General features: G+C 32.5%; 49 protein-coding genes and 1 riboswitch (1 of these 50 only partly in view). Of the genes, 47 read left to right on the forward strand and 2 right to left on the reverse strand.

The window, feature by feature from the left end:
• From DW1_RS08015 to DW1_RS08050, 8 genes are all read left to right on the forward strand, one after another.
• Positions 1-338, forward strand: partial view of a TIGR01906 family membrane protein gene (locus DW1_RS08015; RefSeq protein WP_074350090.1) — the 3' portion only. It extends 334 nt beyond the left edge of the window; 338 of the gene's 672 nt are visible here — the last part of the coding sequence; its start codon lies beyond the left edge, outside the window; the stop codon is at positions 336-338.
• Positions 339-411: 73 nt separating this feature from the next.
• A complete protein-coding gene (locus DW1_RS08020) occupies positions 412-1383 on the forward strand; it encodes a restriction endonuclease (protein ID WP_074350091.1) in 972 nt (323 codons plus the stop codon).
• Positions 1384-1434: 51 nt separating this feature from the next.
• Positions 1435-1537, forward strand: a riboswitch (THF riboswitch).
• Positions 1538-1606: 69 nt separating this feature from the next.
• Positions 1607-2368, forward strand: a complete 762-nt coding sequence (locus tag DW1_RS08025; RefSeq protein WP_074350092.1) for a folate family ECF transporter S component — start codon at positions 1607-1609, stop codon at positions 2366-2368.
• 54 nt (positions 2369-2422) lie between these two features.
• On the forward strand, positions 2423-2995 hold the full coding sequence (locus tag DW1_RS08030; RefSeq protein WP_074350093.1) for a flavodoxin family protein: 573 nt from the start codon (positions 2423-2425) through the stop codon (positions 2993-2995).
• 96 nt (positions 2996-3091) lie between these two features.
• Positions 3092-3667 (forward strand): phosphate propanoyltransferase, encoded by a 576-nt coding sequence (locus DW1_RS08035; RefSeq protein WP_074350094.1) that lies wholly within the window; start codon positions 3092-3094, stop codon positions 3665-3667.
• Between the two features lie 13 nt (positions 3668-3680).
• The gene (deoC, locus tag DW1_RS08040; RefSeq protein ID WP_074350095.1) at positions 3681-4352 is read left to right on the forward strand and encodes a deoxyribose-phosphate aldolase; all 672 of its coding nucleotides are present in this window, start codon (positions 3681-3683) and stop codon (positions 4350-4352) included.
• A 143-nt stretch (positions 4353-4495) separates the two neighbouring features.
• Positions 4496-5203 carry a metal-dependent hydrolase gene (locus DW1_RS08045; RefSeq protein WP_242942458.1) on the forward strand — a complete coding sequence of 236 codons (708 nt, stop codon included), beginning with the start codon at positions 4496-4498 and terminating at the stop codon, positions 5201-5203.
• A gap of 74 nt (positions 5204-5277) precedes the next feature.
• Positions 5278-6225 (forward strand): prenyltransferase, encoded by a 948-nt coding sequence (locus DW1_RS08050; protein WP_074350097.1) that lies wholly within the window; start codon positions 5278-5280, stop codon positions 6223-6225.
• Positions 6226-6263: 38 nt separating this feature from the next.
• Here the strand turns inward: DW1_RS08050 and DW1_RS08055 are convergent, their stop codons facing one another.
• Positions 6264-7652 carry an MATE family efflux transporter gene (locus tag DW1_RS08055; RefSeq protein ID WP_074350098.1) on the reverse strand — a complete coding sequence of 463 codons (1389 nt, stop codon included), beginning with the start codon at positions 7650-7652 and terminating at the stop codon, positions 6264-6266.
• A 366-nt stretch (positions 7653-8018) separates the two neighbouring features.
• Here DW1_RS08055 and pepF point away from each other — a divergent pair, with 366 nt between their 5' ends.
• Both pepF and DW1_RS08065 read left to right on the forward strand, forming a co-directional pair.
• Positions 8019-9830, forward strand: coding sequence for an oligoendopeptidase F (gene pepF / locus DW1_RS08060; protein ID WP_074350099.1), 1812 nt, complete (start codon positions 8019-8021; stop codon positions 9828-9830).
• Positions 9831-9929: 99 nt separating this feature from the next.
• Positions 9930-10538, forward strand: coding sequence for a DUF3298 and DUF4163 domain-containing protein (locus DW1_RS08065; protein ID WP_074350100.1), 609 nt, complete (start codon positions 9930-9932; stop codon positions 10536-10538).
• 122 nt (positions 10539-10660) lie between these two features.
• Here DW1_RS08065 and ychF read toward each other — a convergent pair whose 3' ends face one another.
• Positions 10661-11752 (reverse strand): redox-regulated ATPase YchF, encoded by a 1092-nt coding sequence (gene ychF, locus DW1_RS08070; RefSeq protein WP_074350101.1) that lies wholly within the window; start codon positions 11750-11752, stop codon positions 10661-10663.
• A gap of 149 nt (positions 11753-11901) precedes the next feature.
• Here ychF and DW1_RS08075 point away from each other — a divergent pair, with 149 nt between their 5' ends.
• From DW1_RS08075 to DW1_RS08255, 37 genes are all read left to right on the forward strand, one after another.
• Positions 11902-12396 carry a YhcN/YlaJ family sporulation lipoprotein gene (locus DW1_RS08075; protein ID WP_074350102.1) on the forward strand — a complete coding sequence of 165 codons (495 nt, stop codon included), beginning with the start codon at positions 11902-11904 and terminating at the stop codon, positions 12394-12396.
• Between the two features lie 99 nt (positions 12397-12495).
• On the forward strand, positions 12496-13683 hold the full coding sequence (locus tag DW1_RS08080; RefSeq protein ID WP_074350103.1) for a ferrochelatase: 1188 nt from the start codon (positions 12496-12498) through the stop codon (positions 13681-13683).
• A 16-nt stretch (positions 13684-13699) separates the two neighbouring features.
• Positions 13700-14974 carry an EF-P 5-aminopentanol modification-associated protein YfmF gene (locus DW1_RS08085; protein WP_074350104.1) on the forward strand — a complete coding sequence of 425 codons (1275 nt, stop codon included), beginning with the start codon at positions 13700-13702 and terminating at the stop codon, positions 14972-14974.
• Positions 14975-14980: 6 nt separating this feature from the next.
• Positions 14981-16267 carry an EF-P 5-aminopentanol modification-associated protein YfmH gene (locus DW1_RS08090; RefSeq protein ID WP_242942459.1) on the forward strand — a complete coding sequence of 429 codons (1287 nt, stop codon included), beginning with the start codon at positions 14981-14983 and terminating at the stop codon, positions 16265-16267.
• Between the two features lie 84 nt (positions 16268-16351).
• Positions 16352-17104: a prolipoprotein diacylglyceryl transferase gene (lgt, locus tag DW1_RS08095; protein WP_074350105.1), complete on the forward strand. Its 753-nt coding sequence runs from the start codon at positions 16352-16354 to the stop codon at positions 17102-17104.
• A 132-nt stretch (positions 17105-17236) separates the two neighbouring features.
• Positions 17237-17386, forward strand: coding sequence for a Spo0E family sporulation regulatory protein-aspartic acid phosphatase (locus DW1_RS08100; protein WP_074350106.1), 150 nt, complete (start codon positions 17237-17239; stop codon positions 17384-17386).
• 228 nt (positions 17387-17614) lie between these two features.
• Positions 17615-18046 (forward strand): division/cell wall cluster transcriptional repressor MraZ, encoded by a 432-nt coding sequence (gene mraZ, locus DW1_RS08105; RefSeq protein ID WP_074350107.1) that lies wholly within the window; start codon positions 17615-17617, stop codon positions 18044-18046.
• 55 nt (positions 18047-18101) lie between these two features.
• Complete coding sequence (gene rsmH / locus DW1_RS08110; protein ID WP_074350108.1) at positions 18102-19034, forward strand: 16S rRNA (cytosine(1402)-N(4))-methyltransferase RsmH; 933 nt, start codon at positions 18102-18104, stop codon at positions 19032-19034.
• 30 nt (positions 19035-19064) lie between these two features.
• On the forward strand, positions 19065-19532 hold the full coding sequence (locus DW1_RS08115) for an FtsB/FtsL family cell division protein (RefSeq protein WP_074350109.1): 468 nt from the start codon (positions 19065-19067) through the stop codon (positions 19530-19532).
• 12 nt (positions 19533-19544) lie between these two features.
• Complete coding sequence (locus DW1_RS08120; RefSeq protein WP_074350110.1) at positions 19545-21722, forward strand: stage V sporulation protein D; 2178 nt, start codon at positions 19545-19547, stop codon at positions 21720-21722.
• A gap of 119 nt (positions 21723-21841) precedes the next feature.
• Positions 21842-23299 carry a UDP-N-acetylmuramoyl-L-alanyl-D-glutamate--2,6-diaminopimelate ligase gene (locus tag DW1_RS08125; RefSeq protein WP_074350111.1) on the forward strand — a complete coding sequence of 486 codons (1458 nt, stop codon included), beginning with the start codon at positions 21842-21844 and terminating at the stop codon, positions 23297-23299.
• Between the two features lie 48 nt (positions 23300-23347).
• Positions 23348-24310 carry a phospho-N-acetylmuramoyl-pentapeptide-transferase gene (gene mraY, locus DW1_RS08130; protein WP_074350112.1) on the forward strand — a complete coding sequence of 321 codons (963 nt, stop codon included), beginning with the start codon at positions 23348-23350 and terminating at the stop codon, positions 24308-24310.
• Positions 24311-24333: 23 nt separating this feature from the next.
• The gene (gene murD, locus DW1_RS08135; protein ID WP_074350113.1) at positions 24334-25692 is read left to right on the forward strand and encodes a UDP-N-acetylmuramoyl-L-alanine--D-glutamate ligase; all 1359 of its coding nucleotides are present in this window, start codon (positions 24334-24336) and stop codon (positions 25690-25692) included.
• A 2-nt stretch (positions 25693-25694) separates the two neighbouring features.
• Entirely contained in the window at positions 25695-26804 is a 1110-nt protein-coding gene (gene ftsW / locus DW1_RS08140; RefSeq protein ID WP_074350114.1) for a putative lipid II flippase FtsW, read from the forward strand.
• 4 nt (positions 26805-26808) lie between these two features.
• Entirely contained in the window at positions 26809-27918 is a 1110-nt protein-coding gene (murG, locus tag DW1_RS08145; protein ID WP_074350115.1) for an undecaprenyldiphospho-muramoylpentapeptide beta-N-acetylglucosaminyltransferase, read from the forward strand.
• 92 nt (positions 27919-28010) lie between these two features.
• Positions 28011-29261: a UDP-N-acetylglucosamine 1-carboxyvinyltransferase gene (murA, locus tag DW1_RS08150; protein WP_074350116.1), complete on the forward strand. Its 1251-nt coding sequence runs from the start codon at positions 28011-28013 to the stop codon at positions 29259-29261.
• A 50-nt stretch (positions 29262-29311) separates the two neighbouring features.
• The gene (locus DW1_RS08155) at positions 29312-30064 is read left to right on the forward strand and encodes a cell division protein FtsQ/DivIB (RefSeq protein ID WP_074350117.1); all 753 of its coding nucleotides are present in this window, start codon (positions 29312-29314) and stop codon (positions 30062-30064) included.
• A gap of 10 nt (positions 30065-30074) precedes the next feature.
• Positions 30075-30809: a DUF881 domain-containing protein gene (locus DW1_RS08160; RefSeq protein WP_074350118.1), complete on the forward strand. Its 735-nt coding sequence runs from the start codon at positions 30075-30077 to the stop codon at positions 30807-30809.
• 18 nt (positions 30810-30827) lie between these two features.
• Positions 30828-31565, forward strand: a complete 738-nt coding sequence (locus DW1_RS08165; protein ID WP_074350119.1) for a DUF881 domain-containing protein — start codon at positions 30828-30830, stop codon at positions 31563-31565.
• 8 nt (positions 31566-31573) lie between these two features.
• Positions 31574-31912 carry a small basic family protein gene (locus tag DW1_RS08170; protein WP_074350145.1) on the forward strand — a complete coding sequence of 113 codons (339 nt, stop codon included), beginning with the start codon at positions 31574-31576 and terminating at the stop codon, positions 31910-31912.
• Between the two features lie 284 nt (positions 31913-32196).
• A complete protein-coding gene (gene ftsZ, locus DW1_RS08175; protein ID WP_074350120.1) occupies positions 32197-33294 on the forward strand; it encodes a cell division protein FtsZ in 1098 nt (365 codons plus the stop codon).
• A 145-nt stretch (positions 33295-33439) separates the two neighbouring features.
• Positions 33440-34345: a sigma-E processing peptidase SpoIIGA gene (spoIIGA, locus tag DW1_RS08180; RefSeq protein ID WP_074350121.1), complete on the forward strand. Its 906-nt coding sequence runs from the start codon at positions 33440-33442 to the stop codon at positions 34343-34345.
• The gene (sigE, locus tag DW1_RS08185) at positions 34346-35077 is read left to right on the forward strand and encodes an RNA polymerase sporulation sigma factor SigE (RefSeq protein WP_143474386.1); all 732 of its coding nucleotides are present in this window, start codon (positions 34346-34348) and stop codon (positions 35075-35077) included.
• 194 nt (positions 35078-35271) lie between these two features.
• Positions 35272-36045, forward strand: coding sequence for an RNA polymerase sporulation sigma factor SigG (gene sigG / locus DW1_RS08190; protein WP_074350122.1), 774 nt, complete (start codon positions 35272-35274; stop codon positions 36043-36045).
• 111 nt (positions 36046-36156) lie between these two features.
• Positions 36157-36438: a YlmC/YmxH family sporulation protein gene (locus DW1_RS08195; RefSeq protein WP_074350123.1), complete on the forward strand. Its 282-nt coding sequence runs from the start codon at positions 36157-36159 to the stop codon at positions 36436-36438.
• 99 nt (positions 36439-36537) lie between these two features.
• Entirely contained in the window at positions 36538-36993 is a 456-nt protein-coding gene (gene nrdR, locus DW1_RS08200; RefSeq protein WP_074350124.1) for a transcriptional regulator NrdR, read from the forward strand.
• Between the two features lie 433 nt (positions 36994-37426).
• The gene (gene pgeF / locus DW1_RS08205; RefSeq protein ID WP_074350125.1) at positions 37427-38251 is read left to right on the forward strand and encodes a peptidoglycan editing factor PgeF; all 825 of its coding nucleotides are present in this window, start codon (positions 37427-37429) and stop codon (positions 38249-38251) included.
• A gap of 26 nt (positions 38252-38277) precedes the next feature.
• Positions 38278-39687 (forward strand): sigma-54 interaction domain-containing protein, encoded by a 1410-nt coding sequence (locus DW1_RS08210; protein WP_074350126.1) that lies wholly within the window; start codon positions 38278-38280, stop codon positions 39685-39687.
• Between the two features lie 230 nt (positions 39688-39917).
• Positions 39918-40964 (forward strand): 2,4-diaminopentanoate dehydrogenase, encoded by a 1047-nt coding sequence (gene ord, locus DW1_RS08215; protein ID WP_074350127.1) that lies wholly within the window; start codon positions 39918-39920, stop codon positions 40962-40964.
• A 1-nt stretch (position 40965) separates the two neighbouring features.
• Entirely contained in the window at positions 40966-41289 is a 324-nt protein-coding gene (ortA, locus tag DW1_RS08220; protein ID WP_347499710.1) for a 2-amino-4-oxopentanoate thiolase subunit OrtA, read from the forward strand.
• Positions 41282-42700 (forward strand): 2-amino-4-oxopentanoate thiolase subunit OrtB, encoded by a 1419-nt coding sequence (ortB, locus tag DW1_RS08225; protein ID WP_074350129.1) that lies wholly within the window; start codon positions 41282-41284, stop codon positions 42698-42700. Before ortA ends, ortB begins: the two co-directional genes overlap by 8 nt.
• A 14-nt stretch (positions 42701-42714) precedes the next feature.
• Positions 42715-43080: an ornithine aminomutase subunit alpha gene (locus DW1_RS08230; RefSeq protein WP_074350130.1), complete on the forward strand. Its 366-nt coding sequence runs from the start codon at positions 42715-42717 to the stop codon at positions 43078-43080.
• On the forward strand, positions 43080-45296 hold the full coding sequence (oraE, locus tag DW1_RS08235; RefSeq protein WP_074350131.1) for a D-ornithine 4,5-aminomutase subunit OraE: 2217 nt from the start codon (positions 43080-43082) through the stop codon (positions 45294-45296). Before DW1_RS08230 ends, oraE begins: the two co-directional genes overlap by 1 nt.
• The gene (locus DW1_RS08240) at positions 45286-46653 is read left to right on the forward strand and encodes a GlmL-related ornithine degradation protein (RefSeq protein ID WP_074350132.1); all 1368 of its coding nucleotides are present in this window, start codon (positions 45286-45288) and stop codon (positions 46651-46653) included. Before oraE ends, DW1_RS08240 begins: the two co-directional genes overlap by 11 nt.
• Before the next feature lie 193 nt (positions 46654-46846).
• A complete protein-coding gene (orr, locus tag DW1_RS08245) occupies positions 46847-47911 on the forward strand; it encodes an ornithine racemase Orr (RefSeq protein WP_074350133.1) in 1065 nt (354 codons plus the stop codon).
• Positions 47912-48016: 105 nt separating this feature from the next.
• A complete protein-coding gene (locus DW1_RS08250) occupies positions 48017-48343 on the forward strand; it encodes a DUF4870 domain-containing protein (protein WP_074350134.1) in 327 nt (108 codons plus the stop codon).
• Between the two features lie 83 nt (positions 48344-48426).
• Complete coding sequence (locus DW1_RS08255; protein ID WP_074350135.1) at positions 48427-49764, forward strand: replication-associated recombination protein A; 1338 nt, start codon at positions 48427-48429, stop codon at positions 49762-49764.
• The last annotated feature ends 140 nt before the right edge of the window (positions 49765-49904 follow it).

The following is a 49904-nucleotide window of genomic DNA, read 5'->3' on the forward strand; positions in this document are numbered from 1 at the left end:
TAGTTGTTTTTCTCATATCTTTAAGTTGGCTAGTTATTTATAATAGAAGAGCGATTGGAAAAGCTTTAATCGCTTCCTCTGTGTGGCCAATGGTCTTAATGTGTATTTTAGCTGTATTAATGTATGTAGACTTTCATAAATATTTTACATATTTTCATTACATATTTTTTACCAACGATTTATGGTTATTGGACCCAAATACAGATATACTTATCCAAATGTTGCCATTAGAGTTTTTTAGCAGTATAGCATTTAAGATATTAGCTTGTTTTGTTGTTGAACTATTAATTGTACTAGTAGGCGGAATTATACTTAATAAAAAAAGAATTACGAACTGAAGTAACTTTTAATCCAATCTTGTTATTATTCCTTTAAATCTGGAGATAATCTAGAATAAAGGAGGGTAATAATATGAATATTAAGATTGTAAAAGGTAATGTATTAAAGCAATCTAAGAAACTTATTAATGGCTTTAGATTAAGACGATATTATAGTGAAAATTCTAGAACAGGGAAGACTTATATGGCAATTATTTTGGATAAGCTAATACTTAGAGTGATTGCTTTTATAGGTTTTATTCTTATTTTTTACTTCATAAGTGAAAGTATACTTTTTTCAATTATAATTTCTATTCAGATATTTATATTATATAATTTTATTTTGTATAAAATAAACAAAAGTAGGATGCAAAGGAAAATGGATATAGTCAATCAACAGGTAGTTTTAAAGAAAACTCATAAAGAACTTTTAAATCAGACTCCACAGGATTTTTTAGACTATATAATTAACGTGTTAGAAAAATACGGATTTGATAGTATTACAAGAGTGAATGGAAAGGAATTAGATTTAATTGGTATTATATCAGATAGAAAAATTGGCATTAAATGCCTACAATATGATAATGACTATAAAGTAGGAGTAGATATAATAAGAGACTTTTATGTTGGTCTTAGAAATCATGAATTGAGTGAAGGAGCGATTATTACAGCATCATCTTTTTCATTGGATGCTGAGAACCTATTAGCCAAACTGAAAAAATATGCTCATATTCAACTAGTTGATATTGAAGGTTTACTTGAAATAATGAAAAAGGCCGATTTATATCCATCAGAAAAAGAGATAAAAAAGATAATGCTAGATGAAGTTTCTGATAACAGATTGAATTTTAAAAGATATAAGGATGTTGTATTGTCAAGAGGAAAGATAATAAAATATATACTTCTAGGAATTTCTTTGATCATATTTGGAAGGTTTACGCCATACTCTACTTATTATAATATTGTTGCAATAATTATTTTTTTCATGGCTGTAGCTTCATTAATTGTATTAATAGTTAGCCTATTTAAAGTGAATGAGGAAAAACATGAAAATAAGGTTTTATAGTTTTTCTATATTTACAAGTTTAATTTATTAGTGTAATATATATATGTTAACGACAGAGTAGGTAAAGCACGTTAAGTGTTAAAGGATGGGAAGTTGCCTTTAAACGAAAGGTTCACATTTTGTGAATCTGCGATACTTTACCGCATCCGCTGTTACATTAGGGAGCTTACCTCTCTTTAATGTGACAGTCTACTGTCACTTGAAAGAGAGGGAGGTGAAGTAAGTGAATAATAAAAGGTTGCTTAATACTAAAGCATTAGTTGGTGCTAGCTTACTTACAGCTATAAGTATTGTATTAACTAGAGTGTTTTCAATTATGGTGCCGTTAGGAGGATTACCAGCACTTCGAATTGAATTTGGTCCAATTCCACTTATTATATCAGGAATCTTATATGGCCCATTTTGGGGTGGACTTGCTGGTATTATTGCAGACTTAATAGGTGTAATGATTAATCCAATGGGCGCATTTTTCCCTGGCTTTACAATAAGCAGTATGCTATGGGGAGCAATACCAGGGGTTTTAAATTTGCTAGTTAAGAGAAATAAACTTAGAATTAATTATAATATTATAAATGGAGCAGTACTTACTATGATTGCTACTGGTATAGTATTTGTTTTATTTGATAATAAGGTTATAGCTGTAAAAGATGGGGCATATTTTATTTATGATAAACCAATGTCTATTATATATCCTATACTTTATATTCTTGTAGTAGGATTTTTTATTGCAATTCCATTTTTTATGACAAGGAAAAAAGAAACTAGAGACAATGTATATTCTATAGACAAAATAGCTTTCATGATAAGTGTCTCATATATTGTTATATCCTTAGGATTGAATACATTATGGTTATCAATAATGTTTAATAAAGGAGTTATAGCATTTTTACCTGGGAGAATCCTTGCAGCCATTGTAATGATTCCACTTCATACAACTATAATCTACACACTGTCAAAATCATTTAAGTATATAAAAGCTAGATAATTATTAGGCTACTAGTTCAAGCTAGTAGCCTAAGTTTTAATTAAGGAGGTTTTTATGAAAAAGGTATTAGCGATTATGGGTAGCCCAAGAAAAAACATGAATACAGATAGACTTCTAGATAGAGTTATAGAAGGATTAAAAACTAATAACATAGAACTAAAAAAGATCTATCTGAAAGACCTAGAGTTTTCGTCTTGCATTTCCTGTGGCAATTGTGAAAGAACAGGTGGTTGCTTTATGAATGATGATATGAAAAACATATATGAGGATTTTAATAATAGCGATATAATTATAATCTCTTCACCCTTATACTTTAATACTGTCAGTAGTTTAACTAAAATGATGATAGACAGATGCCAAGTATATTGGTCAAGTAAATATATTTTAAAAAATCCATCTATAGATGTAACTAAAAAGAGGATAGGAATGTTTATTTGTGTAGGTGGAGCACCAAAAAGAGAAGGACATTTTGATGCTTGTATTCCAGTAATGGACTTATTCTTCAAGGCAATTAATACTGAGTATAGAGAAAATATCTTTGCTTCTCATACAGATGAAACACCAGTATGGGAAAGGAAAGAGCTTATGGATCTAGCTTTTGAAAAAGGAAAAGAACTAGGAAATTAGAGATAAAGTACTAATAGCTTAACTATTTGATTTTTATGTTCAAAAGGATTATAATTTTCTTGTAGAGGATGAACTTAAAATTAGGAGGAATAGGATATGAAAAATACGCTACCGATAGCATTGTCAAATAGACATGCCCATCTAAGTAAGGAACATATAAAAATACTCTTTGGAGAAGGATATGAGCTTAAGAAGTTGAAAGATTTATCTCAACCAGGGCAATATGCTTGTGAGGAAAAGGTAGATGTAGTAGGACCAAAGAACACATTAAAGGGTGTAAGGATATTAGGGCCTGCTAGAAACAATACTCAGGTAGAAGTTTCTTTGACTGATGGCTTTACACTAGGGGTAATACCACCTGTAAGAGATTCTGGAGATTTAGCTGGCAGTCCAGGGGCTAAGCTAGTTGGTCCAAAAGGAGAGGTGGAAATTGCAGAAGGAGTTATAGTTGCAGCTAGACATATACATATGCATACTACAGACGCAGAAGAATTCGGAGTAAAGGACAAAGATAGAGTAAAAATAAGGGTTAATGGAGACAGGGGTTTAGTATTTGAAAACGTTTTGGTTAGAGTACATAAGGATTACGCATTAGAGATGCATGTAGATGTAGACGAAGGAAATGCTGCAGCAGTTAAGAATGGTGATATGGTAGAATTAATAAAATATTAGCGGAGGGAAATACATGAAAAAGATTGCTTCAATGATTGATCATACAATATTAAAACCTGAGACTACCAAGGAAATGGTGAGAAAGGTTTGTGATGAAGCAAAAGAATATAAATTTGCATCAGTTTGCGTTAATCCATACTATGTAAGCTTTGTAAAAGAGCAATTACAAGGGACTCAAGTTAAAGTTACTTCAGTAATAGGTTTTCCACTAGGAAGCACTACAAAAGAAGTAAAAGCCTTTGAGGCGAAAGACGCTATAGAAAATGGTGCTGATGAGCTAGACATGGTTATTAATATAGGTGCACTTAAGAATAAAGAATATGATATAGTGAAACAGGATATAGAAGCAGTAGTAAATGTTGCAAAAGGAAAGGCGTTAGTTAAGGTTATTATTGAGACTTCACTGCTTACAGATGAAGAAAAAGAAATTGCATGCAGATTATCAGTAGAGGCTGGTGCAGATTACGTGAAAACATCTACTGGCTTTAGTACTGGAGGAGCTACTGTAGAAGATATTAAGTTAATGAGAAGGGTAGTAGGACCAGACATTGGAGTAAAGGCATCAGGTGGAATAAGAGATTCAAAAAAGGTCAACGAAATGATAGGAGCTGGTGCTTCAAGAATAGGTGCTAGTTCTTCTGTAGAAATAGTTAAAGGCTTAGAGGCATCTGACAATAGCTATTAATAAGAATATTATAAACCAGTAGAGTAGCAGACATATTTTATATTAGCTACTCTACTTTTCATTTAATTTACTTGTTTGTATATAACTATGGGTTGTAGTTGAAAGTATTGTGTAGGATACAATATAATATAATAATATTAAGTATGATTACTAAAAATGGAAAGGATGATTTGATGAGAGTTCAATATCTTAGTCATGCTGTAGTTTTAATTGAAGGTAAAGAAATAAATGCAGTAATTGATCCATTTATTTCTGGAAATCCAAACTGTCCAATCAAGGTTGATGATTTAAAGAATATTACACACATATTTATAACTCATGGTCACGGAGATCATTTGGGAGATACAGTTGAAATTGCAAAGAAATGGGGGGCTACAGTAATCTGTAATTTTGAAATTGGAAATTATTTAGCTAGATACGATTTAAACATACATACTATGCATATTGGAGGAACATATAATTTTGGATTTGGAAAGGTTAAGATGACACCAGCACTACATGGTTCTGGAATAACAGATGGAGAAGAAATTATTGATGGCGGTAATCCTTGTGGGTTTGTAATTGAAATAGAAAACAAAAAAATCTACCATGCAGGAGATACGGGGCTTACATTAGATATGCAGCTGTTAGAAAGTGAAGACATAGACTTAGCTTTTATTCCAATAGGTGGGAATTATACAATGGATATAGAGGATGCAGCAAAAGCAGTAGGCTTTATTAAACCCAAAGTTGTAGTGCCTATGCATTATAATACTTTCCCAGTAATAAAAGCTGATCCAACTGTATTTGCAGGCAAAGTAAAGGAAGCAAAAGTAAAAATACTATCTTTTGGGGAAAGTATCGAGCTTTAAGGAACATCTTTTTAGTTAACAGCACGCTTATTGAACATTTTTAGACTGTTAGTGCACAGGAGGTAATAAAAAGCATGACAATATCAAGTTTTCTTAAGCTCGTAGAAATTCAAACAAAAGCAGCTAGTGTAATTCCATTTTTTCTCGGAACAGTCTACACTATTTATAGGTTCAATAGCTTCAATCCAAAGAATTTTATCATAATGTTTGTATCATTAATTACAGTAGATATGGGAACTACAGCTATTAACAATTACATGGATTATAGAAAGGCTATAAAGAAGTACGGATATAATTATGAAAAGCATAATGCAATAGTTAAGTATAAATTAAATGAATCTGTAGTAATTGCTACTATAGTGTTATTATTTTTAATAGCCATAGTTTTTGGTATCCTCTTATATATAAATACTAACTTCATTGTTTTAATACTTGGAGCTATATCTTTTGGAGCATCAGTGCTATATTCTTATGGACCTATACCTATATCTCACATGCCATTAGGAGAAATATTCTCGGGGCTATTTATGGGTTTCGTAATAGTGTTTATTTCAATTTTTATTCATGTATATGATAATAATATTATTTTTTATACATTCACAAATGGAGTTTTAAATCTTGGACTTAATATGAAAGAATTCTTGTATATATTTCTGTTATGCATACCAACCATTAATGGAATTGCAAATATAATGCTAGCTAACAATACCTGTGATATGGAAGATGATATTGTAAATAAAAGATATACCTTACCAATTTTCATAGGAAAAGAAAAGGCATTAAGGCTATTTAGAACATTGTATATAGCTGCGTATTTGGATGTAATTTTACTTATACTCTTGGGAGTAGTTCCTATAGTTTCGGTAATATCTTTACTTACATATATACCAGTAAGCAAAAATATAAAATTGTTTTTTGAAAAGCAAACCAAAAAAGATACATTTGTTTTAGCAGTCAAAAACTTTATGATTTTAAATATTGTACAAGTTTTTGCTATAGGAATAGGGGCTTTGTTCAAATAATTTGTATAAAAAAACATGTGCAAGTCACATGTTTTTTGCTATATATTTGAATGTGAAGTTTTTGCTTCAATTATAAGCTCTTGTTCGTAAATGTTCCTAGTCTTATATAACATTAAGCTTAATAAAAATCTACAAATTAAGTCAACACCTAGTACAATCCATATCGCTTTAATATCAAGCTTAAAATAATTTGTCATTAAAAGCGCAAATGGTATCCTAATTCCCCATATTCCAACACCTGCAACTATCATAGGAACCCTAGTAAAACCTGCACCTCTTAGAGCGCCGTTTAAAACTCCTGAGATATTTTGAGGAATTTGCACTAGACCCATAATAACAAGATATACAGAACCTATTTTTATTACTTCTAGATCATCTGTTAATAGTCTCATAACTCCCCCTGGAAAGAAAATTAGAATTCCTGCAGTGAATATAGTTATGAGTAAAGTTCCTTTTATAAGCTCCCTGAAATAAATTTTACCTAATGTTTTATTTTTTGAGCCTAATGCTTGACCTATAAAAGCTGTAGCAGCAATACCAAAACCTGCTGCGGGCATATAGGAGATCGATTCTGCTTGGAGTCCTAGTTGATATGCAGCTAGTGCAGTTTCTCCAAAAGATAAGATAATCTTAGTTAATATAATAGCTGATATTTGCCAGAATATTGATTCAAAAGCACTGGGCATTCCGACTTTATAAACTGAGAATATTTCTTTGAAATCTAACTCAAAGAAGCTTTTATTATACATTGTGCCAAGAACACCATTTTTATCAAATAGAACATATAATCCCAATAAGGCAGCAGTTGCTTGAGCAATAACAGTTGCCAATGCTGCTCCCTTAAGACCTAATGCTGGCAACCCAAATTTTCCAAAAATAAATACAAATCCACATGCGATATTTACTATATTCATTATAAAAGCAATTTTCATAGGGGTTTTTGCATTACCCATTCCTTGCAATACTCCTGTTACCACAAGAGAGATTGCTAGAAAAGGCAGTCCCCATGAGACTATTTTTAAATAAGAAGTAGCACTAGCCATAAGTTCTGTAGAAGGATTAAATATACTTAAAAGAGATGAAGCCTTCCAGAAGATAATTTGCTGAAAAATTATTACTAATACAATAGTAGACAAAAGTGTTTGTTGCACTACACTCTTTAGTTTTTTAATATTATTTGCTCCATAGGCTTGGGCTACAAAAACAGATGCTCCAGTAGTTACTCCTTTAAATAATGCCCAAACAATTTGAGTTAGTCTTTGACTGATTCCTAGTGCTCCTACAGCTATTGCATCAATTCTTCCAATCATAGCCATAGAAACAAAGCCAGCCAGCATTTGAAGGATGTTTTCCATAGTAATTGGTAAAATCATTGATAATATTTTATTTCTAATTTCTTTTGAATTTGTCTTTATGCTTTCATTCATTTTTCTTCTGCCCCTCTACAATTCAATCAAACTATCATTAATTATATAACAAAATTAATAAATAATCTGTTTTATTTACTTAATATTTGCTTCATCTGTTTCCCTATTTCTTACTTTCATTTTTGCCACAAAAAATATAGTACATCAATTTGCCTCTCTAATCAAATCATATTTTCATTTAAAAAGATAATAAAGAAGAGTATCTGATAAAAAAATATGGAATTTTTTTGAAGATTAAAAAAGTTAAGTTCTGTAAATAAAATTATCAATGGAATGCCTCTATTCATAATAAAAAAGTTTGTTTTTTTAACCATTTAAGATAATATAGTTATATATACATAATTTTATAAAAAAGGGGTTGTTGAGATGGAAAATGCACTAAAGCCACGTAAAGAAATAGATGTATCATTAACTTGGGACTTATCCCATATCTTTAAAACAGACGAAGAATATGAAGTGGCAATGAAAGAAATTGTTGAAGAGTCAAAGACTATGGAAAGTATATACAAAGGTAAGCTAGATGATCCAGAAATTATATTAGAATGTATTGAAAAAGCAGAGAAGTTATATATTAAAGGAATACTGACAGGCACCTATGCTTCTCTAGCATTATCAGTAGATCAAACCAATACTGATAGTCAAATGAGAGCATCGAAAAATGATATGGTACTTTCAGAAGCCTTTAGTAGACTTACCTTTATTGAAAGTGAATTAAAGGAAATAGATGACAGAATACTTGATGAAGCTATGAATAAAACAGAAAAGTATAGGATTTTTCTTGAAGATATAAAGAGAGGTAAACCCCATAAACTGCATCCCGAGGTTGAGAAAGCTCTTGCAAGTCTGTCACCAATATTAGAGTTTCCTTATGCTTTATATAATCAAGCTAAATTAGCAGATATGAGCTTTGACAATTTTGAAGTAAATGGCAAAGAGTATCCTCTTAGCTTTGTATTATTTGAAAATACTTACCAAGGTGAAAAAAGTACAGAAGTAAGAAGAAAAGCATTTAATGCATTTTCAAAGAAAATTAAAGAGTATGAAAATACAGTATCATCTGCATATCAGACTCAACTTCAAAAAGAAAAAATCATATCTGCAATGAGAAAATTTGATTCTGTTTTTGACTATTTATTATTTGAGCAGAAGGTTGATAGAGAGCTTTATGATAGACAAATAGATGTAATAATGGAAAAGTTGGCACCTCATATGAGAAAATATGCAGGACTTATTAAGAGAATATATGATTTAGACGAAGTTACATTTGCAGACCTTAAAGTATCCATAGATCCAGATTACGATCCTAAGGTAACCATAGAAGAATCTAAAAAGTATATTAAGGGTGCACTATCTATTATGGGTGAAGATTATCTTAACTTAGTTATGAGAGCCTATGATGAAAGGTGGATAGATTTTGCTCAAAACATAGGCAAATCAACGGGAGGCTTCTGTGCAACACCTTATGGAGTGCATGCATATATTCTTCTTTCATGGAATGGACTTATGAGCGAAGTATTTACACTAGTTCATGAATTAGGTCATGCAGGGCATTTTATGTTATCGCAACAGCACAATAATTTATTCAACGAATCTCCATCACTATATTTTATAGAAGCCCCTTCAACTATAAATGAAATGCTTTTAACTAATTATCTAATGAAGCAGCAGGATGACCCTAGATTTAAGAGATGGGTGCTATCATCAATGGTAAGTAATACCTATTATCATAACTTTGTTACACATTTACTTGAGGCTGCTTATCAAAGAGAAGTTTACAAAATTATAGATGCAGGTGGAAGTGTTCATGCTCAAATGCTTAGCGAAATCAAGAAAAGTATATTAGAAAAATTCTGGGGAGATTCTGTAATTATTAATGAGGGAGCAGAATTGACTTGGATGAGACAGCCTCACTATTATATGGGACTTTATCCATACACATATAGTGCAGGACTTACAGTAGCAACTCAAGTAAGTCAAAGAATACTAACTGAAGGAGAAAAAGCAGTCAAGGATTGGAAAAATGTATTAAAGGCAGGAGGTACTAAAACACCTGTAGAGCTTGCTAAAATGGCTGGAGTAGATATAACTACAGATAATCCGCTACTAGACACTATAGAGTATATAGGAAGTCTTATAGACCAAATTATACAACTTACAGACGAAATAGAAAAAAACTAAACTATATTCACAGTCACCAAATCCGCTAACTTACATAATCTATTAATAATTAGTTTTTTATTTATGGTAAATTATTATGTAAGTTAGGAAGGTGGAAATATGGATTTTAAGTATCTACCCGTTAAGATTCAAACTTATAGGTACTATATTCCTACTACAGATGTTTTATATCCTATGGTTATTGGGTTAGAAAATCCTGCTGCACAGAGGAAGATAAATGAAGAAATCTACAAGCTTATGTTAGATATTGCTTCAGAACTAAGGCATCCTCAGTTTACAACCTATATTACAGGCTCATATGAAATTAAAGCAAATGAAAGGAATTTTTTGAGTCTTACACTAGGACAGTTAGGAAACTTTGGAGGGGCACATCCTATGACTATAATCAAAGCTTTAAACATGGATGTATCTTCGGGAAAGGTTTATAGGCTAGAAGAGCTGTTTAAGCAAGATAGTGGCTATGTTGAGAGAATATCTGAAATTGTTTCACGAGAGATTATAGAAAGAGACATACCTGTACTAGAAGAATTCAAAAGTATCAGACCAGACCAAGATTTTTATATTGTAGACAACAATCTTATAATCTTCTTTCAGCTATATGAAATTTCGCCATATGTAGCAGGCTTTCCATATTTTTCAATACCTATTTATGTATTGCAGGATATTATTGTAGAAGATGGGATACTAAGTAGGATGATGGGAATATAAATTAATTTAGAAAAGGCATTGATTTAATAAAGTAAATAAATCAATGCCTTTTAAGTTAGTCATACTATTATTTAAATTATTTACCATAGGGAGTATGACAGTTTTGATATAATAGTCTGCTTTTACACATTAAATCTAAATACAACCACATCTCCATCTTGCATTACATATTCTTTTCCTTCAAGTCTTACTAACCCTTTTTCTCTTGCTTGAGGGTATCCACCGCAGGACACTAAATCATCGAAACTTACAACTTCTGCCCTAATAAATCCTTTTTCCATGTCAGAGTGAATTTTACCTGCTGCTTGAGGAGCCTTAGTTCCTGTTTTAATTGTCCAAGCTCTAGTTTCCTTTGGACCAGCAGTTAAGAAACTCATTAGACCCAATAGCTTATAGCTTGCACTAATTAGCTTATCAAGTCCAGACTCGCTAAGTCCTAAATCATTTAGGAAGCTTTTCTTTTCTTCATCCTCTAGCTCAGATATTTCTGCTTCTATTTGTGCAGATACAACAATCACTTCTGATTTTTCTTTGCTAGCATATTCTATTACTTGCTTTACATAGTCATTTTCTGGATTTGATAATAAATCCTCTTCTGAAATATTTGCTACATATAGGATTGGTTTATAAGACAATAGGTTCAACTCTTTAATAAATGCTTTTTCATCATCTGAAAACTCAATTGCTCTTACTGAGCTTCCGGCTTCTATAGTATCTTTTATAGTATTTAATATATCAAGTTCTTTTTGTAATGACTTATCTGCTTTGATTAATTTTTCTGTTTTTTGTATTCTTCTGCTTATAGCTTCCAAGTCTGAAAGCATAAGCTCAATATTTATTATTTCGATATCGCTAATTGGGTCAATTCTACCTTCTACGTGAGTGATGTTTTCGTCCTCAAAGCATCTTACTACATGTACTATTGCTTCTACTTCTCTAATATGAGATAAGAACTTGTTACCCAAACCTTCTCCCTTACTAGCTCCCTTTACTAGTCCAGCAATATCAAAGAACTCTATTGCAGTAGGTAGTATTTTTTCTGAATTATAAATCTTAGCTAGTACTTCTAATCTTTTGTCCGGTACAGCCACTACGCCTACATTAGGCTCTATAGTACAAAACGGATAGTTTGCTGACTCTGCACCAGCAGCTGTTATAGCATTAAAAAGGGTACTCTTACCCACATTAGGCAACCCTACAATTCCTAATTTCATTATTATCTTCCTTTCGACACTTTATGTTAATTAATTTCATGCACTAAGGTAAATTATACAACAATATTTTTGCCACATCAATTTAAAATAAGCATTTTTAATAATAAAAAGATATTTTTTTGGAAAACTAGAACTTAGGAGGTGTAGTTATGAAAAAAATAGTTCGTATGCTACATATAATTTCACTTATTTTATTAATTTCAGTGGTTATATCTGGATGTCAAGCTCCTAGAAGACCTGGAAATGATATAGGTTTAGAGAATGGAAATAATACAGACCAGGAGAGAACACAGCAAGAAAGTAGAGTTGTAGAAGTAAATCAAGAAGTCATAAAAAGCGAAGCAGCTGCAGATTCTTTAGTGGACTTGAGAGGAATTGTTGATGCTACTGTAGTATTTTGGGGAGATAAGGCACTAGTGGGAGTTATTATATCTGAAGGGATAATCGTTGAAGAAATGAGAAATGAAATAGAAAACATAGTAAAAGAGTCTAATCCGACTATTACGAGCGTAGATATTACTACAGATAGAAATATATTTGTAGAACTAGATGATGTTCAACAATCCTTAATAAGAGGAGAACAGATTAATAACATAAGTAAAGATGTTGAAAGTATATTGAATAAGATAAATAATACAGAATAACATTGAAAATCCAGTCTTATGATTGGATTTCTTCATATATCTGTTATTTGCTAAATAGTATAGTTATATAAACTAAATTGGTGTGGTGAATAAAGATATATGAAGAAGCTAATTTTTTTTAATAAAAGCTTAGTTTATGTTTTTGTATTTGTGTTTACTGCTATACTTTTTCTTGTTCTAGACGAACCAAGAGAGAGTATCTTTCTTATTCTTTCAACTAGTACTTTTCTAATGATGATAAAAGATAGAAAGAAAATATTTAAGGTAAGGCCTTTTTTAAATTTTATCATTATCTTTTTCCTATCCTATTTTATTTCAGTTATCTTAATTAGTACTAGAGGATATACTTTAAAATTAATGGCTACTGGGAGGAAAAAAGATGCTAATGGAAAAGCTGTGTTATTAGTATATGAGGGAGAACCTGAAATGTATTCCTTTAAAAAAGGAATAGAAAACATCAATATAAATGGAACCGGTAAGTTATTTTCTCCCTTTATTTTATTTGAAAATAAGAGATACTATCAGAGTATAGGTAAGAGTGACTACAAGAAAAACACTATTGGGGTAGCAACAGAGCTTCAAGCCTTATTGTCAAATGGGTTTAGAGTTTACTTATCTTATCTATATGACACCCCTTATATAGAAGAAGCATTGATTAATATAGCTAATGATGGTTATAAGGATGTAATAATTGCTCCTGTATTTCTGGTAGATGGGCATACATCTAGTGTTTTGAAATCAAGAGTAGAAAAGATGAAACTATTTAATTTGAATATCGATGTGAAATATATAGAACCATTGTGGGATAGTGAGTCATTAGTGAACTCCTATGAAACTATTATTAGGAGACGGCTAAATGAAAACAATCTTGGAAATACTGGAATTTTATTAATTGGAGAGGGTCAGGTTGGATACAATAAAAATAATTTTCTAAATGCTGTAAGAGAAGATTCAATGTTTAGAAATAGAATTAGGACTAAACTAATAGATGGACTTGGAATCAATGAGCATAAGATTAAATCAGGTTGGTTTAAATATATAGAGCCAAATTATTTAGATGCCTTTAGTGACTTACTAGATTACAATTTAGGAGAGATAATAGTTGTATACACAAAACCTTCAGTAACTAATATTGAAATTGCTACTATATATAAAAAAATAACTTCAAAGCAGGATATTCCAGAGGGTATAAAGGTAACTATAATTGACGGATTCTTAGATGATTTATTATTTATTTATGAACTAAAAAATAGAATTGAATTTACAAATCTTCAAAAATGGGATTAGATTAAGGAGGATATATATGGAGTACAGCAGAAAAGAGATTGGTGAAGGTATAGGAATAAACATAATAAATACAGACAAGTTTAAGTCAACCTTTATTAGCTTTAGTTTTGTAAGACCTTTATCAGATGTAGAAGCATCATTAAATGCATTAGTTCCTGCGGTCCTGAAAAGAGGAAGTATGAATTATAAGACCTCTATAGAAATACAAAAAAAGCTTGAAGAACTTTATGGTGCAAATCTAAGTCTTGATGTGAATAAGAAAGGGGAAAGGCATATAATTGAGTTTTCTATAGAAGGCCCAGAGGGAAAATATACAGGAGAAGAAAACTATACTACTAAGCTTTTAAATATTCTTATAGAAATTATATATAATCCTTTAATTGATAACGGGGCTTTTGTGGAGAGATATGTTGAGCAAGAAAAAGAAAACCTAGTAAAGAGAATCGAAGGACGAATTAATGACAAGAAGCAATATGCTTTTGAAAGAGCTATAGAGGAAATGTGTAGAGGCGAAAAATTTAGCGTATATAAGTATGGAGATGTTGAAAGTGTAAAGAAAATAGATAATAGAAGTCTTTATGCTCACTATAAAATGGTTTTAGAAACTAGTCCTATAGAAATAACAATAGTAGGGAAAACAGAAGATATAGACTATAAAAAGATTCTAAGTGAAAAGATAGATTTAAATAGAAAAGACATTATTTATATACCGAGAGAAAACATATCAAATAAAATGCAAGGTGGTAAAAGTGTCATATTTGAAAAAATGGATGTAAGTCAAGGGAAATTGATATTAGGCTATAGAATAAATATACCATATGAGGATAAATTGTTTGATGCTTTTATAGTTGCAAGTGAAATACTCGGCGGAGGACCTAATTCTAAACTCTTTATAAATGTAAGAGAAAAAGAAAGTCTAGCTTATTATGTGTATTCACAAGTGCTTAAGCACAAGTCCATTATGTTAGTATCTTCTGGCATTGAGATTGACAACTTTGAGAAGACAAAGGAAATAGTAAAGAATCAAGTAGATGAAATGATTCGAGGTAATTTTACTGATGAGGATATAAATGATGCTAAAAACTCAATCACGACTTCAATAAAGACACTACAAGATAATAACTATGCTGTAGCAGAGTTTTATTTAAGTAATGCGATATCTAATGATAATAGAACTTTTGATTCTTATGCAAGAAGTATCAAAAGAGTTACAAGAGAGGATATTATTAAATCCTGTCAAGAATTAAAGTTAGATACTATTTATTTCTTAACTAATGAAGACAAGAGGTGAGAGGAATTGAGAATAAATTCAATAAAAAGCAAAAGACTAAATGAAGAGGTACTTAGTGTAGAATTGAGCAATGGATTAAGAGTTTTTTATATGCCTAAGAAAAGCTATGTTAAAAAATATGCCATATATTCGACTAATTATGGTTCTATTGATAACACTTTCGTTCCAATTGGAGAAGAAAAGGTAATAACAGTTCCAGAGGGCATAGCACACTTTTTAGAACATAAACTTTTCGAGGAGCCGGAAGTGAGTATTTTTGATGAATTTGCTAAATTAGGTTCATACGTAAATGCATTCACAAGCAATAATCAAACTGCTTATCTTTTTTCATGTGTAGATGAGTTTGAAAAGAATTTAGAACTACTAGTTAAATTTGTTCAGAATCCTTACTTTACAAATGAAAATGTAGAAAAAGAGAAGGGAATTATTGAACAAGAAATCAGAATGTATAATGATGCTCCTGATTGGAAGGTATATTCAAATTGTCTTTCTGCCATGTATGTTAATCATCCAGTGAAGATTGATATTGCAGGTACTATAGAAAGCATAAAAAGCATAAATAAGGGGCTATTATATAGATGCTATAATACATTCTATAATCCTAGCAATATGCTTTTATTTATGATAGGAGATATTGATTTTAAAAAAGCTATATCTATAATTGAGAGATTACAAAGAAGTTCTGAAAAATCTGAAAAGAGTATATCAAGAATTAAGGTTCAAGAACCTAATTATATTAATAAAAGTATCGTAGAGGAAAGTCTAAGTGTTTCTATCCCTTTATTTTATATTGGCTTTAAGGATTTAGATATAGGATATGATGGTGAAAAGCTTGTACATAAAGAAATTTGTACAAATATTTTACTTGAAATATTATTTGGAAATAGTGCAGATTTCTATCAGGAGTTATATGAAGAAGGACTAGTAAATAACAACTTTGGATTTCAGTATTTAGGACATAAAGACTACGGTTTTGCCATATTGGCAGGAGAATCTAAGAATCCTAAGGAAGTCCATAAGAGGGCATTAGAAAACATAGAGTTAGTGATGAAGAAAGGTATTTCTGAAGATGATTTCGAAAGAACTAAGAGAAAACTAATGGGATATCATATTACGGACTTAAATTCTATTGATAATCTAGCTACAAGCTATATAAATTACTTTTACAAGAATTTTTCTATGCTTAAATATTTAGATGTCCTAGAAAGTATAACCATGTATGATTTAGAAAAAAGATGCGAAAATTTTTTAAATGAGAAAACTTGCTGCTTATCAATTGTGAATCCTAAGTAGTTTATTGACTTTATACTTAAAAAAAAATATAATTAAAGCTACTAGATGTATAGTGGCTTTAATTTTTACGAAAGGAGAGTATATATGGATCCAGTTGCATTTGAAATATTTGGGATTCCAATTAGATGGTATGGGATTATAATTTCTTTTGGATTATTAGTAGCTACGGCTATAGCAATGAGAGAAGCTAAAAGAGTAGGCATAAAAGAAGATGATATATTAGATTTACTATTATTTGCAGTCCCTGCTGCTATTATTGGAGCTAGAGCTTACTATGTTATATTTACCTGGGATGACTATAATGGGGATTTTATCAGGATGATAAATATTAGAGAAGGTGGATTAGCTATACATGGAGCCTTAATAGCTTCAATAATTGTTGGAATAATAGTTTGTAAGGTGAAGAAGATAAGTTTCTGGAAACTGGCAGACTTGGCAGGTCCATGTATAATCCTAGGGCAAGCTATAGGAAGATGGGGGAACTACGCAAATAGTGAAGCTCACGGTGGTCCTACTAATTTACCTTGGGGGATACTCATAGATGGTCAGAGAGTACACCCAACTTTTTTATATGAATCACTATGGAATTTCTTGGTTTTTTTATTTTTAATGTGGTATAGAAGAAAGAAAAAAGTGGAGGGAGAAGTTTTCTTACTTTATCTTGCACTTTATTCCGTGGGCAGGTTTTTCATTGAGGGATTGAGAACTGATAGTTTGATGCTTGGACAAATTAGAGTTGCACAATTAATTAGCATAGCAATAATTATAGTTTGTGCTATTACTTTCGTTGTATTTAGAAAAAAAATTGATTCCCGTAATGATGAGCAATCTGAATAATTGACTTTGAATTAGTTAATTTATATAACTTTTTTGACTGAAAATTATTGTAAATTATGATTTACCTACATTGACATCATCAGAGAAGTATTATAAAATCTTTACAGTATTTTGGAAAAGGGGATATGTCAAATGGGGATTGATGATGAAATTATAGCAATGAGGGACAAGCTCAATAAATTTATTTTGGAAGACAAAAGCTATGACCAGATATATACACTTAGCTTGGAATTAGATGAACTTATAGTCTCATATTATGAATTGCTAGATCAAGAAAATTGAGATAAAAACTAATATGAAAAATTTTTGTATTTTATGATGTTTAAGCTGCCAAATTGGTAGCTGATTTTTTTTGTTGAAAAGTGCTGACTTTTGGTACTAAAGAGCTATTAAAAAATAAAAAAAATATTTAGTTTTTGCAGGATTTTATGAAACGATATAGAAATAGTACTATAAAGTGGAGTAAAGTGGTACGAAGTGGGGGGTATTCCCTCAAATGGGGTGTAACATATGTTTATTGGTGAATATCAACATTCAATAGATAGCAAGGGACGGTTAATAGTACCTGCAAAGTTTAGAGAGGGTCTTGGAGATGTGTTTATCATCACTAAGGGCCTAGATAATTGCCTTTTTGTTTACCCTAAAAGTGAATGGACAATTTTAGAGGAGAAGCTAAAGCTCTTACCCCTTACCCGAAAGGATGCTAGAGCTTTTGTGAGGTTTTTCTTCTCAGGAGCTACAGAGTGTGAATTAGATAAACAAGGGAGAATTCTTATTCCTGGGAATTTAAGAGAACATTGTAAGATAGATAAAGATGCAGTAATCATTGGAGTTTCTAACAGAGTTGAGATATGGAGCAAGGAAGAGTGGGAACTATATAATGATGATGAAGATCTTAGTTATGAATCAATAGCTGAAAAAATGGCGGAGCTTGGTATCTAAGTCATATATGTAATTTAAGTAGTAAATAATAGATTTAAAAATATGAGGTGATGATATGGATTTTGAGCACATATCGGTATTATTGCAGGAATCAATAGAAGGACTTAATATCAAGAAAGACGGAGTATATGTAGATGGTACTCTTGGCGGTGCAGGACATTCAAAAGAAATAGTAAAGAGGTTGGAAACAGGACGCTTAATAGGTATAGATCAAGACATTAATGCCATAGAAAAAGCTACTAATGTTCTTAATGAATTTATGAGTAAGGTGACAATAGTACATAACAATTTTAAAAACATAGGTATCATTCTCAAAGAACTGAACATCGATGGAGTAGATGGTGTGCTTTTAGATTTAGGTGTTTCATCGCATCAATTAGATCAAGAGGAAAGAGGGTTTTCATACAATAAAGATTCATTTCTTGATATGAGAATGAATACTTCTCAAGATTTCAGCGCTTGGGATGTGGTGAACAAGTACACTAAAAAAGAGCTAGAAAGGATCATTAAGGACTATGGTGAAGAGAGATGGGCAGCCAGAATAGCAGAGTTCATAGGAGCTGAAAGACAAATAAAACCCATAGATACTACTGGGGAATTAGTAGAGATTATAAAGAAAGCTATTCCTAGTGGAGCAAGAAAAGACGGACCGCATCCTGCTAAAAGAACATTTCAAGCTATACGCATAGAAGTCAATAAAGAGTTAGAAATACTTAGAGAATCTATAATAAATGCAGTAGGAGCGTTAAACACCGGAGGACGAATCTGTATCATTACGTTTCATTCTCTAGAAGATAGAATTGTTAAAGAAACATTTAAGGAATTAAGTCTTGAGTGTATATGCCCACCAGAGATGCCTATATGTACCTGTAATAAGAAAAAAGAATTAAAAATAATAACTAGAAAACCTATTTTACCATCAAAAAATGAAATTGAAACTAATCCGAGGTCAAGAAGTGCAAAGTTAAGGATTGGAGAAAAAGTTTAATGTTCTAAACATTAAAAGGAGTGAATAAACTTGTTAGTAGCGAAAAAAGAAGTGTACTCATATGTTGAGGAAAGCCAAAAAGTTAGTACTAAAAGGGTTAAACAAAGTAAGAAAAGCAATTCTAATCTTAAAATCAAGGCATTTGGTTTTGCGCTATTAACTCTCGCTATATGTCTAGGAGTTTTATTTGGTTATGCTAAGATTACCCAGGTAAAAATGGAAATATTAAAGCTTGATAACGAAATAGTTCAATTAAAGAAACACAGGCTAGATATTTCCCTAGACTTGGAAAAGATTAAGGAATCTGGATGGATTGAAGCAGAAGCTGAAAGTAGACTTGGAATGATGTACCCTACGGATGAACAAATAGTATACGTAAGTGTTAATGGGTATGATATAGACAACAATAACAATATTGAAGAAGTAAATAGGGAAGAGAAGCTAACTTTTGTTAATTTATTTAACAATTTAGCTAGTAAAATATCTGATAAGTTTTAGGAGGTTAGTTTTGTGTCGTTACCCACTTTATCAACAAAAAGAAGGCTTATTGTTACTTTGCTATTAGTATCATTTTTAGTCTTCGCTTTGATCGTAAGATTGGGAATCATACAAGTTGTTCAAGGTGAAGAACTAAAAAAACAAGCATTGGAACAATGGACTAGGGGAATTCCAGTAAAGGCTGAAAGAGGACTTATACTTGATAGAAATGGAAAAAAACTTGCAATAAGCATTAGTAGAGATACTGTGTGGTGTAGGCCTATTGATATTAAGAAACCTGAAGAGGATGCAAAAAAAATAGCTGAAATATTACAGCTTGATGAAGATGAAGTATATAAAAAAATAACTAGTAAACAGAGTTTAATTAAGATAAAGCAGTGGGTAGAGAAGGAAGAAAGTGAAGCATTAAGAAAGGCTAATATAAAAGGTATAGAGATAGCTGAAGACAAAAAGAGATATTATCCATTTGGAAGCTTTGCAGCACATATAATAGGTCATAATAATATCGACCAAGTTGGGCAATATGGCATTGAAGCTGCATACAATAAATATCTGACAGGAACAGCAGGAAAATGGGTAAAAACCACTGATGCTGCAGGAAGACAGCTTCCATATGATAATGAAAAGCTTTATGAGGCTAAAAATGGCTTAAATGTTGTTTTGACAATGGATGAAACTATACAACATTTTGCAGAAAAAGCTGCACTAGAAGTATTAGTGAAACATAAAGCGAAAAATGTAGCCATCTTAGTAATGGAACCTAAAACAGGGGATATACTGGCTATGGCCAACAAGCCAGATTACGACCCAAACAATCCTACGCAGCCAACTAGTGAGGAGGAGGCCAAAGCTTGGGAAGGTTTGGTTCAAGAGGAATTAACTAAAAAATGGTTTGATAAATGGAGAAACTTTTCCATTAATGACGTATATGAGCCAGGGTCAACCTTTAAAATAATAACTGCAGCAGTAGGTCTTGAGGAAAATGTTGTAACTCCTAATAGCCAATTTTATTGTAGTGGTTACGTTAGACAAGTAAAAAGTGGTAAGCCTATAAAGTGTTGGAGATATTACAATCCTCATGGTAGCCAGAATTTTGTTGAAGGGATTCAAAATTCATGTAACGTAGTAGTTGTTGATGTAGGGCTAAGACTTGGTGCAGAAAAAATGTATGAATATCTGAGAGCCTTTGGATTTGGTGAATTAACAGGAGTACCTTTTACAGGAGAATCACCAGGGATAATACCAAGTGGGCCTAGTGCAATAAAGGATGTAAATCTAGCAACTATTTCTTTTGGTCAAGGAATTGCTGTTACACCAATTCAGCTTGTTACGGCTATATCTGCAGTAGCAAATGGAGGGAATCTAATGGTTCCCAGATTAGTGAAGGAATTAGTGGATGAAGAGGGAAATGTTGTACATGAATATAAACCTGAGGTCAAGAGAAAGGTTATCTCCGAGGAGACTTCGAAGACAATGCTAAAAATATTAGAGAGTGTAGTTTCTGAAGGGACGGGGAAGAATGCATATGTTCCAGGATATAGAGTAGGAGGTAAAACAGGTACTGCACAAAAAGTTATAGATGGACGCTATGCCGATGGTAAATATATTGCATCATTTGTAGCAGTTGCTCCTTCTAATGCCCCCCAAATTGTAGTAGCCGTAATTGTAGATGAGCCAAGTGCAGGGGGATATTATGGCGGGCAGATAGCTGCACCAGTTGCTGGTCAAGTAGTCAAGGATATACTAAATTATCTTGACGTTGAACCTCAATTCACAGAGGACGAAAAAGAAGATAATGAAAAGGAAAATGTAACAGTTCCAGATGTGAGAAATAAAAACATAAAAGAAGCTAGTAGATTAATTTTATCATTAGGATTAAAATACACTACAGATGCATATTTCATAGAGGAAGGTTCAGTTATTTTAGACCAATTCCCTTTACCTGGCTCTGTTGTTAAGAGAGGATCTAGTATTGATTTGTATATAGAATCAAAAAGACAAGATATAGAAAAAATAGTAGTTCCGGATTTGACTGGAGCCACTAGAGAGCAGGTAATTGAAGTTTTAAATCAATTAAATCTTAGATTTGAATTCTCTGGGTCAGGAGTAGTAGTTGGGCAGATGCCAAAGGCTGGAACAGAAGTAGATCTAAACTCTCTAGTAAATGTAAGATTTGACAATGTTAATTAGGATTGACTTAAGAGGCAACTTCAAGCAAAATGTTTGAAAGTTGCCTTTTAACTAGACTATATTCATTTGTAAATTTATGATATTATCTATAGGGTGTAAACTTTTGTGGGGTGGAGTAAATGAGACTTAGTATAATTATCTCAGGACTAGACATTGAAGCAGTAAGTGGGCACACGGACATTGATATTACAGGGATTGCATATGATTCTAGAGCTGTTAAAGAAGGGAATGTATTTGTTGCTATTGAGGGATATAAGGCTGATGGGCATGGTTATATAAATGAAGCTATTAAAAATGGGGCAAAAGCTATTATTGTCAAAAGAGATGTTTTTGTAAACTCTGATTTAACAATAATTAAGGTAAAAGATACTAGAAAAGCTTTAGCTAAAGTATCTTCTGGGTTTTATAATAATCCATCTGAAAAATTTTACTTAATCGGCATAACAGGTACAAATGGAAAGACGAGCACCTCTTATATTATAGAATCAATCTTTCGAGCAAGTGGAAAGAAGATAGGAGTTGTTGGGACTATAGGTTGTCAAATAAATGGAAAGTATATTAAAACTAAAAATACAACACCTGAGTCTTTGGAGCTTCAACAATTATTCAATGAAATCATAAAATCTAATATTGAGAACTGTGTTATGGAAGTATCATCTCATTCGCTGGAGTTAAGTAGAGTTGATAACACCGACTTTGATGTGGGGATTTTTACCAACATAACAAAGGAACACTTAGACTATCATAAGACCTTTGAAAATTACTATAATGCTAAGAAAAAGCTGTTTTTTATGACAAATAAGTATAATATTATAAATATTGACGATGAGTATGGTAAGCTACTTATAGATGAACTATCTAGAGTTAACATTCCATTATTAACCTACGGAATAGAGTCTAAGGCTGATGTATATGCAACGGACTTGTGCTTTAAAGCTACAGGTGTTAGCTATAAGCTTCATATTTTCAACAATGCTACTGATATAAATATGAAAATTCCAGGGATTTTTACAGTATACAATTGTTTAGCAGCTGCAGCTTGCGCACATGTGTATGGTATAGATATTAGCCATATTAAAGAAGGCCTGGAGAAGGTGGAAGGAGTTAAAGGTAGATTTGAGCTAGTTCCTACGAATCAAGATTTTACAGTTATTATAGATTTTGCACATACTGCTGACGCACTAGAGAAAGTACTATCAGCTATTAGTCAGTTTTCAGAAGGAAGAAAAATCATTGTTTTTGGAGCAGGCGGAGATAGAGATAGAACAAAAAGAGCCCCTATGGGAGAAGTAGCAGGAAGGTATTGCGATTTCTGTATTGTAACTTCAGATAACCCGAGAACAGAAGAGCCTCAAAAAATTATTGATGATATTATAGAAGGTGTAAAAAAGGTCAATGGTAATTATATATCTATTGTTGATAGAAAAGAAGCAATAGAATATGCAATTAAGAATAGTAAGCCTAAAGATATTATTTTATTAGCAGGCAAAGGTCATGAAACATACACGATTATTGGCGATAAAGTATTAAATTTTGACGAAAGAGAAATTGTCAAAGAAGCATTAAAAAAATTATAATGAACTTTTAGATAAATGAATTAAATTTGCATTTGGAGGAGAAGTAATATGTCAAACTACAAAGATATTATTAGAGTAATAGTTATATCCTTTACTATAACCTTGCTTTTAGGTCCTATTTTAATACCTATTCTTAGAAGATTGAAGGTAGGACAAAGCATTAGAGAAGAAGGACCAAAAACTCACTATAAAAAAAGCGGGACACCTACTATGGGGGGTATTATAATAGTAGGTGCCCTGTTAATCACAACTATATCATCTGGAATGCTTAACAGGGACATGATAGTACTATTATTATTCACTGTTGGATTTGGCCTTATAGGTTTTATTGATGATTTTATTAAGGTAGTGCTTAAAAGGTCTCTTGGGTTGAGAGCATATCAAAAGCTTATAGGACAGGTTATTCTAGCAATTATTCTAGCACTTTATACATCGAAGTACTCAGCCTATGGAACTGAAATCATTGTACCATTTTTAAATACTACGTTTGATTTAGGACGACTTTACATTCCATTCATTGTAGTAGTAGTGTTAGGCACAGTAAATGCAGTTAATTTTACTGATGGACTTGATGGTTTAGCATCTGGAGTCACATTAATTGTATTATCATTTTTTAGCTTAGTTTCACTAGATGCTGGTATGAACAGTATAGCTATTTTCTCAGCTGCTTTATCTGGAGCATGCCTTGGATTTTTAAGGCACAATTCATATCCTGCAAAAGTATTTATGGGGGATACAGGCTCTATGGCACTAGGAGGAGCTGTTTCAGCAATAGCAGTACTATTAAATCTACCACTTATCATACCTATAGTTGGAGGAATATACTTTGCTGAGATAGTATCTGTTATGATTCAAGTAACTTCATATAAGCTTACTAGAAGGAGAGTCTTTTTAATGACTCCAATTCATCATCATTTTGAGCAAAAAGGTTGGAAGGAGACAAAAGTAGTTCTAGTTTTTTGGACAGTCACAGTAGTATTATGTTTAATAGGAATATATAGTTTAAGTTAATCTAATAGGAGCAGGTGAATAAAATGGAATTAAAAGGTAAAAATGTTTTAATATTAGGTCTAGCTGTAAGTGGAGTATCTACAGCTAAAGCGTTAAATAAACTAGGTTCAAAAATAACTGTAACTGATATGAAAACAGAAGAGGAACTAAAGGAACAATTATTAGAACTGAAAGATATAGATATATGCTTTGTGCTAGGAAGCAATAATGTAGATTTAAGTGAAATTGATTTAATAATAAAAAGTCCTGGTATACCTCTTGATATACCTATAATAAAATCAGCTTTAGATAACAATATTGAAGTAGTTACTGACATAGAATTGGCTTATAGAATTTCTAAAAATAAATTCATCGCTATAACAGGTACTAATGGTAAAACTACTACAACAGCCTTAACTGGGAATATGATGAATAAAGCTGGACTTAAAAATCATGTTACAGGAAATATTGGTGTAGGCATATTATGGGAGGCTGTAAATGCAGATGAAAAAGATATTTTTGTTATTGAAGCAAGTAGCTTTCAATTAGAAAGCACTAAATACTTTAAACCCAATATAAGTCTGATAACAAACATTACTCCTGACCATTTGAATTGGCATAAAACATTTGATAATTATGTTGAGGCAAAGAAAAAAATATTAAAAAATCAAGGAGAAGATGACTATACTATACTAAATTATGACGACTTATTACTCAGAAAAATGGGGAAGGATATAAAATCAAACCTGATATATTTTAGTGCCGATAATAAACTAGAAAAAGGTGTCTATATCTATGACTATCAGATCATTATAAATGATGGGAAGAAAATTATTAAGGTAATGGATAGTAGAGATATAAGGATACCTGGCAAGCATAATCTTTCTAACGCTTTAGCAGCAGTTTCAGTCGGATGGGCTATGGGAATTGAAACCGAGGTAATAGCAAGTTCACTTAGAGAGTTTGAGGGAGTAGAGCATAGAATAGAGTTTGTAGATAATATTTCTGGTGTTAAATTTTATAATGATTCAAAGGGCACAAATCCAGATTCATCCATTAAGGCTATTGAAGCAATAAATAAACCTATAATACTTATAGCAGGTGGAATGGATAAAGGCAGCGACTTTGGTGAGTTTATTGATAGCTTTAATGATAAGGTAAAGGCGCTGGTTTTACTAGGTGAAACAAAAGAAAAAATTAAAGATGCTGCAATAAGTAAAGAATTTAATAATATATATATAGTAAGTAGTATTGAAGAAGCAGTTAATAAAAGTTTTGAATTAGCAGTTCCTAATGATAATGTATTGCTTTCCCCTGCATGTGCAAGCTGGGATATGTTTAAGAGTTATGAGGAAAGGGGAAGAATATTCAAGCAAGCTGTAAAGAATTTAAGGGAGGATTAGTAATGGCTAAAAAAAGAGCCAGTGACTTTACCTTGATGATAGCTGTGATTTTACTTGTTTTTATCGGAATAATCATGGTCTTTAGTTCTAGTTGGCCTGATGCATTATACAAATTAGGTGATGGATACCATTTCTTAAAGAAACAACTTCAGGCAAGTGGTATAGGATTAGTGGCTATGTTATTTTTCATGAACTTCGATTACTGGAAGCTTGACAAGTTGGCAAGGCTAATATTTATATTATCAATTATATCAGCATTTCTTATATTTACTCCATTAGGGATAGAGCTTAATGGTGCTAGAAGATGGGTTAATTTAGGTTTTACTACTTTTATGCCATCAGATGCTATTAAAATAGGGTCGATTATTTTTCTATCATCATTTTTATCTAGAAGAAAAGATGATGTAAAGAAGTTCACTAAAGGATTTATTCCAGCATTAATTATAATTGGGATTTCTTGTGGACTAATAATTATGCAGAGAGATTTAAGTACCAGTGCTACACTAGGAATGGCTCTTTTTATACTATTGTTTGTAGCTGGTGCCAATATATTTCATCTTTCTATTCTTGGCGTATTGGGTATAGCAGGAGGTACTTTAGCTATAGTAGGAGAAAAATTTAGAAGGATGAGATTTACAGCTTTTTTAAATCCCTTTGCACCAGAAGTTAGAGATAATTATGGATGGCAGGCGATTCAATCTCTTTATGCATTAGGTTCGGGAGGACTGTTCGGATTAGGTTTGGGTAAAAGTAGGCAGAAATTCTTTTATATTCCTGAACCCTACAATGATTTTATTTTTGCAATAATTGGTGAAGAACTAGGTTTTTTAGGGTGTGTAACTGTAATGCTTTTACTTCTTCTTATAATATGGAGAGGTTTAAGAATTGCCTTAGGTGCGAAGGACCTATTTGGATGCTACCTTGCATCAGGAATAATAGCACTTATTGCAGTACAATCATTGATACATATAGCAGTTGTAACCTCTTCTATGCCTACTACAGGAATTACATTGCCTTTTATAAGCTATGGAGGAACATCACTAATGATGTATATGGCAGCTGCTGGAATTCTGCTAAATATATCAAGACACTCGGATTTAGATAGGAGCTGAGAACATGAAAGCATTGATTACAGGCGGAGGCACAGGAGGGCATATTTATCCTGCTTTAGCTATTGCTAGAAAAATCAAAATGGAATACAAAAATGTAGACATATTATATGTAGGGACAGAAAAAGGTTTAGAAGCAGAGATAGTTCCAAAGGAAGGTTTTAAATTCAAAACAATTAGGGTAAAGGGATTCAGTAGAAAACTTTCAAAGGATACCTTTAAATCTATTAAAGAATTATTCTTAGGACTAAATGATGCAAAAAAAGTTATTAAGGAATTTAAGCCTGACATAGTCATAGGTACAGGTGGATATGTATGTGGTCCTATTGTTTTAACTGCTGCTCTAAAGAAAATACCTACAATTATACATGAACAAAATGCTTTTCCAGGAGTTACAAATAGAATTCTTTCCAGATTTGTAGACAAAGTTGCAGGCAGCTTTGAGGAATCAAGGAAATATTTTAAGGATGTAAATAAGTTAGTTATAACAGGCAATCCAATTCGTCAGGATATTGTAGGATATAATAAAGAAGTTGCATATAAGGATTTAAACATTGATCCTAATAGACCATTTGTATTATGCTTTGGAGGCAGTGGGGGCCAGAAAAAGCTTAATGATGCAATGCTTGATGTCATTGTTAATAATAAAAACAACACTAGTATTCAAATTATTCATGTAACTGGTAAAAGGCTATATGATAGTTTTATGGAAGGCCTGAAACAAAAAGGTGTAGATAAGCTAACAGATAATATTAGAATATATCCATATTTTTTTGAAGTACCAAAGGCATTATCTATTGCTGATGTAGCTATAACTAGTGGTGGTGCAATAGCCATAGCTGAAATAACTGCAGTAGGCATTCCCAGTATACTAATACCAAAGGCATATACAACAGAGAACCATCAAGAATATAATGCTAGAGCATTAGAGAAAAATGGAGCAGGTATTGTAATTTTGGAAAAGGATTTAAATGGTGAGTTATTGAATAAGGAAATTATTAATTTATTATCTGATAAAATTAAATTAAAAGAAATGGCAGAAAGAAGTAGAAAAATGGGTATCATTAATGCAGATGATAGAATACTTAATATATTGAGAGAATTGTTGGGAGAGTAGTTTAGTAGCAGTAACACCTTTTTTGAATATGCATAAAATAGATATATACTGTTTTTTACATACAGTTTGGAGCATATTCTGGAGGTGTAATAATGAGTAAGTATATCATAGAAGGTGGCAGGAGGCTAGTTGGAGAAGTACCAGTAATTGGAGCCAAGAATGCGGTGCTACCTATTTTAGCAGCAACTGTTATAAACAACAATACAAGTACTATTTTTAATACTCCAAATTTAAGAGATGTAGAGGTTATGGAGCAAATTTTAGTGTCTATAGGATGTAAGATCAATAGAGTTGACAATGTAATCTTTGTAGACTCAAGAAATCTCTCTAAAATAAAAATACCAGAAGAACTTGTAAGGGAAATGCGCTCGTCCATTATATTAATGGGAGCAATGCTGACTCGATGCGGAGAGATAGTCGTAAGCTATCCTGGGGGATGTGAAATTGGTCCTAGACCTATTGATTTACACCTAAAAGCACTTAGACAACTAGGAGCTACTATTGAAGAGTCCCATGGCTTTTTACACTGTAAAGCGGAGAAGTTAAAAGGTTGTGATATACAGCTAGATTTTCCTAGTGTAGGTGCTACAGAAAACATTATGCTAGCTGCTGTAAAGGCTGAAGGTACTACTATAATTAGAAATGCAGCACGTGAACCTGAGATAATTGATCTTCAGAATTTCCTTAATGGGATGGGAGCTAAGATTCATGGAGCAGGAACAAGCATAATAAGAATTGACGGAGTAGATAATCTTACTAGCGTAGAACATACTATAATACCTGATAGAATAGTCGCTGGTACCTATATGGTTGCTTCCGCAATTACTGGTGGAGAAGTTATACTGAAAAATATAGAGGTGGAACATATTCAATCTATAATAGCTAAGCTAAAAGAAACAGGATGTATGATATATAATAACTGTACTACTTTAAAAATAATTGGTCCTAAAAAGATTAATGCTATTGAAACAGTTCAAACATTGCCATATCCTGGATTCCCTACAGATATGCAAGCACAAATGATTGCTTTACTTAGTATTGCCAATGGAACAAGTATAGTTACTGAGACAATTTTTGAGAATAGATTTAAACATGTAGAAGAACTTGTTAGAATGGGTGCTAATATAAAAATTGCGGGGAAGGTTGCTATAATTAAGGGAGTAAAAGAGCTTACAGGAGCAAAAGTTACTTCAAAGGATCTAAGAGGAGGAGCTGCATTAGTTTTAGCAGCTTTGGCAGCTAATGGAACCACAGTAATTGAGGATACTTTTCATATAGAAAGAGGTTATGATAGTCTAGAAAAGGACCTTCTTGCTTTGAATGCAGACATTAGGAAAGTTTAGGCAGCGTATGCTGCTTAAGACCTCAAGGACAAGCCTATTGGAGGGTAATAATGGGTAAAATAGATAAAAAAATAAAAAAGAAAAAAAACAGGCTTATATTTTTTATTATTATACTACTAGCTTCAACTTTTTTTATTCTCTACACTAAGACAAGCTTCTTTCATATTTCAAGTGTAGAGGTCAATGGAAATGATAAAATTACAGATGAAAAAATAATACTTGCATCAGGCATAATAATAGATGAAAATATATTTAAAATAAACTTAAAAGTGGTAAAGGAAAATATATTATTCCATCCATATGTAAAAGATGTTATAATCAGGAGAAAGTTACCAAACAAGATATTAATTGAGATAGAGGAAAGAAAAGAGATTGCTATTATAAACTATACAGGTTCATATGTATATATTGATGAGGAAGGTATTATTCTAAACATATTATCTGAAAAAAGTGATGAGGAAATTATTGAGATATATGGAATAGAAATAATTAGCCCCAAAATAGGAGAAAAGATACAATTTAGTGATGAAGAAATGATGCCAAAAGTTTTTGAGTTTATTAATAGCAGCAGAATGTTAGGGATATCTAAATCTTTTGAAAAAGTGACCATTGACGAAAACAATAATGTGGATATTTATATGGAAAGTGGAGGAAAGGTTGCATTCGGCACCTTAGATGATGTAAAATATAAATTGAATTTTCTTATATCCATTTTAGAAGAGTTAGAAAGCAAAAATCAAGGATATCGAACAATTCATTTAGATAAAGGAAATAATGCAATCATAATTAAGGAAAATGATTAGGAGTGGGAAAATGAATGATATTAAGAGCAAGGTAGCTATAATCTTAGTTTGTATTGCATTAGGTACAATTCTAGCAATTCAATTTAAGACTGTTGAGAATTCAATAGGTTCTGGAACCATACCTACACAGAGAGCCCAACAGTTGGCAATTGACTATAAAAAGGTTCAAGATGAAAGAGATGCACTAAGAAATGAATTAGATAATTTAGAGGCTAAGCTAAAGCAGTATGAAAAAGGTGAAGCAGAGAAGGATGTTTATTTAGAAAACTTGTATAAAGATATAGAAAAATATAGAAATTTAGCAGGTTATGAGGATGTTCAGGGACCTGGGATTACTATTGAAATAAATGACCCTCCAGCCGAAGTTGTATTTGGCGGAGATTCTAGTATTATTGTAGATAATTATGAGTATATTCTCCAGATAATAAGTGTTCTCAACGCTACGGAAGCAGAAGCTATATCAATAAATGATCAAAGATATACAAGCTTTACAGAGATAGTTAAAGCTGCAGACCACTTAGAGGTAAATGGTTCATCTCTTGGACCACCTTTTGTCATTAAGGCAATAGGGAAGGCTGATGACTTAGAAAATTCACTTCGTATTAAACATGGGCTTATATGGTTTATGGAAAATGCACTTAATTTAGATATACACATTAAACAAGAGCAAAATATATTTATTCCTAAATATAGAAAAATTAAAGAATTTAGATATGCTCAACCAGTAGAAGAAATATCAAATTAAATTATGGAGGATTATAAAATGGGCGAGAAGAAAAATACAGGAATGGCTTGGCTTGTAATCCTTTCTATTCTTCTGGGATTTCTGTTATCTTTTCAGATGAATCAGAATATAGAGGACTATGATTTAGTTTCATTGAAAAATTTACAGACAATGAAGAATGAAATAAGCAATATTCGTAAAGAGATAGATGATATAAAAGGATTGACAGAAGAAAGAAAAAGAGAATTAGAAAAACTTAAAAGTGTAATCAATGATGAAGAGGCAGATATATCAGAACACTTAATCGAAGAGATAGATAAATTAAGGTTAGTATCAGGTTTAGAAGATGTTCAAGGTCCTGGAATTAGAATTATAATTGATGACAACAAAGATGATGAAATAGTTGGTGGTCATATAAATGATGATATCGTTCATGATTCTACTATACAAATGATTATAAATGATTTAAAGATAGCTGGAGCAGAAGCTATAAGTATCAATGGCCATAGAGTTATGTCCAGATCTGAAATTAAATGTGGTGGACCTACAATTAGATTTAATGGCAGAAGCTCAGCTCCACCATTTGTCATAACTGCAATAGGGGATCCTAAGCTACTTTATGCATCTGTAAGTGCACCAAATACCTATGGTTGGATTTTGAAGGAGGTCAATAAGCTTAGAGTCGAAACGATTATGAAGGACAATGTGTCTATACCCAAATATAACTGGGTTAATGAAGAGTTTAAGTACGCAAAACAAATAGAAGAAGGTGAATAATTGTGATTCTGTTAGCTCTTGTTGGTATAATAATTGGAGTACTGATAGGTAATTACCTACCTATAACTTATTCTGCTAGCTATTCTTTATATGTATCAGTTGCAATATTAGCTTGTCTCGACTCAGTCTTTGGTGGATTAAGAGCAGCATTAGAACAAAAATTTAATACTGAAATTTTTGTTTCGGGATTTTTTGGGAACTCAATTTTAGCAGCATTCTTAGCATATATAGGTGATAGATTAGGTGTACCTCTCTACTATGCAGCGATTTTTGCTTTTGGTGGAAGGCTATTCCAAAACTTTGCCATTATAAGAAGATTGATTTTTAGAAAGAAAGATTCAAACTAGAATCTTAATATTTTTCAAATAAAATAATAATCTAGGATCAAAGAAGGAAATATAGTTAAAAAAGTAAAGTATATTGCATATGAACTAAAAGCGAACCAATATTTTCCGATAAAATAGCTATCATATATGATTTATTAAAGAGGAAAATTAAATATTTTATAGAATAATATATTATGAAGAAGAAAAAAAGCAAATTATAAAGAAAAAAGAAGAAAAGTGGTAAGATAAGAATCAATATAGAAACTAAATAATAAATGTTTCGTATATAATAAGGGGGTAATGAAGTGTTCGATTTTGAAGTAGATGTAGAACAATTTGCGCATATTAAAGTCATTGGAGTTGGTGGTGGTGGAAACAATGCTGTTAACAGAATGATTGACAATCAAGTAAAGGGAATTGAATTTATCACTATTAACACTGATAAACAAGCTCTTCACTCTTCTAAGTCTGAGATAAAGCTTCAAATAGGAGAAAAGCTAACTAAGGGACTTGGAGCAGGAGCTAATCCTGAAGTTGGAATGAAAGCTGCAGAAGAGAGTAGAAATGAGATAACTGAAGTTTTAAAGGGTGCAGACATGGTATTCATAACTGCAGGTATGGGTGGTGGAACAGGAACAGGTGCAGCACCTATTGTGGCAGAAATAGCAAAAGAACTTGGCATATTAACTGTTGGAGTAGTTACGAAGCCTTTTATGTTTGAAGGCAGAAAGAGAATGATGCATGCAGAAAAAGGAATTGAAGAGCTAAAGAAGAGAGTAGATACATTAGTGACTATCCCTAATGATAGATTATTACAGGTAGTAGAGAGAAAAACATCTATTGTAGAAGCTTTTAGTATAGCTGATGATGTTTTAAGACAAGGTATTCAAGGTATATCTGATTTAATTGCAGTGCCTGCATTAATAAACCTAGATTTTGCCGATGTGAAAACCGTTATGTTAAATCAAGGCTTAGCGCATATGGGAATAGGGAAGGCAAGCGGTGAAAACAGAGCTACTGAAGCAGCTAAACAGGCTATACATAGTCCATTGCTAGAAACCTCTATTGAAGGTGCAAAAGGTGTATTATTGAATATAACAGGGGGACCGAATTTAGGAATCTTTGAGGTTAATGATGCTGCTGATCTTATTAGACAAGCAGTTGATCCAGATGCAGCTATTATCTTTGGAGCTGGTTTAGATGAAAACCTAAAGGATGAAATTAAGATAACGGTCATTGCTACAGGCTTTGATAGTATTAAACAAGAAAAAGTAATAGACAAGTCTCCGGTTTCTTTTGCAAATTCTAATGAAAAAGCTAAAGAAAAAACTACACCAGAACCAAAACATTTTGATACTGACGAACTAGATATTCCAACTTTCTTAAGGAGAAGAGATAAATAACCCTTTCTATTTTATAGAAAGGGTTTTTTTTCGACTTCAGTATATGACATAATTCTAATAGTAGTTGTATTATAATAGACATAAAAATAAAATGATATGAATAAAAGTTTATTAGAATGAGGATGTACAAAAAGGGGGCAGTGGTTTGTACATATATGCAGAATATCTTTTACTGGAAAATATGGTGATTAATTATATATTACTATATTTAACTGGAAAGTTTACAAAAACAGAAGCGAATAATGTTAGGTTATTATTAGCTTCTTTTATTGGAGCAGCCTATGCATTAGTCATATTCTTTCCTTTATTAATGTTTATGACAAAATTCATTATAAAGTTGGCTGTATCCATCTTAATTATAATAGTAGCTTTTAATCCGATGAAAATCAAAAAATTTATAAGACTTATATCAACTTTCTATGTAATGGCTTTTATTTTTGCTGGAGCATCACTAGCATTATTCTATTTAGCTGATATAGAGGCATACGCAGGAAATGGTATATTTTACATTAAGGATTTTCCTGTAAAAATACTAGTACTTGCTGTGTCCATATCATATGTTCTTATTAAGATAGTTTGGGGATATATTCAATCAATTTTGACAAAGAGTAAGATTTATATACCTATAATTGTTAGTTTAAACAATAAAGCTGTTGAAATAATGGGATTGTTAGATACAGGAAATTTATTAAGAGACCCTCTTACACAAACACCAGTAATAATCATTCAGTTTTCGGCCATAAAAGAACTCTTACCAAGTGAAGTACAAAGTATCTTTGAGAAATACAAAGAGAACGACTTACAGGTTATTTCAGAAATTATGATGGATAATGCTACTGGTTTAAAGTTTAGACTAATACCATTTAAATCTTTAGGAAAGGAAAATGGTATGTTAATAGGTTTTAAGCCAGATAATGTTGTAGTAAAAGATGATGAAGATAAGTCGTTTTGCGATATTATAGTTGGAATTTACAACAATAATCTTTCAAATGATGAAAAATATGTTGCTCTGTTGCATCCTGAGATGTTTACTCAAAAGGAGGTTATTTAGATGGGAAAAATATTTAATAGGCTGAAGCTTATTGTTAGAATACAGTATATAAGGATACTAAAGAAGCTAAATATATTTGATGAAGGACACATATTTTATATCGGAGGAAGCGAGGTTCTTCCTCCACCTTTAACTCCAGACGAAGAAAATTATCTAGTATCTAGACTAGAGGATGATGAAAATGTAAAAACTATTTTAATAGAGAGAAACCTCAGATTGGTAGTATATATTGCTAGAAAGTTTGAAAATACGGGGATAGGAGTAGAGGATTTAGTCTCAATTGGAACGATTGGTTTAATAAAAGCAGTTAATACCTTTAAGCCAGATAAAAAAATTAAACTAGCCACATATGCTTCAAAGTGTATTGAGAATGAAATACTTATGTATCTTAGAAGAAATAGCAGATTTAAGGCAGAAATTTCTTTTGATGAGCCTTTAAACATTGATTGGGATGGGAACGAATTACTTTTATCAGATATAATGGGTACAGAAAATGATGTGATATTTAAATGCTTAGAAGAAGAAATAGATAAGGACTTATTGAATCAAGCCATTTGCAAGCTAACATCACGTGAGAAAAAAATCATGGAGCTTAGATTTGGTCTTAAAAATGGTGAGGAAAAAACACAAAAAGAGGTTGCAGATCTTTTAGGTATCTCACAATCTTATATATCTAGACTTGAGAAAAGAATAATAAAAAGATTAAAAAAGGAAATTAACAAAATGATTTAAAAATTAACTTTTATGTACTTAGACCTGCTCAAAGGCTATAGATGGCATATTTTATCTATATAGAGTCAGAGCATGGTCTAATTTTTTTATATAGCTTAATCTATTTACATCAATTGTTGAATAATAACACTTAAAGAAGGCAATAATTTTTATGTAAAAGGGGCAAAACATCAAGAAAGGAATGAATTACTTATATGCATATAAATAAAGTAGAAATATGCGGAGTAAACACCTCAGAACTACCAGTACTTACTAATAGTGAAATGAGAGCATTATTTGATAGAATACATGCAGGCGATATGAGTGCAAGAGAAGAATTTGTTAAAGGAAATTTGAGATTAGTTCTAAGTGTTATTCAAAGATTCAGTAAAAGAGGCGAGCATGTTGATGATTTGTTCCAAGTAGGATGTATAGGGCTAATAAAAGCAATAGATAATTTTGACTTATCACAAAATGTTAGGTTTTCTACTTATGCTGTTCCTATGATTATTGGGGAAATTAGAAGATATTTACGGGATAATAATTCAATTAGAGTAAGCAGATCATTGAGAGATATTGCATATAAGGCACTACAAGCTAGGGATCACCTAGTAAATAAAAATTCAAAGGAACCTACAATTACTGAGATAGCCGAGGCACTAGGATTACCAAAAGAAGAAGTAGTTTTTGCTTTAGATGCAATTCAAGATCCTATATCATTATTTGAACCTATATATCATGATAGTGGCGATGCAATATTTGTTATGGATCAGGTAAGTGATGAAAAAAGCGAAGATGAAACTTGGTTGGAGGAGATTGCTTTGAGAGAAGCTATAAGAAAGCTAAACGATAGAGAGAAATTAATTCTCAATCTAAGATTTTATGAAGGTAAGACACAGATGGAGGTAGCTGAAGAAATAGGAATATCTCAAGCGCAGGTATCGAGACTAGAGAAAACAGCTTTAAAACATATGAGGAAGCTAATTTAGTTTAGCTCAATATTAAAGGCTTACCATTGTTTCACTGGTCAAATATTAGTAATAATACTATGTGTTAAGTTAATATATATAGTATATAATTATTTTAAAGAAGGTGAAACAATGGTAAAGACTACTGATTTACGTGAAAAGGAAGTAATAAATGTAAGGGATGGGACAAGAATAGGGTATATATCAGATTTAGAAGTGAATTTAGAGAAAGGAACAATTGAAGCTATTGTCTTACCAGGACCAGGAAGAATACTAGGCTTGTTTGGTAAGAATCAAGACTATGTTATAAGGTGGCAAAACATTGTTAGAATAGGCTCAGATGTTATTTTAGTAGATCTTAACACAAGCACTGATGATTTTTTATTCTATGGAGGAGAGGATAGAGAGGTTTAGAAATAATACCAATCAAGCAAATGGCATGTTTAGAAGTAGACATTAAATAAAAGATGTAATATAATTTGATTAAGACTTAGCAAAATGGAGGGGAAAAAGATGAAGTGCCCTTTTTGTGATTATTATGAATCCAAAGTAATTGATTCTAGGCCTACAGATGAAGGACAAGCTATTCGTAGAAGAAGAGAATGTACTAAGTGTGGTAAGAGATTTACAACTTATGAAAAGATTGAAGATATACCTCTTGTAGTAATTAAAAAGGATGGAAATAGACAATCATACAATAGAAATAAACTCCTAAACGGAATAATTAGAGCCTGTGAAAAAAGACCTGTTTCTATTAAGGTTATTGAAGATATGGTTGATGAAATCGAGAAGTCCTTATTTAATTCTATGGAAAGGGAAATAACCACTGATCTCATAGGAGAAATGGTTATGAATAGGCTTAAAAATATTGATGAAGTAGCATATGTTAGATTTGCTTCGGTGTATAGACAGTTTAAGGACTTGAATACATTTATGGATGAACTTAAGAAAATACTTGATGAAAAATAGGACTCATATGAGTCCTTTTAAAATATTTTAGGTAAAGGAACATGCTGGAAACACACGCTCTCGGTTAGCAGTCTCTTTACACAAATTTATTAGCTCGCTAAGCTCACATAAATTTGGTAAGAGTTGCATTTGACCTACCATCGATTCATTTCATGAATCGGGTTAGGTCATAATCGGACATGAATAATTCTATAGTTCATTCCAACATGAAATCCTACAACTTGCAAACTCGCTTCGGTTAATGGAGTTACAGAAATCTTTGATTTCGTCGTAACTCCTTATGTCAGCGTATGCTGACCTTACCTTAATTGTTTGTTTAACGGATTTCATGTCTGCATTCACTAAGAATTACACTCATGTCCTGCAAATGTTCGCTTAGTGTTTACACCATGTTTCTCGTAATATTATATAGAATGTTAATAGAGGTGATATTGTGAATGAAAATATAGGCTTTGAGTTAAGAGAAATAAATGGACTTGAGTATTATATAATCCCTAGCTTTGATGAAACAGGACTAGTTAAACATGGGTTTACTACTAGAATTGGTGGTATAAGCCCTGAGCCTTTTAATACCTTAAATTTAGGTATAAAAACTGAAGATAAAAAAGAAAATGTAATGAAGAATTTTCAAAAAATATCAGATGCTTTTAATGTTTCAATAGAAAAAATAGTGTTATCAGACCAAGTACATGGAACAACTATTAGAATAATTACTGAAGAGGATGCTGGTAAAGGTTTGGTTAAACCTTTAGACTATAAAGAAGTTGATGGGCTTTTAACTAATGTAAAAGATCTAATGCTTCTGACCTTTTACGCTGACTGTGTTCCACTATTTTATCTCGATAAAGTGAAAAAAGTAGTGGGAGTTGCTCATGCAGGTTGGAAGGGAACTGTGGCAAGGATAGGTGAGAAAATGATTAATACAATGAAAGATATGTATGGTTCGAATCCTGAAGATATATTAGTAGGAATAGGTCCTTCTATAGGGGCATGTTGTTATACAGTTAGAAAAGATGTATATGATAGATTTAAAGAAAATTTATCATCTATTGAAGATGTTCTTATGAGAGAGACTACAAGCACATGGAAACTAGATTTATGGAATGCAAATAAAAAGATATTAGAGGAAAACGGGGTATTAAGTAGAAATATAACCATATCTGAATTATGTACTAGCTGTAATAACCATAAATTCTTTTCTTATAGAAAAGATAATGGCAAAACAGGAAGAATGGCCGCTATTATACAGCTTAAATAATGTAAGGATAGAAAAGGGATGATTATATGAGGTCTCATGAGTTTGAAAAGCTATTACTGCAAAAAATTTTGCAGCATATAGATGTAGGGATTCATGTAGTAGATGCTGATGGCAAAACAATATTTTATAATGAATCAATGGCTAAACTAGAAGGCATAGAAAGAGAAAAAGTTATTAATAGGCAGTTACTAGAATTATTTCCTAGTCTAAACGAGCATACAAGTACTTTATTAAGTGTTGTCAATACTGGACAAAAAATAATCGATAGAACTCAGACATATCTAAATTATAAAGGTAAAAAAATCACTACTATAAATACAACTATCCCTATTAAAAAGGACAAAACCATCCTAGGAGCTTTGGAAATTGCGAGAAATGTTACAAACATTCAAAAGCTATCTGAACAATTGGTAGATTTACAAGCAGAGCTAATAGGGGAACAAGAAAAAAAAGTCTCATATTATGACAATAAATATAGATTTGAAGATTTAATAGGTTATAATGAAAGTTTTGTAAGAGCTGTAGATATAGCTAGAAAGGCAAGGAATTCTAATTCTAGTGTTCTTATTTATGGAGAAACAGGTTCTGGAAAAGAGCTTTTTGCTCAAAGTATACACTATGATGGAAGCAGAAAAAATAAGCCATTTATAGGACAAAACTGTGCAGCTTTACCGGAATCCTTATTGGAGGGAATTTTGTTTGGTACAGTAAAAGGGAGTTTCACTGGTGCAGTAGATAGACCTGGTTTATTTGAGCAGGCTAATGGAGGTACGTTATTATTAGACGAAATAAACTCAATGGGCGTTTCTCTACAAGCAAAGCTCCTCAGGGTACTTCAAGAAGGTTATATTAGAAGGGTTGGAGGTTTAAAAGAAATCCCTATAGATGTGAGAATAATAGCTACCACTAATGAAAACCCTATTGAGTCAATAAATAAAGGGACCATTAGGAAAGACCTTTTTTATAGGCTCAATGTAATATCAATTAATGTTCCACCTTTAAGGGAAAGAAAAGATGATATAAAACTTTTATGCGCACACTTCATAAAAAGGTTTAACAAATTATTCAATAAAGATGTTTGGGTCATTTCACAGGATATGATGCAAAACTTTATGAAACATTCTTGGCCAGGAAATGTTCGAGAACTTGAAAATCTTATTGAAGGTGCAATGAATCTGATTCCTAAGGATGAACACGTTTTGAAAAATGAACATTTTTATGGATTTGTACCTAGTGCGCTAGAAGATGAATCTAATTATAATGATATAATTCATTCGCGCAAACCATTAACGGAAATAATGGAATCCATAGAGAGAAAATTGATACAAAAGGCTTTGGACGAAGCTGGATATAGCATTTCTGAAGCTGCAAGGATTCTAAAAATAAAAAGACAAACGTTACAACATAAAATAAAAAAATATGAAATACCTTTATAACTGCAAATAAATTTGCATAGCGATGCAAATTTATTTGCGTTTTTTTATTTTGTTTCTTCTTTTTTCTAAAAGCTTTATATGTAATAAAGGCTTAAAAAGAACTTTAGCTAATTATATGTTTTATTGGCAAAGATATTGCATTAATACTAAGTGATTATTTATGTATTTTTTTATTGTATTTTTTATGCATTATTTTAACAATATTTAAAAATATTTTGGAGGTGTAGTTTATGGATAATGTAAAAGTAGTTATTTGGGGGTTTGGTGCCATGGGTAGTGGAATGGCAAGGATGCTTTTAAAGAAAAAAGGCGTAGAGATTGTTGGGGTTTGCGACTTAGACCCAAATAAAGTAGGTAAAAGTATTTATGAAGTATTAGGTACTGAAAGTGAAGGTAGACCAGAAGTAATCATTAAAAACAAAATAGAGGAAGTTTTAACTGAGAAATGCTGTGATATTTGCTTGTGTGCTACTGATTCCTTTACTAAGAATGCTTTCCCTAAATTAAAATATGCACTAGAAAAGAAGGTCAATGTAATATCAACTGCAGAAGAAATGGCATATCCATATGCTCAAAGTCCAGAATTAGCTAAGGAACTTGATAATATAGCTAAGGAAAACGGTGTCACAGTTTTAGGTACAGGAATAAATCCAGGATTAATAATGGACCTATTAGTAGTATGCTTAACAGGATGTATGATTGATGTAGAGCATATAGAGGCGAAGCGTGTAAACAGCTTGTCACCATTTGGACCTGCTGTAATGGAAGAACAGGGAGTTGGATTAACAGTAGAGGAATTTGAAAAAGGGGTAGCAGACGGCACATTAGCAGGACATGTTGGATTCCCAGAGTCCATACAGATGATTGCAAGAGCAATAGGATGGGAAGTTGAAAAAATAGAACAGCAAATGAAACCTATAGTAACTAGCGTTGATAGAAAATCTCCATTTGGATTTGCTAAGGCTGGAGATGTAGCTGGTGTAAATATGACAGGGCAAGGATATGTAAATGGAGAAGTTAAAATAGATATGATACATCCACAGCAAATAGAGCCAGAAATGGAAGGTACTTATACTGGAGACTACATAACAATAAAAGGCACTCCTGAAGTAAATATGGCTATTAAACCAGAAGTAGAGGGTGGATTAGGTACTATAGCTATGTGTGTTAATATGATTCCTCATGTTATAAACGCAGAACCAGGACTAAAGACAATGATAGACTTACCAGTTCCAAGAGCAATTATGGGGGATATGAGAGATTTAATTAGAAAGTAGGGTGAATATAGTGGAAATTGCAAGAAAAGGTGATTGGGTAAGAATACATAATATTGTATTGACTCCTGACCAGAGAGCATCACAGGTGCCAGAAGACACTAGAAGTGTCCCTCTTGAAATATGGACTAAGGGTTTTCTTCTTGACGATGAGGCTAAGATAGGAGATGAAGTAAATATAGAAACCTATATTGGCAGGAAAGTATCTGGTAAATTAATAGAGATAAATCCTTATTATGAACATGATTTTGGGAAATGTGTTCCAGAGCTATTATATATAGGTAAGCAGTTAAGGGACATTCTTGAAGGTGGTGAGGAAAATGAATAAGGATATAAGCTACGATGCAGTTATGGCTAGAAAGAAAGAGATTATGAAACAAGCTATAGGTATCGATTACGATAAGTTTGAAACTGGGGGAATAGCCTTTGACTATGAGAGAATGATGAGAGAAACAGGCTATACATTACAAGAAATGCAAGAAATACAAAGTAAGACAGGAGTAGGAAATACTCCAATACTAGAGCTAAAAAACCTCACTAAACTAGCTAGGAAATTAGCTCCTAAAGGAAAGGGGGCTAGAATATTCATAAAAGATGAAGCAGCAAATCCATCAGGAAGCTTCAAGGCTAGAAGAGCAGCCATAAGCGTTTATCATGCAAAGAAACTAGGCTATAAAGGCGTTATAGCTGCTACAAGTGGTAACTATGGAGCTGGAGTAGCTAGTCAAGCTGCCATGAGAGGACTTAAATGTATTGTTGTTCAAGAATGTTATGATTCGAAAGGCGTTGGTCAGCCTGAAATAGTTGAAAAGGCTAGAAAGTGTGAGGCGCTAGGCGCTGAAGTAGTTCAATTATCAGTAGGTCCAGAGCTTTTTTACACATTTTTAAGACTGTTAGAAGATACTGGGTACTTTAATGCATCGTTGTATACTCCTTTTGGTATTGCAGGTGTGGAAACATTGGGCTATGAGATAGCTATGCAATTTAGAGCAAGAGAAGGGAGAGACCCGGATGTGGTAGTGGCAACTAATGCAGGAGGAGGAAACCTAACAGGAACTGCTAGGGGGCTAATTAAAGCAGGTGCACTCAATACACAAATTGTCGGTGCCAGTGTAAATCTGAAAGGTCTGCATATGGCAAGTGATAAACAGTTTAATAGAAAATCATTTACCACTGGGCATACTGGTTTTGGAATACCATTTTCTACTTGGCCAGATCGTTCTGATGTGCCTAGGTCAGCAGGAAGACCTCTTAGATACTTAGATAGATATGTTACAGTAAATCAAGGTGAAGTATTCTACATAACAGAGGCATTAGCTCAGATAGAAGGGATAGAGAGAGGTCCTGCAGGCAATACATCTTTGGCAGCAGCATTTTCAATTGCACAGGAACTAGATCAAGATAAAATAGTCTTAGTACAGGAAACTGAATATACTGGTGCAGGTAAGCATATACAGCCTCAACTTACTTTTGCTAGAGAAAATGGAATCCAGATTATTATTGGAAATCCTGAAGATGAAATTCCAGGAGAAAATATTATATTACCGGAACATCCAGGACTAATAAAGGCAAGAGATTTGGACTTAAATAAACTTAGAAGATCCTATATTAAAAACTGTATAGATATTATGAATGTGAGCTCTTTCTCAGAAGAAGATATTCAATTTTTAGCTGAAGATAGCAAATCTAATACAGATTTCGTTATCAGTACATTAAAAGAACTAGGAATAGATATTTAATTGGAGGTGTAGAAATGAAAAGAAAAGATGACTTTGAAACTAGAAGACAGCATTTAAAAGACTTATCAGAAGAACAACTAGAAGCACGCTTTTGGGAGTTAGCTGAGAAAATAGTAAATCCGCTTGTAGAGCTAGCTGAAAAACATACTAGTCCATCTATAGAGAGGTCAGTACTACTTAGAATGGGTTTTTCTAGTATAGAAGCTACTGCCATTGTTAATGGGGCTATAGATAGAGGATTGTTGGGCAAAGGGGTAGGACATTTAGTATATAGATTGTCTAAAGACTATAGTTTAAGTATTAGGGAAGCAGGGTTAAAACTTGCAGAAGGTCAGATGTGGGATGAGATTATGAAGATATTTGCAGGAGGTGAAAAATAATGAAACTAAAGCCTAATGAAAAGCTAAACATATCAAATATATTAGAAAATCTTGAAAACTATAGACCTAGAAGAAGAGGTTGGCATTGGAGAGAGGGTGTAGGACAAAAAAGACAGATAGGAAAATTCGAGTACTATGATACATCTGAAAATCTAGATCAGAGTCAACCTTTGCCTTCTGCTCATTATTTTGATGATATTGATCCACAGCCAGATTCTGTTATTACTACTGAAATTGCATCAGGCAGATTTGAGGATGACATCAGAAGAATGAGAATGGCTGCATGGCACGGTGCAGACCACTTAATGGTTATTAGAACTGCAGGACAAAGCCATTTTGATGGACTAATTGAAGGAACGCCTCAGGGTATAGGAGGTATACCTATTACTAGAAAGCAAGTTAGAGCGCAAAGAAAAGCTCTTGATTTAATAGAAGACGAGGTTGGAAGACCAATTAATTACCATTCCTATGTTAGTGGAGTAGCAGGCCCTGAAATAGCAGTTATGTTTGCAGAAGAAGGAGTAAATGGTGCTCATCAAGACCCACAATACAATGTTCTATATAGAAATATTAATATGATTAGGTCTTTTGTAGATGCTGCAGTGGCTAAAAAAGTAATGGCTTGGGCTGATATGGCTCAAATTGATGGAGCTCACAATGCAAATGCTACAGCTAGAGAAGCATGGAAGGTTATGCCAGAGCTTATGGTACAGCATGCTATTAACTCTATGTATTCTGTAAAGATAGGTATGAAGAAAGAGAACATATGTCTATCTACTGTACCTCCAACAGCACCACCAGCTCCTTGTATGAGAATTGACTTGCCTTATGCAGTTGCCCTTAGAGAGCTATTTAAAGAATATAAGATGAGAGCTCAGCAGAATACTAAGTATATGGGCTCTTCAACAAGAGAGGCTACAGTAACACATACTCTTAATCTACTGATTTCAAAGCTTACTAGAGCAGATATTCAATCTACTATAACTCCTGATGAAGGAAGAAATGTTCCATGGCATATATATAACATAGAAGGTACTAATACAGCTAAACAGGCTTTAATAGGTATGGATGGACTTGCTGAAATGGTAGAAATAAAAAGAGATGGTGGAGAGCTTGCTGATAAGGTCAGAGAATTGAAAGAAAGAGCTATACTATTTATGGAAGAAATGCTTGAAGTGGGAGGATACTTTAAAGCTGTAGAAGAAGGATTCTTCGTAGACTCAGGATATTATCCTGAAAGAAATGGAGATGGTATTGTTAGAAAGATTGATGGAGGTATTGGTGTAGGCACAGTATATGAAAGAGAACATGACTACATGGCGCCAGTTACTGCTCATTTTGGATATAACAATATAGCACAATATGATGAGAATGCAGTAGATAACCCATCAGTTCTTATTGGAGGATGTACATTTGAAGACCCAGACAAGATAATATATATTGATGAACTAGATGAAACTGACAATGTAAATGTAAGAATGGAAGAAACAAGAGAGTTAAGAGAAACAACAAAAATAAAGCCTGAAATGGAATGGCAAGGTGATGGCATAATTCAGATAACGTTATTCTTACCAACTGACGAGAGAACTGCTGAATTTGCGGCTATTGAAATAGGTAAAAAATTAGGCCTTGAAGATGTGGAAGTTATTCATAAAGAAATAATGCAAGCAGCAGAAGGTACAAGAATAGAATTAAAGGGAAGAGTACCATTTACAATAGATACAAGCAAGCTTGTAATACCACCAAAGCCAGAGGTTATGTCAGATGATGAAATAAGAAAAGAGATAGAAGCTCGTCCAATGAAAATAGTAGCTGGAACAGTAGGCGAAGATGAGCACTCTGTTGGATTAAGAGAGATAATAGATATTAAACATGGTGGAATAGAAGGATATGGTATAGAATGTCACTATCTTGGAACTTCAGTACCTGTTGAAAAACTGATAGATGCAGCTATAGAGCTAAACGCAGATGCTATACTTGCTTCAACAATTATTAGCCATGATGATATTCATTATAAAAATATGAGAAGAATTCATGAGCTATGTGTAGAGAAAGGTATAAGAGATAGAATTATTATAGCTTGTGGTGGAACACAGGTATCTAATGAGTTAGCTGTAGAACAGGGAGTAGACGCAGGATTTGGAAGAGGAACCAAGGGAGTACATGTAGCTACTTTTCTTGTTAAAAAAAGAAGGGAAATGTTGAATGAGAATTAATGTTTTAGTAGCTGAAATTGGTAGTACTACAACAGTAGTAAATGCATTTAGTGGAATATATGATGGCTGCCCTACATTTGTGGGTCAGGGTCAAGCTCCTACAAGTGTAGGAGAGGGGGATGTCAATATAGGTCTTAGAACAGCCATTAGGGATTTGAGTGAAAGCCTTAAGGTAAGTGACATAGAGTATGATGAGCTTATGTCTACAAGCAGTGCTGCAGGGGGATTAAAGATGACTGTTCATGGTCTAGTATATGACATGACTGTAAGAGCAGCAAAGGAAGCAGCCTTAGGGGCTGGGGCAAATCTTCATATGATTACTGCTGGGAAAATGAGAAGAACGGATTTAAATAAGCTTAAAGAAATCAATCCTAATATTATTTTGATTGCTGGGGGAGTAGATTATGGTGAACGGGATACAGCTATTCATAATGCAGAATTGATTAGGGGGCTAAAATTAGACATACCTGTAATATATGCAGGAAACATAGAAAATCAGGAAGAGATTCGGGAAATATTTAAAGATACTCATACAAAGCTATATATTGTGGATAATGTTTATCCTAAAATCGACCAGCTTAATATAGAGCCCACAAGGAAAGTGATACAGGAAGTATTTGAAGAGCATATTATTCATGCACCTGGAATGGGGAAAGTAAGAGAAATGGTGAATGGGCCGATTATACCAACACCTGGAGCAGTAATGCTCTCAGCAAAACTGCTAAAGGAAGAAGTTGGGGATGTACTAGTATTAGATGTTGGAGGAGCCACCACAGATGTTCATTCTGTCACAGAAGGCAGTGATGAAGTAAATAGAATACTAGTGAGCCCTGAGCCAATATCTAAGAGAACGGTAGAAGGCGATCTTGGAGTATATGTAAACTCGAAAAACATTGTAGATAGAATTGGGCTAGACAATTTGGCTAGTAAACTAGATATTAGAACGGATGAATTAACTAATCTAGTTGAGAATCATAAGCCCATTCCTGTATCTAATTTAGAAAAGAGGTTTGTTGAAGAATTGACTCTTGAAGCTGTGGTAACAGCAGTAAAGAGACATGCTGGAAAATTTAGAGATTTGTACGGACCAAATGGCAAGAAAACAATAGCAGAAGGTAAGGATTTAACAAACATTAGGTATATAGTTGGTACTGGGGGAGCACTGACAAGACTACCTAATAGGGAAGATATTATGAAAAGTATTGCACTAAGCAATAAAGGAAATGAATTACTGCCAAATAAAGAGGCAAAAATATTAGTTGACAATAATTATATTATGGCTTCATTAGGTGTATTATCAGAGAAATATCCAGAAGCCGCAATTAAGCTTTTAAAAGATAGCTTAAAAATCAAATAGTGATGGCTTTCTACTATTTCAGCATATGAGCAATCATTTAGCATTAGGAATTGCTCTAATAGACACCTTTAACTACTGGAAATTAGGGTTGGTTTTCATACCAACCCTAAATAATATCTATTTTGTCATGCTGAGCATGAGTTAATTATTTTTAATTTAAAGGATATAAAATATATTAGATAGGGGGAACAAAATGTATCCAAGAGTAGAGATATCTTTAGATAAAATTAGGCATAATGCAAAAAAGCTAATATCCTTATGTAATAATAATGGTATTAATGTGGCTGCTGTAACTAAAGTTTTTTGTGGAATGCCAGAAATAGCAAAGGTTCTAGTCGAATCTGGTGCTTCGGTACTTGCTGATTCCAGAATTGAAAACCTGAAACGCTTACAATCCATAGAAGTTCCTAAGCTTCTACTCAGGTTACCAATGATAAGCCAAGCTGATGAAGTAGTGCAATTTGCAGATATATCATTAAACTCTGAATTAGAAACTATAAGAGTACTTTCACAAAAGGCTGTGGACAGGTCAAAAATCCATAGTATTATTTTGATGATAGATTTAGGAGATTTAAGAGAAGGTATATTAGATGAAGAAGAAACATTAAAAACTGTAGCGGAAATTTTAAGATTAAAAGGAATTAAGTTATTAGGTTTAGGAACAAATCTTACATGCTATGCTGGTGTAATACCTAAGCATGAAAACTTAAATCATTTAGTTAATATTAAAGAAAAAATAGAAAAAGAATTTTCAATAAAACTTGAAATAGTTTCTGGTGGAAATTCAAGTAGCTTATATCTTCTTGACGGCGGAGAAGGTGTTCCAAAAGGTATCAATCAACTTAGATTAGGAGAATCTATAGTTCTGGGAAGAGAAACTGCATTTGGTAATATTATGGAAGACACCTATGAAGATTGCTTTAGATTAGTTACTGAAATTATAGAGATAAAGGACAAGCCTTCACTACCTATTGGAGAGATAGGAATGGATGCCTTTGGTAACAAACCTGTATTCCAAGATAAAGGTATAAGAAAAAGGGCAATATGTGCCATCGGTAAACAAGATGTAAGTATAGATAACATAGTTCCCGAAGATGAAAAAATAACTATTTTTGGAGGCAGTAGTGATCACTTAATAATTGATGTTACTGATAGCTTGAAAAATTATAAAGTAGGAGATAAAGTATCTTTTAAGCTAAGCTATGGAGGAATATTAAGTACATCGACGTCAGAATATGTAGCTAAAGTATTTATTTAAATGGAAGTGTTTCAAAATTCAACCTTCGCTAAAGATATTTTCACATATACTCTTTTAATTTGCATAATATTATATTATAATTAATGTATTAAGGAGGTTGATGGAATGCTGACTACTGAACAGAAGCTGCTATGTGCATTAGCCCATCTAGGCGTATTTGTTGGGATACCTATAATTGCCCCAATAATAGCTCTTTTAGTATCGAGTGATGGTTTCGTTAAGATGCAAGCAAAAGAAGCTTTAGGCTTTCAAATTATGATGGCTGCTGCCAGTATTATATCGGTTATACTAATATTTGTCCTTATAGGAATACCATTATTAATAGTCGTTGGAATAGCAACTGTAATTTTTCCAATATTGGCGATAATAAAAGTCGTAGATGGAGTTGACTACTCTTATCCCATATCGGGTTCTATAGTAAGAAAAATTTAAGAACTATGATTATACATGAAACCTTCTCCATATGAGTTATTCAGAAAACTGTGTGGAGAGGTTTTTTTAAGGAGAGAAGCTATATGGACTTATTTCAATTAAGTGCCGAAATGAATATAAAAAAATCAGCCCCTTTGGCAGATAGAATGCGGCCAAATACCCTTGAGGAGTTTATTGGTCAGGAGCATATTATAGGCAAGGGTAAGCTTCTATATAGAGGAATAATAGCAGACAAATTGAGCTCTGTTATTTTTTATGGTCCTCCTGGCACTGGAAAAACAACATTAGCTAAAATAATTGCTAATTCTACTAAAAAAAATTTTGAACAGTTAAATGCAGTGACATCAGGAGTAAAGGATATTAGAGAAGTAATAGATAGAAGCAAAGAAATACTTGGAATGTATAATAAAAGGACTATTTTATTTATTGATGAAATACATAGGTTCAATAAAACTCAACAGGATGCTCTTTTACCTTATGTTGAAAATGGGACACTTATACTTATAGGTGCAACAACAGAAAATCCTTTTTTTGAAGTAAATAAGGCTCTTATATCAAGATCTATGGTTTTTAAGCTTGAGCCATTAAAGGATGAACACATTCGAGCTATATTAGATAGAGCAATAAATGATAGAGATAGAGGACTAGGGGAGTTTAACATAGAAATTGATGGCGATGCTATTGAGCATTTAGTAAGAGCCTCTAGTGGAGATGCAAGAATAGCTTTAAATGGATTGGAGCTTGGAGCTCTAACTACTTCCCCTGAAGCAAATGGTGTTATAAAATTAACCTTAAACGTTATAGAGGAATGTGTACAAAAAAGAGCAATTAGATATGAAAAAAATGGGGATGAGCATTATGATATTGTTTCAGCTTTTATTAAGAGCATGAGAGGTTCAGATCCAGATGCTACTTTGTACTGGCTGGCTAAAATGATATACGCAGGTGAAGACCCTAAGTTTATTGCAAGAAGAATAATCATATGTGCATCTGAAGATGTGGGTAATGCTGATCCACAAGCCCTAATTTTAGCAGTAGCTGCTTTTCAAGCTATAAATACAATAGGCATGCCTGAGGGAAGGATTCCACTTGCACAGGCTGCTGTATATGTTGCATGTGCTCCAAAAAGTAATGCAGCATATTTAGGAATAAATAATGCTTTAGAGGATATTGAAAAAGGTAAGATGGGACAGGTACCAAATTACCTAAGAGACTCAACTAGTAAGAAAATGGAGGGAAAGTATATTTTAGATTCAATACATGATGGTAAGAATTATTTATATCCTCATGATTATCCTGAGGGATATGTTTCACAGCAATATCTACCAGATGAATTTGCGGATGTTAAATACTATAATCCTATAGAAAGTGGATATGAAAAGGTAATAAAAGAAAGGATAAACAAGTTATATAATAAGTAATTTATATAAGTGAATAACAAGACATTATCAGTATAGAAAACGCAATTATGCGTTTTTCTTTTTTGTAATTTGGAACTAAATAGGCGAAATTGAATAGTATAAATAATAGGAAGTATTTTTGACAATTGCATGTATTGAAG

Origin of the sequence: Proteiniborus sp. DW1, from assembly GCF_900095305.1 — a bacterium.
Lineage (GTDB): Bacteria > Bacillota > Clostridia > Tissierellales > Proteiniboraceae > Proteiniborus.

Excerpts from the sequence above, each read along its gene's own strand:
- mraY (WP_074350112.1), top strand. The coding sequence starts at position 23,348 with ATGTCAAACTACAAAGATATTATTAGAGTAATAGTTATATCCTTTACT.
- DW1_RS08210 (WP_074350126.1), top strand. The coding sequence starts at position 38,278 with ATGAGGTCTCATGAGTTTGAAAAGCTATTACTGCAAAAAATTTTGCAG.
- DW1_RS08050 (WP_074350097.1), top strand. The coding sequence starts at position 5,278 with ATGACAATATCAAGTTTTCTTAAGCTCGTAGAAATTCAAACAAAAGCA.
- DW1_RS08165 (WP_074350119.1), top strand. The coding sequence starts at position 30,828 with ATGGGCGAGAAGAAAAATACAGGAATGGCTTGGCTTGTAATCCTTTCT.
- DW1_RS08085 (WP_074350104.1), top strand. The coding sequence starts at position 13,700 with ATGGAGTACAGCAGAAAAGAGATTGGTGAAGGTATAGGAATAAACATA.
- DW1_RS08080 (WP_074350103.1), top strand. The coding sequence starts at position 12,496 with ATGAAGAAGCTAATTTTTTTTAATAAAAGCTTAGTTTATGTTTTTGTA.
- DW1_RS08065 (WP_074350100.1), top strand. The coding sequence starts at position 9,930 with ATGGATTTTAAGTATCTACCCGTTAAGATTCAAACTTATAGGTACTAT.
- DW1_RS08155 (WP_074350117.1), top strand. The coding sequence starts at position 29,312 with ATGGGTAAAATAGATAAAAAAATAAAAAAGAAAAAAAACAGGCTTATA.
- lgt (WP_074350105.1), top strand. The coding sequence starts at position 16,352 with ATGGATCCAGTTGCATTTGAAATATTTGGGATTCCAATTAGATGGTAT.
- ychF (WP_074350101.1), bottom strand. The coding sequence starts at position 11,752 with ATGAAATTAGGAATTGTAGGGTTGCCTAATGTGGGTAAGAGTACCCTT.
- DW1_RS08100 (WP_074350106.1), top strand. The coding sequence starts at position 17,237 with ATGGGGATTGATGATGAAATTATAGCAATGAGGGACAAGCTCAATAAA.
- orr (WP_074350133.1), top strand. The coding sequence starts at position 46,847 with ATGTATCCAAGAGTAGAGATATCTTTAGATAAAATTAGGCATAATGCA.
- murD (WP_074350113.1), top strand. The coding sequence starts at position 24,334 with ATGGAATTAAAAGGTAAAAATGTTTTAATATTAGGTCTAGCTGTAAGT.
- murA (WP_074350116.1), top strand. The coding sequence starts at position 28,011 with ATGAGTAAGTATATCATAGAAGGTGGCAGGAGGCTAGTTGGAGAAGTA.
- DW1_RS08125 (WP_074350111.1), top strand. The coding sequence starts at position 21,842 with ATGAGACTTAGTATAATTATCTCAGGACTAGACATTGAAGCAGTAAGT.
- ftsW (WP_074350114.1), top strand. The coding sequence starts at position 25,695 with ATGGCTAAAAAAAGAGCCAGTGACTTTACCTTGATGATAGCTGTGATT.
- DW1_RS08045 (WP_242942458.1), top strand. The coding sequence starts at position 4,496 with ATGATTACTAAAAATGGAAAGGATGATTTGATGAGAGTTCAATATCTT.
- murG (WP_074350115.1), top strand. The coding sequence starts at position 26,809 with ATGAAAGCATTGATTACAGGCGGAGGCACAGGAGGGCATATTTATCCT.
- DW1_RS08030 (WP_074350093.1), top strand. The coding sequence starts at position 2,423 with ATGAAAAAGGTATTAGCGATTATGGGTAGCCCAAGAAAAAACATGAAT.
- DW1_RS08020 (WP_074350091.1), top strand. The coding sequence starts at position 412 with ATGAATATTAAGATTGTAAAAGGTAATGTATTAAAGCAATCTAAGAAA.
- DW1_RS08240 (WP_074350132.1), top strand. The coding sequence starts at position 45,286 with ATGAGAATTAATGTTTTAGTAGCTGAAATTGGTAGTACTACAACAGTA.
- mraZ (WP_074350107.1), top strand. The coding sequence starts at position 17,615 with ATGTTTATTGGTGAATATCAACATTCAATAGATAGCAAGGGACGGTTA.
- sigE (WP_143474386.1), top strand. The coding sequence starts at position 34,346 with ATGGGAAAAATATTTAATAGGCTGAAGCTTATTGTTAGAATACAGTAT.
- DW1_RS08075 (WP_074350102.1), top strand. The coding sequence starts at position 11,902 with ATGAAAAAAATAGTTCGTATGCTACATATAATTTCACTTATTTTATTA.
- rsmH (WP_074350108.1), top strand. The coding sequence starts at position 18,102 with ATGGATTTTGAGCACATATCGGTATTATTGCAGGAATCAATAGAAGGA.
- nrdR (WP_074350124.1), top strand. The coding sequence starts at position 36,538 with ATGAAGTGCCCTTTTTGTGATTATTATGAATCCAAAGTAATTGATTCT.
- deoC (WP_074350095.1), top strand. The coding sequence starts at position 3,681 with ATGAAAAAGATTGCTTCAATGATTGATCATACAATATTAAAACCTGAG.
- DW1_RS08035 (WP_074350094.1), top strand. The coding sequence starts at position 3,092 with ATGAAAAATACGCTACCGATAGCATTGTCAAATAGACATGCCCATCTA.
- oraE (WP_074350131.1), top strand. The coding sequence starts at position 43,080 with ATGAAACTAAAGCCTAATGAAAAGCTAAACATATCAAATATATTAGAA.
- pepF (WP_074350099.1), top strand. The coding sequence starts at position 8,019 with ATGGAAAATGCACTAAAGCCACGTAAAGAAATAGATGTATCATTAACT.
- DW1_RS08255 (WP_074350135.1), top strand. The coding sequence starts at position 48,427 with ATGGACTTATTTCAATTAAGTGCCGAAATGAATATAAAAAAATCAGCC.
- ord (WP_074350127.1), top strand. The coding sequence starts at position 39,918 with ATGGATAATGTAAAAGTAGTTATTTGGGGGTTTGGTGCCATGGGTAGT.
- DW1_RS08160 (WP_074350118.1), top strand. The coding sequence starts at position 30,075 with ATGAATGATATTAAGAGCAAGGTAGCTATAATCTTAGTTTGTATTGCA.
- DW1_RS08250 (WP_074350134.1), top strand. The coding sequence starts at position 48,017 with ATGCTGACTACTGAACAGAAGCTGCTATGTGCATTAGCCCATCTAGGC.
- DW1_RS08055 (WP_074350098.1), bottom strand. The coding sequence starts at position 7,652 with ATGAATGAAAGCATAAAGACAAATTCAAAAGAAATTAGAAATAAAATA.
- DW1_RS08195 (WP_074350123.1), top strand. The coding sequence starts at position 36,157 with ATGGTAAAGACTACTGATTTACGTGAAAAGGAAGTAATAAATGTAAGG.
- sigG (WP_074350122.1), top strand. The coding sequence starts at position 35,272 with ATGCATATAAATAAAGTAGAAATATGCGGAGTAAACACCTCAGAACTA.
- ortB (WP_074350129.1), top strand. The coding sequence starts at position 41,282 with ATGAATAAGGATATAAGCTACGATGCAGTTATGGCTAGAAAGAAAGAG.
- DW1_RS08230 (WP_074350130.1), top strand. The coding sequence starts at position 42,715 with ATGAAAAGAAAAGATGACTTTGAAACTAGAAGACAGCATTTAAAAGAC.